The following is a 44179-nucleotide window of genomic DNA, read 5'->3' as shown; positions in this document are numbered from 1 at the left end:
GGCGGAAGGTGTGATCAAGCAGCACCGAACCGTGGGCACGTTACTTAATACGTTGATCGCGGCGGGATTCACCCTCCAGCACATCAATGAATGGGGCCCAACCGATGCAGAGGTCGCGACGCAACCGGCGCTGGCCGAAGAACGGGAACGACTCATGATGATGCTGGTTGGAGTGCAACGTTAAAGGCCGCCCGTACATTTTGCGTAAAGATCCTCGTGGCCCAGTAAAGAAGCCGTAGCAAGGCGTTTCGCCCGGAAATAGATGCCTTATTCTCCCGGCTCACCCTTAGCACCGAGATCACCATGGACAGTTCAGAGTTGGGAATCATGATCGTTTCAATGATCGGGTTGTTCGGCTTTGCTTCATTTGCTTTTGAATACTTGAGTGCCAGGCGCTCAAAGAAAGGTAAGCCGCAGTGATGTTCTCAGTGGCTCAAGGAAAAGGGACAGATAACGCATCTGTCCCTTTTTTGCATCAGCGCGTCGCTACCAAAAACAACCGCGGAAACGGTAACAACACCGAACCATCCGCCAGCGCCGGATAAGCCTGCTCGATGGCTGCCTTATACAGCTTCAGATACTCTGCCCGCTCCGCCTCATCCAGTGGATCGAGGAACGGCCGCAAACCGCTGCCCTTGAACCACTCGACGACCCCCGAAGCACCGTCCGCGAGTGGATGATGATAAGTGGTGCGCCACACATCGACACGGGTGCAGTGAGGTTTGAGCATCGAGTAATAGCCGCTGGCGTCGGCCATTTCCGTGCGCTGCCCGGCGGCGCCTGACAGCTTGTCGGCCCATGGCCCTTGCGCCGCGACTTCGCGCATCAAGCGGTGCGAGTGTTCGTTGAGGTTGTCGGGCATCTGGATCGCCAGGCTTCCGCCCGGTGCCAGTTTATTGACCAGCGAAGGCAGCAACGCAGCGTGACCCGGCACCCACTGCAACACCGCGTTGGCGAAAATCACATCGAACGGGCCGCTGTCATTCCAGGCATCGATGTCAGCGATATCGAACCGCACCTGCGGCAGACGTTTACGCGCGGCCTCGATCATATCAGCCGAACTGTCCAGCCCCCGCACCGTGGCATCTGCAAAGCGTTCCACCAGCAACTCGGTCGAGTTGCCGGGGCCGCAACCGATGTCGACGGCCGAGCGCACGTCCGTGCCGGGGATGGCCGCCAGCAAGTCACGGGCCGGGCGGGTGCGTTCATCTTCAAAAGCGACGTATTGTTTGGCGGACCAACTCATTGCGTTCTCCTGTCGGTGCGTTCTGTTCAACAACGGACCAAAAGAATACCGCGCCAATGCCGATCTGCCCTCCCCTGAAGATTGCTACCAGACATGTATCACGGTCCATAGCAGCTGCCGAAGCCAGGTTTTTCACTGGCCACCCACTTTTAATCAGAATTTTCAGCCTGCCGGCGCTGTCACAAAATCAGGCGCATCCCTACAAGGAACACGGCAATGAAATTCGCAAAAATCGCACAGAAACTCGCCCTATGGGCCGGCAGCCCCAAGACGTTCATGGGGGCGATTATTCTGATTTTCCTGTGGGGGCTGAGTGGGCCGATTTTCGACTTCAACGACACGTGGCAGCTGATCATCAATACCTCGACCACCATCATCACGTTTCTGATGGTGTTCCTGATCCAGAACACCCAGAACCGCGACACGGACATTTTGCATTTGAAGGTCGATGAGTTGCTGCGGGTAACAAAAGAGGCGCAAAACGCGATGCTTGGGCTCGAAGCGCTGGACCTCAAGCAGTTGGAGGCGCTGAGGAAGCAGTATCGGCAACTTGGCGAGGGTCAAACGATTTCCCTCGACGGGACCGTCGTCGAGGAAAAAAAGGATTCGGGCCTGAATCAATGCTGATGGGGGATGCGCGGGTGACCCAACGTCACCCACGCACTCCAATAGCTAGCGACTGGCTTGCAGCGCCCTGGCCATTTGCAGATGGTTTTGCAGCTTGGGCAGGGTTTCTTCGGCGAACGCTTTGATTTCCGGTACATCGGTGGTCTGCGCTTCACGCTGAAGCTGATCGATGGCTTCCTGAGTGGTTTTGACCTGACTGGCGGCGTAGGCCTGATCGAAAGACGCGCCGTCCATCACTTCCGGCATCAAGGCCTTGGCCTTGTCGACCACCTCTTCGCGCGGGGCCACCGGCAAATCGAGTTGCTTGGCAATTTTCGCCAAGTGCTGGTTGGCGGTGGTGCGATCGTTAATGACGACGATCGTGTAGTCCTTGACCTCTTTGGATTCGGTTTTCTGGTGCGCCAGACGACTGGCTTCGATGTCGGCCATGCCTTTGGCCGATGCATCATTGATGAATTCGGCGGGTGACTGGGCAAAGGCACTGCTGGCGCACAGGCCCAGTAACGTGGCGAAACTGGCATTGTGTAATCGGGTGGCCATCCGGCTCATGGTCGCGCCCTCCTCGAAATAAAATTCAAACGGGAGCTTTCGCTCCCGCCTCTCAATCAAAACTACCTTCACCACTACTTGGATTTCTGGCCACCTTTGCGGCCCATATCGGGTTTGGCAGGGTCTTTATCGACAGTCGTGGTAGTAGTTTTCCCACCTTTGCGACCGGCTTCAGACGCCTTCGTTCGATCGTTGCCGAAGTTTCCCGAGTTCGAGTTTCTTGAGTTAGGCATGATTCTCTACCTCTTGGTGATGATCGCGGCGAGCAGGAGCCCGCATAGAATCAGAATTTCGATCCCTGCAAAGGTTTAGAAAAATTGAAATCCCAGCGACGAACGGTGGAGGTTTTTTACACGCCGAGTCGCAGATGATGCTGGCGTTTTGCGCTGTACATCGCTTCATCGGCATGCCGGAAAAGCTGCTTTTCTTCGGTGCCGTGCTCGGGGTAATTGGCGATGCCGATACTCGGATGGATGTTCAGGCTGTGCCCGTCCAATCGCAGTGGCTGGGCCAGGACTTGAAGGATTTTGCCCGCAACGCTGTCGGCATCTTCCGCCGCGCGGATGCTGTGCAACAACACCACAAATTCGTCACCGCCAATACGCGCCACGGTGTCGGTTTCGCGCACGCAGCCCTTGAGCCGATTGGCGACCGCTTGCAGCAGCATGTCGCCGACCGCATGGCCGTGGGTGTCGTTGACTTCTTTGAAGCGGTCGAGGTCGACGTACAACAGCGCCATGCGCCCGGAATCCGCCCGCGCCAACGTCAGCGAGGCCTTGAGCCGGTCACGCAGCAGCTCGCGGTTGGGCAATTGCGTCAGTTGGTCGTACTGGGCCATGTGCTGCAGGCGGGTATGCAGTTGCTTGCGTTCGATCGCCGTGGCGACCTGGGCGCAAACGTACTGCAACAGTTCCTTGTCCTGCTCGGTGTAGCGCTCGCCGCCCGGCACGCTTTTGACGATCAGCGCACCGATGGTGCCGTTTTGCGAATTTAACGGTACACCGAGCCAGCAAGGTGAATGCTGGCCCGCGACCAGCGTTTCAAACCCCGCCGGAAGGTCGTGTTGGTCCGGGGTCAGCAGAATCGGCTGGCGGCTGCGAATCACTTCGGCGCAAAGCCGCCCGGTAATGGTCCCGGGCGCCTCGGGCCGCAACTCATGGTCGTCGACGTGATAGGGAAAATTAAGCTGCGCGCAGTGTTCGTCATACAGCGCGACGGAGAAATTCAGCGCGGGCAGCCATTCACCGATGATCAAATGGATGCGCTTGAACAGCGCCAGCAAATCTTCCGCAGCATGCGCGGCTTCGGAGATCGCATACAACGCCGCCTGCCGCGACTCGGCCTGCTTGCGTTCGGTGATGTCGCGAGCGACGGCGATGCGCAACTGGTCAACCTCCGACCAGCGTGCCGACCAGAGGATGTTTACCACACGCCCATCTTTGCGCAGGTAACGGTTTTCGAAGTTGAGTTTGGGGTCGCCGCCCATGATTTCCCGCGCGGCGTCGAGGGTGCGCTGACGATCGGCGGGGTGCACCAGGTCGATCATCGGCTGGCCGATCAGCTCGTCGGGGGTGTAGCCGAAAATGCGCTCGCAGGCCGCGCTGACAAAGACGAAGCGGCCTTGTTTGTCGACCGCACAGACGGCGTCCAGCAAAAGATCGATGTAACTCGCCAACGGCGCGGAATTTCTGGTTGCCATAGTGCGGTGAGCGTGTCCGGACAATGCAGCAATAAATAACCCTCCCTGACCGTTCAGTACAACCGACGCATCCTGCGATCAGCCTCAAGCCTTGTTCGTCACCAACCCCGGCAATGCGTGCACCAGGGCGTTGATGGCAAAACCGATGAACATCACCCCGCACAACCGGGTGATTGCCAGCTCATGACGCTGATACAACGTGCGCACCTGACGTGCCCCGACAATGCCGATGAGGATAGCGTAGGCCATGAGGCCGCCGACGAAGCTCAAGACGATCAGCCACGGCAGCATCGACCAATGCAGCAATTCCGCGCGGCTGGAGAGCAACGCGGTGAACGTCGCCACCGCCACCGGGTACGCCTTCGGATTGGTCAGGCCGAACAGGATGCCGTGCCAGAACGGCTGCCGCGCCGGGCCTTGAGGCGTTTCGGCGCTGCTGCGACGAGCGCGAATCGCGCGCAAGCCAAGCCAGAACAGATACAGCCCGCTGATCACGCCCAGCACATCAAACGCAGTGCTACCAATTTCCCGCGCACCGACAATCGCGATCAGCGCGGTGCTGCACCAGACCACGTCACCCAGCAAATGCCCGCACAAAAATCCCGCCCCCGCCCGCCGACCACGCGCCGCGCCGATGCCAAACACCGCCAATACCCCCGGCCCCGGCGTGATGCCGTAGATAAAGCCCGAGGCGAGAACGGCCATTAGCAGCGATGGGGTCATGGGAAATCCTGATGAACTACTGGGTGAATGGACGCAAGTCTATATCAGGTCTTCGTGGGTAGAGTTACTGATCGTCGATGGAGTCTGAAAACATCGCAGCCTGCGGCAGTTCCTACAAGGCAGCCGAGACGCGCTCGATTTCACTGCTCAACCCGTTCAACGCCTGATCCCCGCCCCGCCGCTTGTGCCAAACCAGCACAAACGTAAAAGAAGGAATGTGAAACGGCGGCTGCACGACGATCAGCGAGCGCTCATCTATATCGCGCACGCCTCGCGAAGCGACGGTGAGGATCAGGTCCGTGCCGCTGATGAGTTCCGGGGCGACGCTCCAGTGCGGCAGGCTGATCGCCACGCGGCGGCGTTCGCGCAGTGTGGTCAGGGCGCGCTCGATTTCCGGGGTGCCGCTGAGCCGGGCAAGTGGTGGCGTCGTTGATACGGCATCATTTCAGGATGTTTGGCTTGGTCGAGCGGCCGATGACTGTGTCGCGGGGAGTTGGGGCTTTGTTGCTGGTGGCGGGCGTGGTGATGATTCAGTTCAGTGCTGCGCCAACGAAGGGCTTGGTGACGGCGGGTTGAGCGATAACTGACGGTGAGGTGGTGACTGTCAGGCCGTCTTCGCGAGCAGGCTCGCTCCCACAGGTGATTGGCGGCGTGGCACAGATCAAGTGTGGGAGCGAGCCTGCTCGCGAAGGCGGCCTGTACAGCACCGCTGGTTTCAGAACTTGTCGAGCGTGCGCAGCTTCTGCGGCAGTCCCCACAGCAGCAGGGCTACGGCGATCAGCGCGCAGATACCAATGACATACAACGCCGGTGTGGTGCTGCCGGTCAGGTCCTTGATTCGCCCGACCATGACCGGGCTGACGATGCCGCCGAACTGGCCTAGGGTGTTGATCACCGCGATCCCGCCCGCAGCACCCGCCCCGGCACCGGCCAGCAATTTCGGCGGCAAGGTCCAGAAGCTCGGGATCGACGCGATGATCCCGGCACCCAGCAGGCCCAGGGCGACGATCAGGAAGGTCGTGTGATTAGCGAAGATCCCCGCACAGAAGAACCCTACCGCGCCCACCGCAACCAAACCGGCGACAAACTTGCGTCGCTCGCCAGTCGAGTCGGACAACCGCCCGATCACCACCATGCTGATGGCGCCGCAAATGTACGGGATCGCCGTCAGCAAACCGATCATCACCGGGCTTTCGGTGCCAGCGCTGCGGATCAATTGCGGGGCCCAGAAATTCAAGCCGTAGGACGCCACCTGAATCAGGAAGTAGATCAGCCCGAGGGTCAGGAAACCCGGGATGCGCAGCGCGGCGAGCAACGAGCCGCCACTCTTGTGCGGTTCATGATGGGCGATACGGCTGGCCAGCAAGGTTTTCTCCGACGGCGTCAGCCAATGGGCGTCTTCGATGCGGTCCTTGAGCAACGTCAGCACCAGCAAGCCGAGGCCGATGCACGGCACGCCGCCAAGCAGGAACAGCCAGTGCCAGCCGCGCATATCCATAAAGCCGTCAAGGTGTTGCAGCACCAGACCTGAGAACGGTGCGCCGACCAGCCCGGCAAACGCCGAGGACAGGAACAGCATCGAGGTGATGCGCCCGCGATAGTGCTGCGGGAACCACAGCGTCAGGTAATACAGCACACCTGGGGCGAAACCGGCCTCCATCGCACCGATCACGAAGCGCAGCGCGTAGAACTGCCATTCGCTGTTGACGAAGACCATGGCGGCGGTGGCCAGGCCCCACGACATCATGATCCGTGCGATCCAGCGCCGTGCGCCGACCTTGTACAGCATCATGTTGCTCGGTACTTCGAAGATCACGTAACCGACCACGAACAACCCGGCACCGAGGCCGTAAGCGGTGTCACTCAGGCTCAGGTCAGTCTGCAGCTGGAACTTGGCGAAGCTGATGTTGATGCGGTCGAAAAAGGCGAACAGGTAGCAGACCATGATCAGCGGCATCAGGCGCCAGGCGACCTTGCTGACCAGGGCTTTTTCTTCGTCGTGGCTAACGGACGGGTTCGCACCCGCCTCCAGTACATTCAGGCTCATGAAGTTTCTCCAGGCGGACTTCCCTTGGGTGTCCGATTGTTTTTGTTGTCTGGTTCGTTGTGTTTTTTGTAGGAGCCGGCTTGCTGGCGAAGCGGTGGCTCAGTCCACATTGATGTTGGATGGGCTGGCCTCTTCGCTGGCAAGCCAGCTCCTACAGGGGTAGTCGGTGTGTCAGGACGGGCTGGGGTGCAGGTCGCAATTGCGTCCGGCCTTGGCCAGTTGACCGGGCACTTCGTGGCCCAGCAGCGCCGGCAATCCTCGGGACAACTTCAGCAACAGCGGCAGATCGATGCCGGTCGGAATGCCGATTTCATCGCACAGGTTCACCAGGTCTTCGGTGCAGATATTGCCCGAGGCACCCGGTGCAAACGGGCAACCGCCGAGGCCACCCAGTGCCGCGTCGAAGCGTCGGGCACCGGCCTCATAGGCAGCCAGCACGTTGCACAAACCGAGGCCGCGGGTGTTGTGGAAATGCAGGGTCAAATCAGCTGGCGAAACCCGCTGCAACACCCGCCGTACCAGTCGATCAACCTGCCGAGGATTGGCCATGCCGGTGGTGTCAGCCAGGGTGATGCCCTGAAGGCCGAGTTCCTGATACGCCTCGACAATCTGCAGCACGCGGTCCTCATCGATCTTGCCTTCGAACGGGCAACCGAAAGTGGTGGCGATGCTACCGTTGAGGCGCACCTGCGTGCCGCCGACGTAGTGCACGATCTCACCGAATGCGGCCAGCGAGTCTTCGCAACGCATGCGCATGTTGGCCATGTTGTGCGTCTGGCTGGCGGACATCACCAGGTTCAGCTCATCGGCCCGGGTCGCCAGCGCTCGTTGCGCGCCTTTCAGGTTGGGGATCAACGCGACGTAGATCACCCCCGGTTGGCGGGTGATGCCCTTGAATACCGACTCACCATCGCGCAACGCCGGAATAGCCTTGGGCGACACAAACGACCCCGCTTCGATGCGGCTGAAACCGGCCAACGACAGTTGATCGATCAGCGCAATCTTGTCGACGGTTTCAACCCAGGTCGGCTCGATCTGCAAACCGTCCCGAGGCGAAACTTCCTGAACGATCAGGGCCTGGGAAAAATCAGTGATCATTGCACCACCCCTGCAGTTTTCAGCCGTTCAATGTCCGAATCCGTCAGCCCGAGCCCGGCGAGAATGCCGTCGGTGTGCTGGCCCAACGTCGGTCCCGACCAGTTCACGCCACCGGGGGTTTCGGAGAGTTTCGGCACGATGCCCGGCATCTTGACCGTGGCCCCGCCAGGCAGGTCGGCGCTGAGCAACATGTCCCGCGCCTGGTAATGCGGATCGGCGACGATGTCGGCCACCGAATAGATGCGCCCGGCCGGGACTTCGGCGGCTTCCAGGGCCGACAGCACGTCGTCGATCGGCAGGCTGCTGGTCCAGTGAGTGATCGCCGCGTCGAGCACATTGCTTTTCAAGGCACGACCGTCGTTGTGGGCAAATTCCGGTGCGTCAGCCAGATCACGGCGACCGATGGTTTCCATCAAGCGCTTGTAGATCGGGTCGCTGTTGCCGGCGATCACCACGTAGGCGCCATCGGCGGTCAGGTAGGTATTGGACGGCGCGATGCCCGGCAGAGCGCCGCCGCTGCGTTCGCGAATGTGGCCCTGCATGTCGTATTCCGGCACCAGGCTTTCCATGACGTTGAACACGCTTTCGGCCAGCGACACATCGACCACTTGCCCGCCGCCCTGCCCGGTCTTGACCCGCAGCAGCGACATCAAGGCACCGATCACCGCGTGCAGCGACGCCAGGGAATCACCAAGGCTGACCCCGACGCGTGCCGGCGGCGAACCGGGCGTGCCGGTGGTGTAGCGGATCCCGCCCATGGCCTCGCCAATGGCGCCGAAGCCCGGACGATCGCGGTACGGGCCGGTCTGGCCGTAACCGGAAATGCGTACCAGGGTCAGGTTGGGGTTGAGGGCGTGCAACACGTCCCAGCCCAGGCCGAGTTTTTCCAGGGCACCGGGGCGCAGGTTTTCGATCAACACATCGGCGCTGGTCGCCAGTTGCTTGACCAGTTCGATGCCTTCAGGGGATTTCAGGTTCAGCGCCAACGACTTCTTGTTGCGCGATTGCAGGTACCACCACAGCGAGGTGCCCTCGTGCAGCTTGCGCCATTTGCGCAGGGGATCGCCCTGGCCCATGGCTTCGATCTTGATCACCTCGGCGCCGAACTCGGCAAGCATGCGCGCGGCAAACGGCGCGGCGATCAGCGTGCCGATCTCGATTACCTTGATTGCACTCAGGGGGGCAGTCATCGCGGGGTACCTCTGTTGTTCTTGGAATATGCGCCAAGGCTAGAGGAGCGAAGGGCCGGGAATCCAACCTTCAGTTGGCAACGGGCGTTCGTGAAACGCGAACGCTGCCTTGGAATGGCCGCGACCTCAGGTCAGTCTTCGCGGGCAAGCCCAGCCAACCGAACTGTCAAACCTGACCCCGCAACTGCTCAAACAACATCCGGCTCACCGGCGACAACGCCGCTTCATCGCGCACCACCAACACCAGCGCCCGATCCGACCAGTCATCCGTCAACGGCACCGCGTGCAACCCCAACGCCCGGCCAAACAGTTCATAGGCCTTTTGCGGCAAAATCCCGATGCCCATGTTGGCCTGGACCATCCGGCACATGGCATCAAACCCCGGCACATGAATGCGCAACCGCAGCACCTTGCCGGCCTTGCGCGCCGCCGCGTGGGTTCGCATGTTGATCGAGCTGGCCGCATGCAAACCGACGTAATCGCTGTCCAGCGTATCGGCAAACGCCAGGCTGGAACGACGGGCCAACGGATGATCGGGCAGCATCAACACCACCAGTTTGTCCTGCCGATACAGCACGCTGTGCAGCCCTTTGACGTCGCTGTCGCTGGAGCAGATCCCGAGGTCGGCCACGCCATCGAGCACACCCTGAATCACCCCGCTGCTGGGGCGTTCTTCAAGGTCGGTCTTGACTTGGGGATGACGCTCGGAAAAGCCCCGCAGGTCTTCGGGCAGAAACTGAATGATCGCCGACAGGTTGGCGAGCATCCGCACATAGCCGCGAATACCGTGGCTGTGTTCGCCCAGTTCCAGGCCCATTTTCTCGACGTTGAAGAGCATCTGCCGGGCATGGTGCAACAGGGTTTCACCGGCCGGCGTCAGCGTCATGCCTTTGGCCTGACGCACGAACAGGCTGATGCCCAGCGCTTCTTCCAGTTCCATCAAGCGCTTGCTGGCCGCCGACACGGCGATGGCTTCGCGCGCGGCGGCACGGGTCAGCGTGCCTTCTTCGTGGACGGCGACGAACAGCTGAAGGGTGATCAGGTCGAGGCGGCGGATCAGGCTTTTTTGCAGCATCAGGGACTCGATGATGTCGGCTCGGACGAAGTCGCAGCATAACGTCCTTTGCGCCCGAACCGTGTCACCGTCAAAACGCGCTGCGGAAAATCTCCTCGATCTGCCGTTGATCCGCCACTCGCGGATTGGTCAGGCCACAGGCATCTTTCAAGGCGTTGGCGGCAAGCATCGGGATGTCATTGAGCTTGGCGCCGAGTGCGCGCAAACCGGCGGGAATGTCCACGTCCCTTGACAAGCTGCGGATGGCCACAATGGCCGCCCGCGCGCCCTCTTCCGGACTGCCCCCGCGCGCTTCGACACCCATTGCGACGGCGACATCAGTCAGGCGATCAGCGCAGACCAGCGCGTTGAAGCTTTGTACGTGGGGCAGCAGCACCGCGTTGCACACACCGTGGGGCAGGTCGTAAAAACCGCCCAATTGGTGGGCCATGGCATGCACATACCCCAGGGACGCGTTGTTGAACGCCATGCCCGCCAGAAACTGTGCGTACGCCATGTTTTCCCGTGCCGCCATATCGCTGCCGTCGCGCACGGCCAGGCGCAGGTTATTGCTGATCAAGGTGATCGCCTTGAGGGCGCAGGCGTCGGTGATCGGATTGGCGGCGGTGGACACGTAGGCTTCGATGGCGTGGGTCAGTGCGTCCATGCCCGTGGCGGCGGTCAGGCTTTTCGGCATGCCGACCATCAGCGCCGGGTCGTTGACCGACAGCAGCGGCGTGACGTTGCGGTCGACAATGGCCATTTTCACATGACGGATTTCGTCGGTGATGATGCAGAAACGGGTCATCTCGCTGGCCGTGCCGGCGGTGGTGTTGATCGCAATCAGCGGCAGCTGCGGTTTGCTGGATTGATCGACGCCTTCGTAGTCGCGGATCTGCCCGCCGTTGGTCGCGCACAAGGCGATGCCTTTGGCGCAGTCATGGGGCGAGCCGCCGCCCAGGGACACGACGAAATCACAGCGGGTTTCCTTGAGCAGGCCCAGGCCGTTCTCGACGTTGGCGGTGGTCGGGTTCGGCTTGGCGCCGTCGAAGATCACCGAGTCGATGTCCTGCAACGCCAGCTTCTCGGCAATCATTGTCGCTACGCCCGCCTTGGCCAGCCCGGCGTCGGTGACGATCAGCGCCTTGCGAAAACCGTACTGGCGGATGGCGTCCATGGCTTCGTCGAGGCAACCGTTGCCCATGATGTTTACGGCGGGGATGAAAAACGTGCTGCTCATGAGCGAATCTCCTGGCTGAGGCCGAACCGGCAGTGCCGATCCAGCGGGTACCCACAGGATCGACCCATCGCTTGCGCAGTAACTTGATCTGGCTCAAGTCTGGGTCGTGATAAAGTCGCCGCCCATCAGACCCCTTGCTTTGAGACGATGAACGCAATGACCGATTTCCAGGATGTCGATGCCCAACTTGAAGACTGGGACGCCTTGCGCACCAGCGCTTCGTTCAGCGGCCTGCTGCTGGGCAACGGCGCCAGTCGCGCGGTGTGGGACGATTTCGGCTACGACTCGCTGTTCGAAAACGCGCGCACCGTCGAAGAAAAGCCGATGAGCCAGTCCGAACTGAGCGTGTTCGACGCGATGCAGACGCGCAGCTTCGAGCAGGTGCTCAGCGCACTGAAAACCACCAGCCGCGTCAACAAGGCCCTGGCCGTCAGCTCCGCCGCACCGCGCAATCGCTACTACGCGATCAAGGAAGCGCTGATCAACACCGTGCATGCCGTGCACATCCCGTGGCGACTGGTGGTGCCTTCGACCCTGGCGACGATCAATCAGGAACTGGGCCGCTATCGGACGGTGTTCACCACCAACTACGACTTGCTCAACTACTGGGCGACTCAGCACACACCAGACGTCGTCACCGATCTGTTCCAGGGCGCCGAGCCGGGTTTTGACTTGAGCGCCACGGCGACCGATAAACCCCGTTTGCTGTACCTGCACGGCGGCCTGCATCTGGTGCGCAATCAGGACGGCACGGCGCGTAAATTGATGTCGACCGAGGGCACGTTGCTCGGCAGTTTCGCCATCAACAATACGATCAAGACGCTGGATGATGTGCCGCTGTTCGTCAACGAAGGCCCGGCCCAGGACAAGCTCAAGACCATTCGCAGTTCGGATTACCTGTCGTTCTGCTATGACCAGCTATTGGGGCATGGCGAGGGGTTGTGCATTTTTGGTCATGCCCTGGGTGAGCAGGACAGCCACATCGTCCATGCCTTGCGGCAGGCGAAACCGAAGGTGGTGGCGGTGTCGATTTACCCGCGCAGCAAAGCGTTCATCCAGCATCAGAAGCGGCATTACGCGAAGGTGTTTGAGGGGACGGGGGTTGAGTTGCGGTTTTTTGATTCGAAGACGCATGTGTTGGGGAGCCCAAAACTGACGGTGCCGGTCGAGGTTTAGGCGGCGACGCGGCTCACGCCATCGCGAGCAGGCTCGCTCCCACAGGGAAATGCATTCCAATGTGGGAGCGAGCCTGCTCGCGATGGCGTCAGGCCAGTCGACTCATTCCTCGGCGCTATGCACCACCACCAGCAACTGCGCCTGCACCTCGCCCACTGAGCGAATCCGGTGTGGTTTCTGCGCATTGAAATGCAGCGCATCCCCACGATTGAGCAACACGCGCTCGTTCATGAAGTCCACTTCCACCTGGCCCTCGTGGACGAACAGAAACTCCTCCCCCACGTGTTCCTTGAAGGCTTTGTCGACGAACTCGCTCGGCGGGTAAATGATGAACGGCAGCAAGCTGCGCTCGCTGACCTGATGCGCCAGCACCGCGTAACCGGGGCTCTGGTCATTGGCGGCCAGGGACTGACGCTCATCGCTGCGCACCAGGCTGTAGCTGTCGAGGCTGACGTTGTCTTCGGAGAACAGCTCCTCGACCTTCACGTTCAACGCCTTCGCCAGTTTCAGGGCAGCCGCGATCGACGGCGTATTCAGCCCGCGCTCGACTTTCGACAAGTAACTCTTGGTCATGCCGGACTTCTCGGCCAAGGCCTCCAGCGTCACGCCGAGTTTTTTTCTCAGTAATTTCAAACGGATAGACATGTAGAGCGATTAATCCATCAAGGAGGCGACGATGTGTCCTTGCTAATGACACCTTGTGTCATATAGTCTCGCTTGTGTCATTTACACTGACCCAAAGGACACCGATATGGCCAAGACCTTAGCACTACCCAAAGAGCAACTGGTCAAGCAAGCGCTGACACAGATGCAAAATACCCTGGCGGATAATACGTGGACCGACCGGCAAAAGCTGGCCCTGACCTGCCGTATTCTGTTCGAGAACGGTCACGACTCCGGCTTGGCCGGGCAAATCACCGCCCGCGGCCCGCAACCCGGCACCTACTACACTCAGCAACTGGGCCTGGGTTTCGATGAAATCAGCGCCAGCAATCTGTTGTTGGTCAACGAAGACCTTGAAGTGCTGGAAGGCCACGGCATGCCCAACCCGGCCAACCGCTTTCACAGCTGGGTGTACCGCGCCCGACCGGACGTGAACTGCATCATTCACACGCACCCGACCCACGTTGCGGCGCTGTCGATGCTTGAAGTGCCGCTGCAGATTTCCCACATGGACCTCTGCCCACTCTACGACGACTGTGCGTTTCTCGAAGGCTGGCCAGGCGTGCCGGTGGGCAATGAGGAAGGCGAACTGATTGCCGGCGCGCTGGGCGACAAACGGGCGATCCTGCTTTCGCACCACGGCCAATTGTCCACCGGCACCACCATCGAAGAGGCGTGTGTCATTGCGCAACTGATCGAGCGCGCCGCCAGGCTGCAACTGCTGGCGATGAGTGCCGGGACGATCAAGCCGATCTTGCCCGAACTTGGACGTGAAGCGCATGACTGGATTTCCAGACCCAAGCGCCACGCCGCCGCCTTCAACTACTACGCTCGGCAGAACCTGCGTCAACACGCCGATTGCCTGAACTGAACCCACTCATTTTCAAGAGGAGCGTCGCCATGTCGACCCCAACCATTCACGGCATCATCGGCTACACCATCACCCCGTTCACCGCCAATGGCGAAGGCGTTGACCTCGACGCGCTCGGGCGTTCCATCGACCGCCTGATCGACAGCGGCGTGCACTCGATTGCACCGCTGGGCAGCACCGGCGAAGGCGCTTACCTGAGCGACGCGGAGTGGGACCAGGTCAGCGAGTTCAGCCTCAAACACGTGGCCAAACGCGTGCCGACCATCGTCAGCGTGTCCGACCTGACCACCGCCAAAGCCGTGCGCCGCGCACGTTTCGCCGAAGCCCATGGCGCCGATGCGGTGATGGTGCTGCCGACGTCCTACTGGAAACTCAGCGAAGCGGAAATCCTCGCCCACTACCGCGCCATCGGTGACAGCATCGGCGTGCCGATCATGCTCTATAACAACCCGGCCACCAGCGGCACCGACATGTCGGTGGACCTTATCCTGCGGATCTTCAACGCCGTGGACAACGTGACGATGGTCAAGGAAAGCACCGGCGACATCCAGCGCATGCATCAATTGCAACGGCTGGGCGAAGGCCGGGTGCCGTTCTACAACGGCTGCAACCCGCTGGCGCTGGAAGCTTTTGCGGCGGGGGCGAAAGGTTGGTGCACGGCGGCGCCGAACCTGATTCCGCAGCTCAACCTCGACTTGTATGAAGCGGTATTGGCCAATGATTTGAGCAAAGCACGCGAGCTGTTTTATCGCCAATTGCCGCTGCTGGACTTCATCCTCAAGGGTGGCTTGCCGGCGACGATCAAGGCGGGCTTGCGTGCTACGGGACTGGAAGTTGGCGATCCACGGTTGCCGGTGTTTCCACTGGGTGAGGCCGGGATCAGCCAGTTGCTAGACTTGTTGAAAGCCTTGCGCTGATCTCGAAGTTCACAAAAAACCAATGTGGGAGCTAGCCTGCTAGCGATAGCGGCCTGACATTCAACATCTTCGTCGAATGTTAAGCAGCCATCGCTAGCAGGCTAGCTCCCACAATGGATGTGTATTGGGTTTAAAGGTGTGTTCAAAGCACCGGCAGGGTCTTGTCCTTGATCACGGTGGTCGGCCCGTTGGCTTTGACACTGGCGATGCCTTTGTCCATGGCGGTAGCCGAGGAGTAAGACTCGCTGCTGCCGATGATCTCGTGGTTACCGGCCTTGAGGTTGAAGTACGGATGACCATCCTTGGTGGTCTTCTTCTCGTAGCGTTCATCCAGCGGGCTGTTGGACTGAACCGATGCGATGCCTTTGTCGGCAGCGGCGCGGGTGGTGTACAGCTCGCTGGTCAGAATGGTTTCGGCGTTGGCGGCTTTCAGCACAAACCTGAACTGGCCACTGCTGCTTTTGCTCACTTCGTACCATCCGGACATGCTCGTTCTCCTTGGCGATTGAGAGGTTTCGCGCTTCAGAGTAAAGACCAGGCCCGGATTTTTGTCGCCTGTACCGCCGCCATCGCGAGCAGGCTCGCTCCCACATTGGAATGCATTTCCCTGTGGGAGCGAGCCTGCTCGCGATGGGGTCGATAAGGTGGAGCTACTTCACCGCCGCCCGCACCACCGACAACTCCGGCGCCTGCACCCGCCGCTGACTCAAATACCGCGTGCAACTCACCCGCAAAAACGAGGCAAAATTCACCACTTCGCCGCGGTAGTCCATCACCTCTTCATACAGCTTGGCAATCAACTGGTTGGTGGTCATGCCGTCGACCTCGGCGATTTCGCTGAGGATGTCCCAGAACTGATTTTCCAGGCGCAGGGTGGTCACCACCCCGCAGATGCGCAGCGAGCGGGAGCGCGACTCGTAGAGAATCGGATCGGCTTTGACGTAGAGCTCGCACATGGACAGGTCCCTCGTTACAGCGTGATTTTGGTGCCCAGCAACCCAAGGAAACCGGCCAGCCAGCTCGGGTGCGCCGGCCATGCCGGCGCCGTGGCCAGATTGCCTTGTACGTGACCTTCCGTCACCGGGATATCGATGAACGTACCGCCGGCCAAGCGCACTTCCGGGGCACAGGCCGGGTACGCGCTGCACTCGCGACCTTCGAGAACGCCTGCCGCCGCCAGCAATTGCGCACCGTGACACACGGCGGCGATCGGTTTGCCGGCCTTGTCGAAGGCGCGTACCAGTTCCAGGACTTTTTCGTTCAGGCGCAGGTATTCCGGCGCACGACCGCCAGGGATCAGCAGCGCGTCGTAGTCGGTCTCAGCGACCTTGGCAAAGTCGAAGTTGAGGGCAAACAAATGGCCGGGTTTTTCGCTGTAGGTCTGGTCGCCTTCGAAGTCGTGGATCGCCGTGCGCACGGTCTGGCCGGCGGTTTTGTCCGGGCACACCGCGTGCACCGTGTGACCGACCATCAGCAGCGCCTGAAACGGCACCATTACTTCGTAGTCTTCGACGTAATCGCCGACCAGCATCAGAATTTTCTTGGCAGCCATGGGGAGGACTCCTCTGGGAAATACGTAGGAGTATTCAAGGTAGACCTTATCCAGAGGGGTGGGTAATAACCTGCTACTACGGCGTTATCGTTCTTCGCGGGCAAGCCTCGCTCCTACAGATTTGGCGTGATCCCTGTAGGAGCGAGGCTTGCCCGCGAAGGGGCCTTCAAACTGTACGGATAACTCTGCGCCTAGCTGTAACAGAGCATCAACCCCGGTTTATGGCTAGATGAGGGCTCTTCCCGCCACCCTCGATTCTGGTTGCCATCATGTCCTCGCGCGAAAACACCGGCATGGCCCTGGGCCTGCTCGGCGTTGTGATCTTCAGCCTCACCCTGCCCTTCACACGAATCGTCGTGCAGGAACTCCATCCGCTGCTCAACGGTTTGGGCCGTGCGCTGTTCGCGGCGGTGCCGGCGGCGTTGCTGTTGCTGTGGCGCCGGGAAAAGTGGCCGACCTGGAAACAGGTCAAAGGCCTGACGCTGGTGATTGCCGGGGTGATCCTCGGTTTCCCGGTGCTCTCGGCCTGGGCCATGCAAACCTTGCCGGCGTCCCACGGTGCGCTGGTCAACGGCCTGCAACCGCTGTGCGTGGCGCTGTATGCCGCGTGGCTGTCACATGAGCGACCGTCGAAAGCCTTCTGGGCCTGCGCCGCGCTGGGCAGTGGGTTGGTGCTCGGTTATGCGCTGATCAGCGGGGCCGGCAGTATTCAGGCCGGCGACTTGCTGATGCTCGGGGCGATTGCCGTGGGCGGGCTTGGTTATGCCGAAGGTGGCCGGTTGGCCAAGGAGATGGGTGGCTGGCAGGTGATCTGCTGGGCGCTGGTGCTGTCGACGCCGCTGCTGATCGGGCCGGTGGTGTACCTGGCGCTGCAACATCAGGGCGAAATTTCGGCCAAGACCTGGTGGGCGTTCGGTTACGTCTCGCTGTTTTCGCAGTTCATCGGGTTTTTCGCCTGGTACGCCGGGTTGGCGATGGGCGGGATTGCGCGGGTCAGTCAGATCCAATTGCTGCAGATCTTCTTCACGATTGCGTTTTCGGCGTTGTTCTTCGGGGAACACATCGAGCCGATCACCTGGCTGTTTGCCGCCGGGGTGATCGTGACGGTGATGCTGGGGCGCAAGACGGCGGTAAAGTCCCATGTGGGAGCGAGCCTGCTCGCGAAGGGGCCATAACCATCAACATTAATGCTGACTGTTAAGCCGCCTTCGCGAGCAGGCTCGCTCCCACAGGTTTAGAGGAGGCCATCAGCCCGGAGCAATGTTTCCAGGCAATGTTCGCTGATGTGGTAGAAATCCTTCAACTCCTGAATCTTCACCAACAGCTGGGCCGGGTCCACCGGCTCGGCGCGTTTGACCGCCAGGATCATCTTGTTCTTGTTGGTGTGGTCCAGTGAGATGAACTCGAAAACCTTGGTCTCGTAGCCGCACGCTTCAAGGAACAGCGCGCGCAAACTGTCGGTGACCATTTCCGCCTGCTGGCCCAAATGCAGGCCGTATTGCAGCATCGGCTTGAGCAGCGCCGGGCTCTGGATTTGCAGGCGGATCTGCTTGTGGCAGCACGGCGAGCACATGATGATCGAGGCGCCGGAGCGAATGCCGGTGTGAATCGCATAGTCGGTGGCGATGTCGCAGGCATGCAGCGCGATCATCACGTCCAGCTCGCTCGGTGCGACGCTGCGCACGTCACCGCACTTGAACACCAGCCCAGGGTGCTCAAGCTTCGCCGCCGCGGCGTTGCACAAGTTGACCATTTCTTCGCGCAACTCGACGCCCGTCACCTCGCCTTCGGCGTTCAAGGTGTTGCGCAGGTAGTCGTGGATCGCGAACGTCAGGTAACCCTTGCCCGAACCGAAGTCCGCCACCCGTACCGGCTTGTCCAGCGCCAGCGGCGAGGTGGTCAGCGCATGGCTGAAGACTTCGATGAACTTGTTGATCTGCTTCCACTTGCGCGACATCGCCGGGATCAGTTCGTGCTTGCTGTTCGTCACGCCGAGGTCGGCGAGAAACGGCCGACTCAGGTCGAGGAAGCGGTTTTTCTCGCGGTTGTGCTCGGCGGACGGCACCTCGCGCAATTGCTGAGGTTTGCTCTTGAACAGCGAAGACTTGCCCTTTTTGCTGTATTCGAGCTGGGCTTCATCAGTCAGCGAGAGTAAATGCGCATTTTTGAACGACGCCGGCAGCAACGCGGCGATGGTCGCAACGCCCTCGGCGAGTGCCAGGTTCTTGGTGATGTCGCGGGTCTTGTAGCGGTAGACGAAGGACAGGCAAGGCTGATCCTTGACCGTCAGTTGCTTGATGATCAGCCGCTGCAAGTCCGTCTCGGTGCCGACGTACTTGGCCAGCACCAGTTTGATGAAGGCGCTTTGCTCGAGGCTCGATTGCAGCAGGTCGATGAACTGCGCGTGGTGATCCGGCGCGAGGCTGGCGGGAGTGGCGGTGACGGACATGGAAAAAGCGGCCTCGGGCGGTGCGGATCGGGAATGGCGGGTATTTTAGGGGGGATGGCGTGCGAGGGCACGGGTAATTTCCCGAACGGCACTGTAGCCGCTGGCGAAGCCTGCTGCTACAGAGAATGGGCACACCTACTACTTCAGCCCAACACCACCAACCGATTCGGCAACTCGTTGCGCACGTGCGTCACCGGCACATGCACCTTGAGCAATTCGCCGCACGCCTCGACGCAGGTGACAAACCCCTGCAACGTCTGCCCTTGCTTCACCTGCTGCGTAAACGCCGCGACGATCGCGTCCCAGTTTTTGTTATCCAGCCGCTTGGAAATCCCCTCATCCACCAGAATTTCCACGTAACGTTCGGCCTCGGAGACGAAAATCAGCATCCCGGTGCTGCCCACCGTGTGGTGCAGGTTCTGCTCCAGGAACTGCCGGCGCGCCAGGTTCGAGGCGCGCCAATGCCGCACCGAACGCGGGATCAGGCGCGTGGTGACTTTGGGAATCCGGAATACCAGGCACAGCACGATGAACGTGATCCATTGCACCAGCAGCAGGCTGTGCATGGTCAGCCAACCTGTCAGGTAATGCACGACACCCGGCACCACCAGCGCCAGCAGACTGGCCCAGAGCAGCGGGATGTACGCATAGTCGTCGGCGCGCGCCGCCAGCACCGTCACCAGTTCGGCGTCGGTGTCGCGCTCGACCCGGGCAATTGCCTCGGCGACTTTGCGTTGTTCGTGTTCAGTCAGTAATGCCATGTGTATGAATGCCTGCTCGCTATTGTTATTACTGGCAGTGTCACCAGCCGCCTGACGAACCGCCGCCCCCGAAACTGCCCCCGCCGCCGCTGAAGCCCCCGCCCCCGCCTCCGCCGCCGCCACCAAACCCTCCGCCGCCGAATCCACCGCTCGAACCGCCTCGGCCACTGCCGCCACCGCTGGGCAGGATCCCGAGCATCTGGCAGACGAAAATCGTCAGGATAAACAGCATCACCAGAAACACGAAGATCCCCGGATGCCGTGAGAGGAAGTCACTTTCCTGATTGCTCCCGGAGTCGTACACCGTGGACGGCTCATCCAGTGGATTACCGCCCAGCACCACCAGCATCGCCGCGACCCCGTCGCTGATGCCCTTGCTGAAATTTCCGCTCTTGAATGCCGGCGTGATCACCTGATTGATGATCACCGAGCTCTGCGCATCGGTCAGGCGATCCTCCAGGCCATAACCGACTTCGATGCGCAATTTGCGATCATCGCGCGCGACGATCAGCAGTGCGCCGTTGTTCTTGTCCTTCTGGCCGATGCCCCAGTGGCGCCCCAATTGATAACCGAAGTCGGCGATGTCGGTGCCTTGCAAGTCCGGCAACGTGACCACCACCAACTGCTCGCCGGTGGCTTTTTCATGGGCCTGGAGCTGTTGCGTCAGCTGCTCGCGCACCGCCGGCTCGATCATCTGGGCGTTATCGACCACCCGCCCGGTCAGCTCCGGAAACTTCAACTCGGCCTGGGCCGTCAGGGCAAAGACCCAGAGCAACAGCACCAGGCCCACTTTCAACACGCGCATTGGCAACCTCATCCGTGGTGATGCTTGGAACCCATTCCGACGCCTACTGGAACTTCACTTGAGGCGCTTTTTCCGCATCAGGGCTGGTGGCCTCGAAGGTTTCTCGGATCGGCAAATCGCTGTACATCACGGTGTGCCACAGGCGACCGGGGAAGGTACGAAGTTCGGTGTTGTATTTCTGCACGGCGAGGATGAAGTCGCGACGCGCCACGGCGATGCGGTTCTCGGTGCCTTCCAGTTGCGATTGCAACGCGAGGAAATTCTGGTTGGCCTTGAGGTCTGGATAGCGCTCGGACACCACCATCAAACGGCTCAAGGCACCGGTCAGTTGATCCTGCGCCTGCTGGAACTGTTTGAGCTTCTCTGGATTGTCCAGGGTGCTGGCATCGACCTGGATCGAAGTCGCCTTGGCCCGGGCTTCGATCACCGCGGTCAGGGTTTCTTGCTCATGCTGGGCGTAGCCTTTGACCGTTTCCACCAGATTGGGGATCAGGTCGGCGCGGCGCTGGTACTGGTTCTGCACCTGGCCCCAGGCGGCCTTGGCCTGTTCGTCCAGCGTCGGGATCGTGTTGATGCCGCAGCCGGCCAGCAATGTGGTCAGTAGCATCAAGGCTGCGACTTGCAGGCTCGACCGATAGTGGTGTCGTACGTTCATCTGGCTGACGCTCCCTTGTACATTCCGTTGAAAAACAACTGGTGACCTTCTGACCGGGCTCTTGGGGCATAATCTGCCGCCACCACTGGATTGCATCGAGCCAATGGGCTAAAAGATGCCCCAGCGCAAAAGACACGTCAGAAGTGTGCTGCATTTACCTGAACAACAATAGTCGCTCCCTAAATTTTGGCTGACCGGCGCGTATTCACTGCCGCTTAGGCTTTTGAGAAAACTATTCATGAAGAAGCTGTGTTTGCTGGGCTTGTTCGTCAGCCTGGCCAGTCCTACCGTATTGGCCGCCACGACGCCCGCACCTCTGGAAAACAAGGACGCCTTCATCAGCAACCTGATGAAGCAAATGACCCTCGATGAAAAAATCGGCCAGTTGCGTCTGATCAGCATCGGCCCGGAAATGCCTCGGGAGCTGATCCGCAAGGAAATCGCGGCCGGCAACATCGGCGGCACGTTCAACTCGATCACTCGCCCGGAAAACCGTCCGATGCAGGACGCGGCCATGCGCAGCCGGTTGAAGATCCCGATGTTCTTCGCCTATGACGTGATCCACGGCCACCGCACGATTTTCCCGATCCCGATCGCCCTGGCGTCGAGCTGGGACATGGACGCCATCGGCCTGTCCGGGCGCATTGCCGCCAAGGAAGCCGCGGCAGACAGCCTCGACATCACCTTCGCGCCGATGGTCGACATCTCCCGCGACCCACGTTGGGGCCGCACGTCCGAAGGCTTCGGTGAAGACACTTACCTGGTGTCGCGGATTGCCGGCGTGATGGTCAAGGCCTTCCAGGGCACCGGCGCGAACGCGGCCGACAGCATCATGGCCAGCGTCAAGCACTTTGCCTTGTACGGCGCGGTCGAGGGCGGTCGCGACTACAACGTCGTCGACATGAGCCCGGTCAAGATGTACCAGGACTATCTGCCACCGTACCGTGCAGCGATCGACGCTGGCGCTGGCGGGGTGATGGTTGCGCTGAACTCGATCAACGGCGTGCCGGCCACCGCCAACACCTGGCTGATGAACGACCTGCTGCGCAAGGAATGGGGCTTCAAGGGCCTGGCGGTCAGCGACCACGGGGCGATTTTCGAGCTGATCAAGCATGGCGTCGCGGCTGACGGTCGTGAAGCGGCGAAGCTGGCAATCAAGGCCGGCATCGATATGAGCATGAACGACACCCTCTACGGCAAAGAGCTGCCGGGGCTGTTGAAGGCCGGCGAAATCGAACAGAAAGACATCGACAACGCCGTGCGCGAAGTGCTTGCCGCCAAGTACGACATGGGCCTGTTCAAGGACCCGTACCTGCGTATCGGCAAGGCTGAAGATGACCCGGCCGACACCTACGCCGAAAACCGCCTGCACCGCGCCGAGGCCCGTGACGTGGCGCGCCGCAGCATGGTGTTGCTGAAGAACCAGGGCGACACCCTGCCGCTGAAGAAAACCGCGAAAATCGCCCTGGTCGGCCCGCTGGCCAAGGCGCCGATCGACATGATGGGCAGCTGGGCCGCTGCCGGCAAACCCGCGCAATCGGTGACGCTGTTCGACGGCATGAACGCTGCGGTGGCAGACAAAGCGACGCTGATCTACGCCCGTGGCGCCAACATCACCAGCGACAAGAAAGTCCTCGATTACTTGAATTTCCTCAACTTCGATGCGCCGGAAGTGGTGGATGATCCGCGCCCGGCGGACGTGTTGATCGACGAAGCGGTGAAAGCCGCCAAGGATGCCGACGTGGTCGTGGCCGCTGTTGGCGAGTCCCGTGGCATGTCCCACGAATCGTCGAGCCGCACCGACCTGAACATTCCGGAAAACCAGCGAGCACTGATCCGCGCCCTGAAAGCCACCGGCAAACCGCTGGTACTGGTGTTGATGAACGGCCGTCCGCTGTCGATTCTCGAAGAGAAGGATCAGGCTGATGCGATTCTGGAAACCTGGTTCAGCGGCACCGAAGGCGGCAACGCCATCGCCGACGTGCTGTTCGGCGACTACAACCCGTCGGGCAAACTGCCGATCACGTTCCCGCGTTCTGTGGGCCAGATTCCGACCTACTACAACCACCTGAGCATTGGCCGGCCGTTCACGCCGGGCAAACCGGGCAACTACACCTCGCAGTATTTCGATGACACCACCGGCCCGCTGTTCCCGTTTGGCTTCGGTTTGAGCTACACCGATTTCAGCCTGACCGACATGGCGCTGTCGTCGACCACGCTGAACAAGACCGGCAAGCTCGACGCCAGCGTCATGCTGAAAAACACCGGCAAGCGTGACGGCGAAGCCGTGGTGCAGCTGTACATTCAGGACGTGACCGGCTCGATGATTCGCCCGGTCAAGGAACTGAAGAACTTCCAGAAAATCACGCTGAAGGCGGGTGAGCAGAAAGTCGTGCACTTCACCATCACTGAAGACGACCTGAAGTTCTTTAACGCCCAGCTCAAGTACGCGGCGGAGCCGGGCAAGTTCAACGTGCAGATCGGCCTGGATTCCCAGGACGTGACGCAGCAGAGCTTTGAATTGCTTTAGTCCATACGCCACAAAAATCTGTGGGAGCGGGCTTGCCCGCGATGAGGCCATAACAGCCAACACCTATGTTGCCTGTTATGCCGCCATCGCGGGCAAGCCCGCTCCCACAGTGGTTTTCGGTGCGACGACTATCCGCGTCGATCCAGAATATTCACCACCAGCCGATCCACCCATCCCCACACCCGTTGCTTGATCCGCCGCCACAGCGGCCGGCGTAGCCATGCCTCCAGGCTGACTTCCTGGCTCAGGGCAAAGTCTTTCTCGAAACTCGCCGCCACTGCCAGCGTCAACCCGGGGTCCAGCGCTTCAAGGTTGGCTTCCAGGTTGAAACGCAAATTCCAGTGATCGAAGTTGCACGAGCCGATGCTCACCCAGTCATCGACCAGGACCATTTTCAGGTGCAGGAAACACGGCTGGTATTCGAAGATTTTCACCCCGGCCTTGAGCAGTCGCGGGTAGTAGCGATGCCCGGCGTAGCGCACCGACGGATGATCGGTGCGCGGCCCGGTCAGCAGCAGGCGCACGTCGACGCCTCGGGCGGCGGCCCGGCGCAGTGAGCGGCGGACTTTCCAGGTTGGCAGGAAATACGGCGTCGCCAGCCAGATCCGCTGCTGACCACTGTTCAACGCGCGCACCAGCGATTGCAGAATGTCGCGGTGCTGGCGGGCGTCGGCGTAGGCGACCCGGCCCATGCCCTCGCCCATGGACGGCACTCGCGGCAGGCGCGGCAAACCGAAATGCGCAGCGGGTTTCCAGGCGCGCCGATGGCGGTTGGCGATCCATTGCCGATCGAACAGCAACTGCCAGTCGATGACCAAGGGGCCAGTGATTTCCACCATCACTTCATGCCATTCGCTGGTGTCTTCGCCGGGCGTCCAGAACTCATCGGTGACGCCGGTTCCACCGACCACGGCCAGGCTCTGATCCACCAGCAACAGCTTGCGGTGATCGCGATAGAAGTTGCCGACCCAGCGCCGCCAGCTCAAACGATTGTAGAAACGCAGTTCCACACCCGCCGCCATCAAGCGCTGGCGCAAGGTCAGGGTGAACGCCAGGCTGCCGTAATCATCGAACAGGCAGCGCACGCGCACACCGCGCTCGGCGGCCTGGACCAACGCCTGAACCATGGCCTCGGCGCAGGCGCCCGCCTCCACCAGATACAGCTCCAGCTCGACCTGCTCTTCGGCGCGGGCAATTGCTACCAACATGCGCGGGAAGAACTGCGGGCCGTCGATCAGCAGTTCGAAGTGGTTGCCTTCACGCCAGGGAAAAATGGCACCGGCCATGTCAGCGCGCCGTGAAAATCAGTACCGCGCCCACCGGTACCGACAGACTGATGGCCGACAAACCGGCGACCTTGCGCAAGCTTTCCAGACCGGGTGCCAGGTCGAAGTCTTCGGCGTTGATCACCAGAGGTTCCAGGGTCACCACCTGAAAGCGTCGATCATCGAGACGGGTTGCCAGCAGTTCGGCGTTGTATTCGTGTGTTTTACCGTGGAGGTTGACGGTCACCGGCAAGCGCAATTCAAGTTGTGCGCCGGGCGCGAGGTCGTTGATCGGGCGCAGATCGATTTGCGCGGTAATCAGCGCTTCGGGGAAGGTCTGGATGTCGAACAACTCCTTGCGCATGCGTTCGTCACGCAGCGGGATGCCGCTGTTCACCGATTCCATTTCGACTTCGACCTCGGCCAGTCCTTTGGGGCTGACCTTGCCATGCAGCACCAGAAAGCGCTGCACTTCGGAGATGTTGGCGTTTTTGGTGCTGATGAACGACAGCCGCGAAGACTCGCCGTCGAGGTACCAATTGGCCTGTGCCGACAGCGAGGCGCCGGCCAGCAGCAGGACGGCGAGGGCTTTTAAGAGGAAGCGGTTGAACATAAAGACTCGGGGGCAGATAAACCTGCACGAACCTTAACCGCCCGCGAACCAATTGCAAACCTGTAGCAGCTGGCGAAGCCTGCGCAGTCGTAAAATCAGCGACCTCGATCTGTCTGAACAACCACCGCGCCTGATTTCTGCACAAACGCCGCCCGTGAGCCAACGCAAACTTGTAGCAGCTGGCGAAGCCTGCTGCTACAGGTCGTGGGTCAGGCTAATGCGTGTTGCACGTCGCCGATGGTGGCGGCCAGGCTGCTGAGGTGCAGGCTGAGTACTCGCTCTACCGGGGCCTGATCCATTGGCCAGTGCAGCGCCATGCTGCCGACCAGTCGGCCGTCGGCATGAATCGGCAGCGCCACCGCGCGAATCAGGAACGGCAGGCGCACCGGGTATTCCCAGTAACCTTCGGTGCGCTGGCCAAAGCCTTGGTGCAACGCTTGTTCACTGGCGCGGAAGAGGGTCTCGTCGGTCAACCGTTCACGGCCAGCCAGGCGTTCCACTTCATGGGTTGCCAGTTCGCCCAGGCACGCCCGGCCCATGGCCGAATGAAACAGGCTGGCGTGCTGGCCGACGATCTGGCAGTTGTTCGGGTAGCGCTTGCGCAGCACCGTGGGGATCGCGCTTTCCATGACTTCCACGCGCTCGCCGTCGAAGCTCGACAGGTCGGCCACCAACCCGGTGCGCTCGCTCAACTCGAGCAACAGCGGCGCAGCGCTTTCCACCAGGCGCCGCTTGAACCGCTGTTGGCTATCGCCGAACAGGCGCTTGGCGCACAGCCGATAACGCCGGTCGCTCAAGCCGCGATAGATCCAGCCTTGCTCCTGCAAGGTCAGCAACATGCGCGACACCGTGGCCTTGGGCAGGGACGTCAGGTAATGCAACTCCTCCAGCCCCAATGCCTGATGCTCGCCCAGCAACTCGACAATCGCTAAAGCGCGCTCAACGGAACGTACGCTGCCGGTTTCTGCCTTGCTGTCCATGGATTCGACCTCCCTTTGCCCGCAACGGATGATCGCTTTTCGCAGCAAGATGCGGGCCCGTCAATTGCTCTCAAGCGTTTTGCAGACAACCGGGTGGCCGACGTTTGACCCATTGAGTCAACTGCTCATGGGCGAACGCCAGTTGCAACACGGCCAGGTCAGCCTGGGCCGGGCCAATGATTTGCAGGCCCATGGGCAACCCGGCCGGGTTGAACCCCACCGGCACATTCATGCTCGGCAACCCGGCCAGGGTCGGGCCGATGACGACCTCCATCCAGCGATGATAAGTGTCCATGCTCCGCCCACCAACGACACGCGGCCACGGAGTTTGTGCATCAAAAGGGAACACTTGGGCGGTGGGCAACAGCAGAAAATCGTAACGTTCGAACAACGCGCTCAACGCCCGATACCAGTCGCTGCGACTGACCGAAGCCTGGTAAACATCCGCCGCCGTCAGCCGCAACCCGCCCTCGATTTCCCATTGCGCCTCGGGTTTGAGCAAGTCGCGTTTTTGCGGGTCGGCATACAACGCGCCGAGGCTGCCCTGCACCAGCCAGTGCCGGTGCACCAGCCAGGTCTGCCACAAGCGCTCCATGGAGAAATCCGGCTGACAGGCTTCGACCTTGCAACCCAGCGCGGTGAAATCTTTCAGTGCCGATTCGCACAGGCTCAACACGCCATCGTCCATGGGCAGATAGCCGTTGTAGTCACCCAGCCAGCCGATCCGCACGTCGCTGAAATCCTTCGCCAAGGGTTCGGCAAAGATCTGCGGGGGCTGCGTGAGCGACAACGGCACACGTGCGTCGTAACCGGCCTGCGTGCTCAGCAAGCGGGCAACATCGGTGACGCTGCGGCCCATCGGCCCTTCGGTGGCCAGTTGCTGGACGAACACGTCCGGCGCCGGGCCGTGGGGCACGCGGCCCTGTGACGGGCGAAAACCGAACACGTTATTGAACGCTGCCGGGTTGCGCAGCGAGCCCATCATATCGCTGCCGTCGGCCACCGGCAGCATGCGCAACGCCAGTGCCACCGCCGCCCCGCCGCTGCTGCCACCGGCGACCAGCGCCGGGTCGTAGGCGTTGGTGGTGGTGCCGAACACGCTGTTGTAGGTCTGCGAACCGAGGCCGAATTCCGGAACGTTGGTCTTGCCGATGATGATCGCCCCACAATCGCGAACCCGTGCAACGCTGATGGCGTCTTGCTGCGGGACTTGCTCGGCGAACAGCGGCGAGCCCATGGTCGTGCGCAGTCCAGCGGTGGCCGCCAGGTCCTTGATGGCTTGCGGCATGCCGTGCATCCAGCCGCGAGACTGGCCCTGATCCAGTTGTCGGTCGCAGGCATCGGCTTCGGCCAGCAACTCCTCGGCCGGGCGCAGCGACACCAGCGCGTTGGCCTGCGGATTGAAGCGCTCGATTTGCACCAGGTAGGCCTGCATCACTTCTCGGCAAGACACCTGCCGCGCATGAATGGCTCGGGACAACGCATCGGCGTCCAGTTCAACAATCGGGTTGATGCTCAAGGTTTCACCTCAAGATTAAGTGCAGTGGATTTCCTGGCCCGTGGTACTTCATGCATGCAGTAGGTGCCCAACAGCGTCAGCACGCAAGCGAACAGTACGTAGAAGGCCGGCGCCACGGGGGTGGCCAGCGCCTTGCTGAGCCAGGTGACGATCAGCGGCGCGAACCCGCCGAAGACCATGACCGCGACGTTGTAGGCCACCGACACCCCGGTGGAGCGCACTTCGATGGGGAACTGCTCGGCCAGCGCTGTCGGTGCCGGGCCGTAGAAGCCGCCAATCGCGCTGCATAACAAGAGCTGCATGATAAGCAGACGCTCCACCGATGGCGCCGCCGCGACCCAGACATACAGTGGATAAACCATCAGAAAAAACGCCAAGGTGAACGCCATCAACACCGGGCGTCGACCAAGCCGGTCCGACAGCGCACCGGATAACGGAATGACCACGGTCATCACGGCCACGGCGAGCATCTGCACCAACAGCACCTGATCCAGCGGCAAGCCGAGGTTCTTGTGGGCAAAGGTCGGCATGTTCACCAGCACCACGTAAAACGACACCGTCGCGCCACACGCCAAGCCCATCGACACCAAAATGCTGCGCCGATGTTCGCGGATCACCTGCAGCAAGGTCGGGCTCGCGCCTTTGGCCTGTCTGCGCGCCTCGAGAAATTCTTCCGGTTCCTCCATGTGCTTGCGAATCCACAAGCCCACCGGGCCGATCAGCAAACCGATCATGAACGGAATCCGCCAGCCCCAACTGTCCAGCGCCTCGGGAGACAGCAGATGGGTGAACAACGCCACCATCCCTGCCCCGGAAAACACCGCCAGGCATTGCCCGACCAATTGCCAGGAACCGTACAACCCCTTTTTGTCTGCCGGTGCGCTTTCCACCAGGAACGCCGTGGCACTGGCGTATTCACCGCCCGTGGCGAACCCCTGAAGCATTCGCGCAACCACGATCAACAGCGGCGCGCCCATGCCGATCGCGGCGTAATTCGGCGCGAAGGCGATCAGCGCGATGGACACCGTCATCAGGCGGATGATCATCTGCATGGCCGCTTTGCGTCCTTTGCGGTCGGAATACATGCCCAACAAAATGCCACCCACCGGGCGCATGAAAAACCCGACGCCAAAGGTCGCCAGGGCCATCAGCAAGGAGGCGTATTCGTCCTCGGACGGGAAAAACTGCCGGGCGATGATGCTCGCCAGAAAGCCATAAACGATGAAGTCATACCATTCCAGGGCATTGCCGATGACGGCCGCGACCACCTGCCGGGTGCGCGAAACGCCTGTGCTCGAAGTCTGCATGGGGAACTCTCCAAAAACCTGTTGGGTGATTGCGGGCGCAACGAAGCGCGCCCGATCCAGCGGCAGTAGAAAGTGCGATCGTCAGGCGGGCTTGAGCCAGCTCTCCGCCAGCGCGCCCCAATACGCCGCGCCGGTCAGCAGGATGTCGTCGTTGAAGTCGTAGCCGGGGTTGTGGACCATCGGCCGCGAGATGCCGTTGCCGATGAACAGGTAAGCGCCGGGGCAGCGTTGCAGCATCCAGGCGAAGTCTTCGCTGCCCATCAGTTTGGGCGTGTTGCCGTCCACGGCGTCAGCGCCGAGCAGCTCGACGCCGACCTGCCGGGCGAACTCGGTTTCGGCGGCGTGGTTGACCAACACCGGATAGGCCGGACGATGTTCGATGCGCGAGCTGCAACCGAAACTGCGGGCCTGGGATTCGATGATCGCGCGCACCCGTTCGAGGGTCAGCTCACGCACCTCTGCGTTCAGCGCGCGCAGGCTCAGGCGCAGGATCGCCTGCTGCGGAATGACGTTGGCCGCCTCCCCGGCCTGCAACGCACCGACCGTCACCACCGCCGCTTGCTGCGCATCGATGTTGCGCGCGACCACGGTTTGCAGGGCCATGACCACGCTGGCCGCCGCCACCAGCGGATCGACCGACAGATGCGGCATCGAGCCGTGCCCGCCGACGCCTTCAATGGTGACGGTGAGCAAATCCTGGGAAGCCATCATCGGCCCTTCGCGAAAGCCCAAGTGACCGGCCGGCAAACCCGGCATGTTGTGCATGCCGAAAAGCGCGTCGCAGGGAAAGCGTTCCAGCAGGCCATCGGCGAGCATCGCTTCGGCGCCGCCCTGGCCTTCTTCGGCGGGCTGGAAAATCAGGGTCAGGGTGCCGTCGAACTGACGGGTCGCCGCCAGGTAACGCGCCGCGCCCAACAGCATTGTGGTGTGGCCGTCATGACCGCAGGCGTGCATGCAGCCCTGATGGCGGCTGCTGTACGGCGTGCCGGTATTTTCGATGATCGGCAAGGCGTCCATGTCGGCCCGCAGCCCCAACTTGCGTGAACTGCTGCCGTTGCGCAGGACGCCGACCACACCGGTCTTACCGATGCCGGTGTGTACCTCATAACCCCATTCTTCCAGGGATTTGGCCACCAGTGCCGAGGTGCGATTTTCCTCGAAGCCGAGTTCCGGGTGGGCGTGGATGTCCTGGCGGGTGGCGTGCAGGTCGCTGGCCACGTCGCTGAGCCAGGCAAGGATGTGCTGATGTCGGGTCATGAAGATTTGTCCTCGTGCCGGGTGTATTCCCGTTCTTTTTGTTCGCTGCGATTTCGCGACACATCAAGGCAGGTCGCGCTCACCGCCAGATAACCGCGAGTCGCGCGCGAGGACAATCGAATGTGGTTCCACTGCGTGGAACCTGAGGCGCCCGTCGGGTGGGGTTGATCACAAATCTTGCTCAAACCAAATTCCCTGTGGGAGCGGGCTTGCCCGCGAATGCAATGGCAGCCGCACCGCTTGCATTGAGGCTGCCGACGCTTTCGCGGGCAAGCCCGCTCCCACAGGGTTTTGCGTCAGGGATTCAGTCGGCAGCCTTGGCGATCATTGATCCATACCGCACTGTTGCTGCGCCCCATCCCGCTGACGGTCACGCGCTTGCTGGCACTGTCATCGGTAAAACCGCTGAAGGCCAGCCACTGCTTCACATAACTGTGGCAATACGCGGCGTCGTTGTTCATCACGTACCGGCACGAACAATATTCCTTGGCGGTGTACGCGCTGATGATGTCCGGGAACGCCCACAGCGCCACGCGCTCGTGCCAGATCCAGCCGAGCAAGGCGATCAGCAGGACCAACAACAGCGTGCTGAACGGTCGGCGGCGAACAACGCTGCGACGGTTCATGGCTGCACCTTCGCGGCAAAGGCCTTGAGTGCGAGTTTGAGTAATTGGTTGTGCCGGTAACTGCCGTCCCGGTCATCGCCGTAGCGCACGATCACCAGGTGTTCACTGGGAATCACGTACATCGCCTGACCCCAATGGCCCAGCGCAGCGAAGGTATCGGCGGGAGCATCGGGCCAGGGTTTTGCCGCGCCCTCCACCATTCGATTGAGCCACCAATGACCGCCGGGGACAGCATCGTCCGCATTGGCGTGATAGTGGGCGAACGGCTCGCGGTTGAACGCGACCCAGTCTTTGGGCAGCAGTTGCCGATCGCCCCACCGACCGTCGCGGGCCATCAACAGGCCGACTCGCGCCAGGTCCCTGGCGGTGAGGTAGGCGTAGGACGACGCGACAAAGGTGCCCGTCGCGTCGGTTTCCCAGACAGCGTGGCGAATCCCTAACGGCTCGAACAGCGCCGTCCAGGGATAGTCCGGATAACGTGCCGGGCCGACGATGGTTTTCAGCGCGGCGGAGAGCACATTGCTGTCGCCGCTGGAGTAGCGGAATGCCTGACCGGGTTGGGCGTATTCGTCGTGGCCAGCGGTGTATGCGGCCATGTCCTGATGACCCCGGGTGTAGAGCATGGCGACTACAGACGACTTCAACGGCGCGTATTCATAGTCTTCCTGCCAGTCCAGGCCCGAGGCCCAGTGCAGCAGATCGGCCATGCTCAGGGCGGGGTGTTTTGCCAGTGCTGGATAGAATTTCAGCACCGGGTCCTGGAGTTTGAACAGACCTTCGCCGTAAGCCACCCCGAGGACCGCCGCCATCAGGCTTTTACTGATCGACCAGGTCAGGTGCGGGGTGTCGACGCGGGTCGGGCCGGCGTAGCGTTCGTAGATCAGTTGCCCGTCATGGATCACCAGCAAGGCGTCGGTGCGGATGCCTTGGCGGGTCGTTTCGTCGCGGGGTGGAAAGGCGTAGTTTTCCAGGGCTTGCAGCGCCGGGCCGGTGACGGTCGGGCCGGTCGACCATTGCTCGGCCGGCCAGTTTTCGGCGTGGGCTGGGAGGCTGAGCAGCAGCATGAAAATCAGGGACAAGCCTTTGGACATGGTGGGGGCTCGGAGGGATGAACGTGCTGAGCCTAGTTGAGGTTGATGACAGTTTTGAAAGTTGTGTTGTTGTTGAGGCCGCCTTCGCGGGCAAGCCCGCTCCCACATTTGATCGCATTCTTTCTGCAAGAACTCGGTTGAATGTGGGAGCGGGCTTGCTCGCCAAGAGGCCCGTCAGATCGCCGCCAACGCCTTGACCAACCGCTTGCCCCGCGCCCCCGCCGCCAATTCCATCACCGCCTGATCGCGCCCCCACATCGCCGCCCATTGCGGCGGACCATCGGCCAAGGCTTCATTGAGGTCAGCCTTGAGCCCATCGAACTGCGCAAACAAGCCACCGAGCAACACATGCCCGGCCGGGTTGTTCGGGGCTTGCCGGCTGACTTCCGCGCACCCGGCCAGCAGCGCCAGCAAACGCAGCTGCAAAGTTTGCGGCCAGTCACTGTCCTGGCCGACGCCATACAGCCAGGCCGTCATGGCGCTCAGCACATAAATATCTTCAAGGGTGCGGAACGGTTTGACGTACGCCTCCCAGCCGTCCCCCGCGAGCAATTCGCACTGCGCGTTATCCAGAAACAACCGGCCATGGCTGATGTCCGGCATCAGCGCAATGGCCGGGAGTTTTTCCACGCGCACGCCCGGTTCGCCGGGATAGACCACCGCCAGGCTCAGGCGCGGATCGGCGTCGGGGGCTTCACTGCGGGCCGCGATCAACAGCCAGTCGGCGGCATCGCCGGCCGTGACGAAATCCTTGCGCCCGCTCACCCGCAAATCGCTGAGGCGCGTCTGCATGTCCGCCACCCGCAGGCTGCGCTGTTCGGTGGCGCATAACGCGCCGAGGCTCAGCGGCGCACTCGGCCACAGCATGCGCAACGCCGCCTGATACCCCACCAGAAACGCCAGCCCCGGCGTTGCCATCAAGCGTGCGCCAACCACCGCCAGCTCGAACGGCGTGACAGTCCCCAACTGATGCAACAAGGTCGCGAAACCTTCCGCCAGGTCCGGGTTGGCAGGCAGGCGTTCGCGGCGATTCAACAGGGTTTGCCAGGGCATAAAGAGGCTCCTTGTGGGCTGTCATATAAGCATCACCAAAGCTTCATGGCGGTGACACCGGGGCTACATAGCCTGACTTTGCACAACACGGCTGCATAAAGAAAGTCGATCGGCTATAGCCCAAGACGGGTGAACAACCCGCACGGAGATTCCCAATGACTCAGATCGCCCGCATCAGCGACACCGGCAACGAACGCCGCCTGCAAGCCGAACGCCTGGTGGGCGCCGAGGCCTTGCAGGAAGCCCAGGCCCTGCGCTTCAACGTGTTCAGCGGCGAATTCAACGCCAAACTCAAAGGTGCTGAACTGGGTCTGGACATGGATGATTATGATGTTCACTGCGCCCACATCGGCGTGCGCGACTTGAACACCGGACGCCTGGTGGCGACTACCCGTTTGCTCGACCACACGGCCGCCAGCAGCCTGGGCAAGTTCTACAGCGAAGAAGAATTCAGCCTGCACGGCCTGGTTCATTTGAAGGGCCCGATCCTCGAAATCGGTCGTACCTGCGTCGACCCGGCCTACCGCAACGGCGGCACTATTGCCGTGCTCTGGGGTGAACTGGCCGAAGTGCTGAACCAGGGCGGCTACAGCTATTTGATGGGGTGCGCGAGCATCCCGATGCAGGACGGCGGCATTCAGGCCCACGCGATCATGCAGCGCCTGCGCGAACGCTACCTGTGCACCGAACACTTGCGGGCCGAGCCGAAAAAACCGCTGCCGGTCCTGGACATCCCGTCCAACGTCATCGCCGAAATGCCGCCGCTGCTCAAGGCCTACATGCGCCTGGGCGCGAAGATCTGCGGCGAGCCATGCTGGGACGAAGACTTCCAGGTCGCCGACGTGTTCATTCTGCTCAAGCGTGACGAGCTCTGCCCGCGTTACGCCAAACACTTCAAGGCGGCCGTATGATGAGCCGGTTGCGGGTGTACGCGCGGATTGCGCGAGTGCTGGTGGTGGTCACGCTGGGGTTGACCATGGCCAGTGTGTTCGGCCTGTTCGAACGCTTGGGGATCGCTCATTCGATGGTCCGCCGCCAGCGCTGGTCGCGGTTCTTCATGGCGCGGTTGAGCAACGCCCTGCCCTTTAAAGTCAAGGTGCACGGCGAGTTGCCGAAGGCGCCGATGCTCTGGGTCAGTAATCATGTGTCGTGGACCGACATCCCGCTGCTGGGCATGCTCACGCCCTTGTCGTTTCTGTCCAAGGCCGAAGTGCGCACCTGGCCCGTCGCCGGTTGGCTCGCGGCCAAGGCCGGCAGCCTGTTTATCCGTCGTGGCTCGGGCGACAGTCAGTTGATCCGCAAGCAGATGACCCGCCATCTGCAGCAAGAACATCCGCTGCTGATGTTCCCGGAAGGCACCACCACCGATGGCCGTTCGCTGCGCACCTTCCATGGTCGCTTGCTGTCAGCGGCGATTGATTCCGAAGTGAAGTTGCAGCCAGTGGCGATTCGTTATCTGCGCGACGGTGAGCTCGATTCGCTGGCACCGTTTATTGGCGATGACGATTTGCTCTCGCACCTGATGCGGTTGTTCGCCAATGATCGCGGGGACGTGGAGATTCATCTGCTCAAGCCGATCGCCTGCGAAGGTCGCGAGCGTGCGGCGCTGGCGTTCGAGGCACAGCAGGCGGTGCAAAGGGCGTTGTTTGGGGCGATTCCGGAAACCCAGCAAGCGCCGATGCGCCCCGCCATCGCAGCGTAAACACACATCCCTGTGGGAGCGGGCTTGCCCGCGATAGCGGCTTAACATTCAACAATGATGCTGAATGACATACCGCAATCGCGGGCAAGCCCGCTCCCACATTGGTTTATGTCGTTGGGTAGTTTTGGGCGAAATCCTGAAGCTGCGGGTAGAACACCCGAAAGTCCTCGCTCAACGGCTCATACAACACCCGCAATTCCTGCATCGCGGCAGCCAGTTCTTCGGGCCGTGTGAGCCTGCGTGAAATGCCCCCCAGCACCTGCTCTAGCACCGCGAATTCCCGGTAAGAACCCAACCAGTCATTGGCCACCATGTGCGGCGCGATCCTTGCCAGGCGTTCTGGCAATTGCGCCTCTGTGGACAGCACCCGGTACACGTCCGAGGTGAACTGCTCCAGCGGCTGATCCGAGTAAAGCGTCCAGTCCCGCGCCAGGCAGTGATCGAAAAACACGTCGAGCACGATCCCGGCGTAACGTCGGCGTGTCATGGAAAACCGTGACAACGCGACATCCACCAACGGATGACGGTCGGTAAACACGTCAATGCTGCGGTGCAGCTGGATAGCGGCTTCGACCTCCGGATCGAACTGCCCTTGCAGCCGCCCTTTGACGAAATCGCCGTACAGACTGCCGAGCAATTGACCGGGGCGCTGGCCACCGAGGTGAAGATGTGCGAGATAGTTCATGGGCGCAGCTTAGCACTGCGGCCTGATATCTTTACAACCTACGTATCGTTATAACCCGATATACCGATTTACGCGGTCGTCAGACCAAAATCATATTGGTATATCGCGAAGTACCGATTTAAAGTTCGCCTCATCGCGATATAACGTTTTACTCATCACGAGCCCAAACCCATGACCATCGACCTCGACGAAATAATAAAAGCCCTGGCACACCCAGTACGCCGAGACATCCTCACCTGGCTGAAAGACCCCAAGTCGCAGTTCCCGGAACAGATTCACAACCACGAGTACGGCATTTGCGCCGGACAGATCGACCAACGCTGCGGCCTGTCGCAGTCGACCGTGTCCGCCCATTTGGCGAACTTGCAACGTGCGGGACTGATCAGCAGCCAGAAAGCCGGTCAATGGCACTTTTTCAAACGCAACGAGGACGTGATCCAGGCGTTCCTCGACGCCATCGTCAAGGAGCTCAGCGCTCCGACAAGGACTTAAACAATGCCCCTCTCGCTACTCATCCTGGCCTTGAGCGCCTTCGCCATCGGCACCACGGAATTCGTCATCATGGGCTTGCTGCCTGATGTGGCGGCCGACCTCGGTGTGTCGATCCCCGGCGCCGGCTGGCTGGTGACCGGTTACGCCCTGGGCGTGGCCATCGGTGCGCCGTTCATGGCACTGGCCACCGCCAAACTGCCGCGCAAGGCCGCCTTGGTAGCGTTGATGGGCATTTTCATCGTCGGCAACCTGCTCTGCGCAGTGGCCAGTGACTACAACGTGCTGATGTTTGCCCGTGTGGTCACGGCCCTGTGCCACGGCGCGTTCTTCGGCATCGGTTCGGTGGTCGCGGCAGGCCTGGTGCCGGCCAACAAGCGCGCTTCGGCCGTGGCCCTGATGTTCACCGGTCTGACCCTGGCCAACGTCCTCGGCGTTCCGCTGGGCACTGCACTCGGTCAGCAAGCCGGGTGGCGCTCGACCTTCTGGGCAGTGACCGTGATCGGTGTGATTGCGCTGATCGGCCTGATCCGTTTCCTGCCGGCCAAGCGCGATGAAGAAAAACTCGACATGCGCGCCGAACTGCGCGCCCTCAAAGGCGCCGGTATCTGGCTGTCGCTGAGCATGACCGCGCTGTTCGCCGCATCGGTCTTCACCCTGTTCACCTATGTTGCGCCGCTGCTCGGCGAAGTCACCGGCGTCTCACCACGCGGTGTGACCTGGACCCTGATGCTCATCGGCCTGGGCCTGACCGTTGGCAACATCATCGGCGGCAAGCTGGCGGACAAAGGCATGGCGGCAACGCTGATCGGCGTGTTCATCACCATGGCGGTGGTCTCCACGGTGCTGACCTGGACCAGCGTCGCCCTGATCCCGACCGAAATCACCCTGTTCCTCTGGGCCACGGCGTGCTTTGCCGCCGTACCCGCCCTGCAAGTGAACGTGGTGACCTACGGCAAGGCCGCACCGAACCTGGTGTCGACCCTGAACATCGGCGCGTTCAACGTCGGCAACGCACTCGGTGCCTGGGTCGGCGGCAGCGTGATCGCCCACGGCTTCGGCCTGACCAGCGTGCCACTCGCCGCAGCCGTACTGGCGGTACTTGCCCTGCTGGTGACCCTGATTACTTTCCGCCAGAGCGGTAATCCCGAACTGGCCCCTGCTACCCACTAACCTCACGAGGGTTGTACTTCATGACGACTATTTTCGATCCGATCAAACTGGGCGACCTCGAGTTGGCCAACCGCATCATCATGGCGCCGCTGACCCGCTGCCGCGCCGACGAAGGCCGTGTGCCGAACGCGCTGATGGCCGAATACTACGTACAACGCGCCTCGGCCGGCCTGATCCTCAGCGAAGCCACGTCGGTTACGCCGATGGGCGTCGGTTACCCGGACACCCCGGGCATCTGGTCCAACGACCAAGTGCGTGGCTGGAGCAACGTGACCAAAGCGATCCACGGCGCGGGCGGCAAGATTTTCCTGCAACTGTGGCACGTCGGCCGGGTTTCCCATGAGTCGTACCTGAACGGCGAAGCGCCGGTCGCACCGAGCGCCATCCAGCCAAAAGGTCACGTCAGCCTGGTTCGCCCACTGTCCGACTACCCGACCCCGCGCGCCCTGGAAACCGCTGAAATCGCCGACATCGTCGACGCTTATCGCGTGGGTGCCGAGAACGCCAAGGCGGCCGGTTTCGACGGTGTGGAAATCCACGGTGCCAACGGTTACCTGCTCGACCAGTTCCTGCAAAGCAGCACCAACCAGCGCACCGACCACTACGGTGGCTCCCTGGAAAACCGTGCACGCCTGTTGCTGGAAGTGACCGACGCCGCGATCGAAATCTGGGGCGCTGGCCGCGTCGGTGTGCACTTGTCACCGCGTGCCGATTCCCATGACATGGGCGACGACAACCTCGGCGAAACCTTCACCTACGTCGCTCGCGAACTGGGCAAACGTGGCATCGCGTTCATCTGCTCCCGCGAGAAAGAAGGCGCCGACAGCCTCGGCCCGCAACTCAAAGAAGCCTTCGGCGGTCCGTACATCATCAACGAACGCTTCACCAAGGACAGCGCCAACGCCTGGCTGGCCAGCGGCAAGGCCGACGCGGTCGCCTTCGGCGTGCCGTTCATTGCCAACCCGGATTTGCCGGCACGTTTGAAAGCCGATGCGCCGTTGAATGAGGCGCGTCCGGAACTGTTCTACGCCAAAGGCCCGGTTGGCTACATCGACTACCCGACGTTGTAATCGTCAGCTACTGAAACGCAAAAGCCCCGGCTCGAGAGAGTTGGGGCTTTTTTGTGGGTGCGGATTGGCGTTCGAGGGCATCAGCTTTTTCCTGCGTTGGAATGGGAACGTTCTCATGCAGGAAAGGGATCGGGCTGATTTTCATTGTGTGTTTAATCCCCACAATGCTCGAGGTAGCGCCAATGTAGCTACACATCAACGATGAGGTGATTTCCATGGATGCATTGAAAACCAAAGTCCTGCATTGCCGCGTTCCTTCGGATAAAACGGCCCGCGCCATGAGGCAAGCCCGAGAAATTCGCCATCGGTTCGACTCGATAGACGACATGCTGAGGGACGCTGATGGCGAAACCGGAGAGAAAGCAAAAGCGCGCTGAGCTGCCTAAGCAGTGCGCACAAACGTCGGAATTCAAGAAATCGTGGGAACGTTACAAGCGCGCCGGACGCCGTGACATGAATGAAGTTCGTCAGGTAATGGTCACTCTTTTTGGGAGAGCCGCTGTCGGCCGAGTACCTGGATCATGCGCTGACGGGGGATTGGACTGGGTTTCGAGAGTGTCATATTGGCGGCGACTTTTTGCTGATTTATGAGCAGACGCGTCTCGATCTGATCACATTTGTTGATCTCGGCAGTCATTCCGAACTGTTCAAGTAGCGACTCTAAGCACAAGCTCCGTCTGGTTCGTAATGCCGTGCACTTAGTGGGCTAAGCAGGGGCTTGATTGGGGGCATATCCGTTTCTGCGGTCACGACTGCTATTGGTTCCGCCCTTACGGCGGGTCACTTGGAAAAGCGCCAAGTAACCAAGCGCTCTTGCCCCTTTCGTTCGGTGCCTCGCCTAGGCTCGGCGTGCCCTCGAGGTGGCGGTGCATCAAGATCGAAAGCACGGCGGCCTGCAGGCCGGCCTGATTGGGGGTATGAGCTCCCGTGTAGGAGCGAGCTTGCTCGCGAAGAACGTCAATGATGGCGCGTTTTAACAGGAAAAACGCGGTGTCTATAAGTCCATCGCGAGCAAGTCGCTCACAGAATCGACACAAAATTCGTACAAAATACGTAGTTCACTACCTATCAACCTGCCCAGCGTCCGTATATAAAAGCATCCCATTACGACAAGGCGGACCAAGGACAGGTCTCCACTCGCCTCAAACCATGAAGCAAGCGGACCCAACTGCGTATTTTGTTTCATTTGCGCAGGCTGGGGCTCAAGCGCAGCATGTCCAGCCCTGTATCGACCCAACGCTCGGCTTCGGTGTGCAGCTCAAAACTGTCAGGAGCCAGCAGCCACTGATACAGGATGCCATCGATGTACGCATGGATGCTGATGGCCGCGCGGGCGGTGTCGAGATTTTCCGGCAATTGCCCGCGATTCACCGCATTGCGTAACGCCAGTTCGATATGCACATTGCAATCCCGGTTCGCGGTACGGCGCTGCTGACGCAGGTCGCACATTTCATCGGTGAATTCGCACTTATGAAACAGAATCTCATTGATGCGTCGGGTTTTCGGGTCCAGGGCAACTTGATGAAACAAATGAATCAGCAACTTGCGCATGCAGCCCAGCGGGTCGAGTTCGTCTTCGCTCTCGCTGGCTCTGGCCATTTCATCCAGCGGCTCATGCAAGGTATCGAGCATGGCCTGGACCAGATCCGCCTTGTTGCTGAAATGCCAGTAAATGGCCCCGCGCGTGACGCCGGCCAGGGTCGCGATATCCGCCAGCGTCGTGCGCGCCACGCCCCGCTCGTAAAAGGCTTTTTCCGCGGCTTCGAGTATCTGGCTGCGGGTTTCTTGGGCTTCCTCTTTGGTGCGACGGACCATGGCAGTACAACCTCAATCAGGATGCTTCAGCGATGCCTGAACATCCGCTGAATAAAAGTGGAGCGAACGCTCTTGGGCGTCGTCACCGGCATACAATTCCAACCTTTGAACGGCTTTTGTAACGGAGTGGGTACGCAGCCAAGGTGTTTACAAACAACCATGAACGTAAGTATATTGCTTAGCAAGCTACTTATCCACTCAGCGCACATTTTTTTACCCTTCCACATTTCGAGTGCGTCATTTGCGCGCCTGACCCGAGGATTTTCATGCAATTCAAGCCAGCTGTTACCGCTCTGGTCACCGCCGTCGCCCTGGCATCGCTGCTCAGCGGATGTAAAAAGGAAGAAGCGGCGCCTGCCGCACCGCCCCCTCAGGTCGGCGTCGTCACCCTGCAACCTCAAGCCTTTACCCTGACCTCCGAACTTCCGGGCCGCACCAGTGCGTACCGCATCGCCGAAGTTCGCCCACAGGTCAACGGCATCATCCTCAAGCGTCTGTTCAAGGAAGGCGGCGACGTCAAGGCCGGTCAGCAGCTGTATCAGATCGATCCAGCCGTTTATGAAGCCACCCTGAAAAGCGCCGAAGCCAACCTGCAACAGACCAAGTCGATCTCGGATCGCTACAAGCAACTGGTCAATGAACAGGCCGTGAGCCGTCAGGAATACGACACGGCGCTGGCTAACCGCTTGCAATCGGAAGCCGCCCTGCAAACCGCCCAGATCAACGTGCGCTACACCAAGGTCTACGCACCGCTCTCCGGCCGCATCGGCCGTTCGAACGTGACCGAAGGTGCGCTGGTGACCAGCGGCCAGGTCGACGCGATGGCAGTGATCCAGCAACTCGACCCGATCTACGTCGACGTCACCCAGTCTTCGGTGGAACTGCTGCAGTTGCGTCGCGAACTGGAAAGCGGCCGTCTGCAAAAATCCGGCGAAAACGCGGCAGCGGTCAAGCTGACCCTGGAAGACGGCAGCCAGTACAAGCAGGAAGGCAAGCTCGAGTTCTCCGAAGTCTCGGTTGACCAGACCACCGGTTCCGTCACCCTGCGCGCCGTGTTCCCCAACCCTGACCACACGCTGCTACCGGGCATGTTCGTTCACGCCCAATTGCAAGCCGGCGTGAACGCTGCAGCGATCCTGGCCCCGCAACAAGGCGTGACCCGAGACCTCAAAGGCATGCCGACCGCACTGGTCGTCGGTCCGGACAACAAGGTCGAACTGCGTCAGCTCAAGGCCAGCCGCACCGTCGGCAGCCAGTGGCTGATCGAAGACGGCCTGAAGGCTGGCGATCGCCTGATCACCGAAGGGCTGCAATTCGTCAAACCTGGCGTCGAAGTCAACGCCAGTGAAGCGACTAACGTTGGCGCAAAGAACCCGGCCCCCGCACAGGCAGCTGACAAGGCTTCCAGCGGCAAAGGGGAGTAAACCATGTCTAGATTTTTTATCGACCGTCCGATTTTCGCCTGGGTAATTGCCCTCGTGATCATGCTGGTCGGGGCACTATCGATTCTCAAACTGCCGATCAACCAATACCCAAGCATTGCGCCGCCGGCCATTGCGATCCAGGTGACTTACCCAGGCGCGTCCGCACAAACCGTGCAGGACACCGTGGTGCAAGTGATCGAGCAACAGCTCAACGGTATCGACAACCTGCGTTATGTCTCCTCGGAAAGTAACTCCGACGGCAGCATGACCATTACCGCGACCTTCGAGCAGGGCACCAACTCCGATACCGCACAGGTTCAGGTCCAGAACAAACTGAACCTGGCCACCCCGCTGCTGCCGCAAGAAGTGCAGCAACAGGGCATCCGCGTGACCAAGGCAGTGAAAAACTTCCTGCTGGTGATCGGCGTGGTGTCGCGTGACGGCAGCATGACCAAGGACGACCTGTCCAACTACATCGTGTCGAACATGCAGGACCCGATCTCGCGGACCGCCGGTGTCGGTGACTTCCAGGTCTTCGGTTCGCAGTACGCCATGCGCGTCTGGCTCGACCCGGCCAAGCTGAATAATTTCAGCCTGACCCCGGTGGATGTAAAGGCCGCCATCGCGGCACAAAACATCCAGGTCTCTTCCGGCCAACTGGGCGGTTTGCCAGCGGCACCCGGCCAGCAATTGAACGCCACGATCATCGGCAAGACCCGCTTGCAGACCGCCGAGCAGTTCAACAAGATCCTGCTCAAGGTCAACAAGGATGGCTCGCAAGTGCGCCTGTCCGACGTCGCCGACGTTGGCCTGGGTGGCGAGAACTACAGCATCAACGCCCAGTTCAACGGCGCACCGGCCTCCGGTCTGGCGGTAAAACTGGCCAACGGTGCCAACGCCCTCGACACCGCCAAAGCCCTGCGCAAGACCATCGACACGCTCAAGCCGTTCTTCCCGCAAGGGATGGAAGTGGTGTTCCCGTACGACACCACCCCGGTGGTGACCGAGTCGATCAAGGGCGTGGTTGAAACCCTGGTCGAAGCGATCGTGCTGGTGTTCCTGGTGATGTTCCTGTTCCTGCAAAACTTCCGCGCCACCGTCATCACCACGATGACCGTGCCGGTGGTATTGCTCGGTACGTTCGGGATCCTCGCGGCCTTCGGTTTCAGCATCAACACCCTGACCATGTTCGGTATGGTGTTGGCCATCGGCTTGCTGGTGGACGATGCCATCGTCGTGGTGGAAAACGTCGAACGGGTGATGAGTGAAGAAGGCTTGTCACCCAAGGAGGCCACCAAGAAATCCATGGGGCAGATCCAGGGTGCGCTGGTCGGTATTGCCCTGGTGCTCTCGGCGGTACTGTTGCCGATGGCGTTCTTCAGCGGCTCTACCGGTGTGATCTACAAGCAGTTCTCGATCACCATCGTCTCGGCCATGGCCTTGTCGGTACTGGTTGCACTGATCTTCACCCCGGCACTCTGCGCCACCATGCTCAAGGCAATTCCGAAAGGCGAGCACGGCACGCCGAAACGCGGCTTCTTCGGCTGGTTCAACCGCAGCTTCGACCGTGGCGTCAAAAGCTATGAGCGTGGCGTGGGCAACATGCTCACCAACAAGGCGCCGTACCTGCTGGCCTACGTGATCATCCTGGTCGGTATGGTCTGGCTGTTCACCCGCATCCCAACGGCGTTCCTGCCGGAAGAGGACCAAGGCGTACTGTTTGCCCAAGTGCAGACCCCGGCCGGTTCCAGTGCCCAGCGGACGCAGGTGGTGATCGACCAGATGCGTTCCTACTTGCTGGATAAAGAGTCCAGCGCGGTGGCTTCGGTGTTCACCGTTAACGGCTTCAACTTCGCCGGTCGCGGCCAAAGCTCCGGTCTGGCGTTCATCATGCTCAAGCCGTGGGACCAGCGCGATGCGGAAAACAGCGTGTTCAAACTCGCCGCCCGCGCCCAGCAACACTTCTTCAGCTTCCGCGACGCCATGGTGTTTGCCTTCGCGCCACCGGCGGTACTGGAATTGGGTAACGCCACCGGTTTCGACGTGTTCCTGCAAGACCGTGCCGGTATCGGTCACGACAAGTTGATGGAGGCGCGAAACCAGTTCCTCGGCATGGCCGCACAGAGCAAAGTGCTCTATCAGGTGCGTCCGAACGGCCTGAACGATGAACCGCAATACCAGCTGGAAATCGATGACGAGAAGGCCAGTGCCCTGGGCATTACCCTCACCGACATCAACAGCACCTTGTCGATTGCCCT

Annotated in this window: 44 protein-coding genes and 3 pseudogenes (2 of these 47 only partly in view); 17 read left to right on the top strand and 30 right to left on the bottom strand. The window is 61.0% G+C overall.

All coding sequences use genetic code 11. The annotated features are described in order from the left end of the window. Positions 1-184, top strand: a pseudogene (locus ACA057_RS06895) (SAM-dependent methyltransferase) (its annotated part extends 110 nt beyond the left edge of the window); the annotation flags it as partial. Between the two features lie 291 nt (positions 185-475). Here the strand turns inward: ACA057_RS06895 and tam are convergent. After that, positions 476-1246 carry a trans-aconitate 2-methyltransferase gene (gene tam / locus ACA057_RS06890; RefSeq protein WP_497346961.1) on the bottom strand — a complete coding sequence of 257 codons (771 nt, stop codon included), beginning with the start codon at positions 1244-1246 and terminating at the stop codon, positions 476-478. Between the two features lie 216 nt (positions 1247-1462). Between tam and ACA057_RS06885 the strand changes: the two genes are divergently transcribed. Further along, complete coding sequence (locus ACA057_RS06885; protein WP_497346959.1) at positions 1463-1873, top strand: low affinity iron permease family protein; 411 nt, start codon at positions 1463-1465, stop codon at positions 1871-1873. Positions 1874-1918: 45 nt separating this feature from the next. Here ACA057_RS06885 and ACA057_RS06880 read toward each other — a convergent pair whose 3' ends face one another. The 5 genes and pseudogenes from ACA057_RS06880 to ACA057_RS06860 all read right to left on the bottom strand — a co-directional run. Then, the gene (locus ACA057_RS06880; protein WP_497346957.1) at positions 1919-2422 is read right to left on the bottom strand and encodes a DUF4142 domain-containing protein; all 504 of its coding nucleotides are present in this window, start codon (positions 2420-2422) and stop codon (positions 1919-1921) included. Between the two features lie 74 nt (positions 2423-2496). Continuing rightward, positions 2497-2655, bottom strand: coding sequence for a KGG domain-containing protein (locus ACA057_RS06875; RefSeq protein ID WP_401357071.1), 159 nt, complete (start codon positions 2653-2655; stop codon positions 2497-2499). A gap of 116 nt (positions 2656-2771) precedes the next feature. Beyond that, the gene (locus ACA057_RS06870; RefSeq protein ID WP_497346954.1) at positions 2772-4121 is read right to left on the bottom strand and encodes a sensor domain-containing protein; all 1350 of its coding nucleotides are present in this window, start codon (positions 4119-4121) and stop codon (positions 2772-2774) included. Between the two features lie 84 nt (positions 4122-4205). Then, positions 4206-4844 (bottom strand): LysE family translocator, encoded by a 639-nt coding sequence (locus ACA057_RS06865; RefSeq protein ID WP_497346952.1) that lies wholly within the window; start codon positions 4842-4844, stop codon positions 4206-4208. 112 nt (positions 4845-4956) lie between these two features. Further along, positions 4957-5256, bottom strand: a pseudogene (locus tag ACA057_RS06860) (type 2 periplasmic-binding domain-containing protein); the annotation flags it as partial. Positions 5257-5294: 38 nt separating this feature from the next. Between ACA057_RS06860 and ACA057_RS06855 the strand changes: the two are divergent. After that, positions 5295-5420, top strand: coding sequence for a hypothetical protein (locus tag ACA057_RS06855; RefSeq protein WP_497349832.1), 126 nt, complete (start codon positions 5295-5297; stop codon positions 5418-5420). A 139-nt stretch (positions 5421-5559) separates the two neighbouring features. Here the strand turns inward: ACA057_RS06855 and ACA057_RS06850 are convergent, their stop codons facing one another. From ACA057_RS06850 to yiaY, 5 genes are all read right to left on the bottom strand, one after another. Continuing rightward, positions 5560-6891 (bottom strand): MFS transporter, encoded by a 1332-nt coding sequence (locus ACA057_RS06850; RefSeq protein WP_497346950.1) that lies wholly within the window; start codon positions 6889-6891, stop codon positions 5560-5562. Between the two features lie 171 nt (positions 6892-7062). Further along, positions 7063-7989 carry a hydroxymethylglutaryl-CoA lyase gene (locus ACA057_RS06845; RefSeq protein ID WP_497346948.1) on the bottom strand — a complete coding sequence of 309 codons (927 nt, stop codon included), beginning with the start codon at positions 7987-7989 and terminating at the stop codon, positions 7063-7065. Then, positions 7986-9179 carry a CaiB/BaiF CoA transferase family protein gene (locus ACA057_RS06840; RefSeq protein WP_497346946.1) on the bottom strand — a complete coding sequence of 398 codons (1194 nt, stop codon included), beginning with the start codon at positions 9177-9179 and terminating at the stop codon, positions 7986-7988. Before ACA057_RS06840 ends, ACA057_RS06845 begins: the two co-directional genes overlap by 4 nt. 166 nt (positions 9180-9345) lie before the next feature. Then, complete coding sequence (locus ACA057_RS06835) at positions 9346-10254, bottom strand: LysR family transcriptional regulator (RefSeq protein ID WP_497346944.1); 909 nt, start codon at positions 10252-10254, stop codon at positions 9346-9348. A 70-nt stretch (positions 10255-10324) separates the two neighbouring features. Continuing rightward, complete coding sequence (yiaY, locus tag ACA057_RS06830; RefSeq protein WP_497346942.1) at positions 10325-11473, bottom strand: L-threonine dehydrogenase; 1149 nt, start codon at positions 11471-11473, stop codon at positions 10325-10327. A gap of 156 nt (positions 11474-11629) precedes the next feature. On the opposite strand from yiaY, the gene ACA057_RS06825 reads away from it, so the two are divergent. Further along, positions 11630-12649 carry a DUF4917 family protein gene (locus tag ACA057_RS06825; protein ID WP_497346940.1) on the top strand — a complete coding sequence of 340 codons (1020 nt, stop codon included), beginning with the start codon at positions 11630-11632 and terminating at the stop codon, positions 12647-12649. 102 nt (positions 12650-12751) lie between these two features. On the opposite strand, the gene ACA057_RS06820 is transcribed toward ACA057_RS06825, so the two are convergent. Beyond that, positions 12752-13294, bottom strand: a complete 543-nt coding sequence (locus ACA057_RS06820; RefSeq protein ID WP_059402332.1) for a helix-turn-helix domain-containing protein — start codon at positions 13292-13294, stop codon at positions 12752-12754. A 106-nt stretch (positions 13295-13400) separates the two neighbouring features. Here ACA057_RS06820 and ACA057_RS06815 point away from each other — a divergent pair, with 106 nt between their 5' ends. Then, positions 13401-14183 carry an aldolase gene (locus ACA057_RS06815; protein ID WP_497346938.1) on the top strand — a complete coding sequence of 261 codons (783 nt, stop codon included), beginning with the start codon at positions 13401-13403 and terminating at the stop codon, positions 14181-14183. 29 nt (positions 14184-14212) lie between these two features. Continuing rightward, complete coding sequence (locus tag ACA057_RS06810) at positions 14213-15100, top strand: dihydrodipicolinate synthase family protein (RefSeq protein ID WP_497346936.1); 888 nt, start codon at positions 14213-14215, stop codon at positions 15098-15100. Positions 15101-15242: 142 nt separating this feature from the next. Here ACA057_RS06810 and ACA057_RS06805 read toward each other — a convergent pair whose 3' ends face one another. The 3 genes from ACA057_RS06805 to ACA057_RS06795 form a co-directional block, all read right to left on the bottom strand. Next, positions 15243-15587, bottom strand: a complete 345-nt coding sequence (locus ACA057_RS06805; protein ID WP_497346934.1) for a YegP family protein — start codon at positions 15585-15587, stop codon at positions 15243-15245. A gap of 163 nt (positions 15588-15750) precedes the next feature. Continuing rightward, positions 15751-16056 (bottom strand): ribbon-helix-helix domain-containing protein, encoded by a 306-nt coding sequence (locus ACA057_RS06800; RefSeq protein WP_008152951.1) that lies wholly within the window; start codon positions 16054-16056, stop codon positions 15751-15753. A gap of 14 nt (positions 16057-16070) precedes the next feature. Then, a complete protein-coding gene (locus ACA057_RS06795) occupies positions 16071-16652 on the bottom strand; it encodes a DJ-1/PfpI family protein (protein WP_059402327.1) in 582 nt (193 codons plus the stop codon). Positions 16653-16921: 269 nt separating this feature from the next. Here ACA057_RS06795 and ACA057_RS06790 point away from each other — a divergent pair, with 269 nt between their 5' ends. Further along, a complete protein-coding gene (locus ACA057_RS06790) occupies positions 16922-17827 on the top strand; it encodes a DMT family transporter (RefSeq protein WP_497346931.1) in 906 nt (301 codons plus the stop codon). Positions 17828-17886: 59 nt separating this feature from the next. Here ACA057_RS06790 and ACA057_RS06785 read toward each other — a convergent pair whose 3' ends face one another. From ACA057_RS06785 to ACA057_RS06770, 4 genes are all read right to left on the bottom strand, one after another. Beyond that, positions 17887-19101: a class I SAM-dependent methyltransferase gene (locus tag ACA057_RS06785; RefSeq protein WP_497346929.1), complete on the bottom strand. Its 1215-nt coding sequence runs from the start codon at positions 19099-19101 to the stop codon at positions 17887-17889. A gap of 143 nt (positions 19102-19244) precedes the next feature. Continuing rightward, entirely contained in the window at positions 19245-19862 is a 618-nt protein-coding gene (locus ACA057_RS06780) for a TPM domain-containing protein (protein WP_059402324.1), read from the bottom strand. 40 nt (positions 19863-19902) lie between these two features. Further along, positions 19903-20667: a TPM domain-containing protein gene (locus ACA057_RS06775; RefSeq protein ID WP_497346927.1), complete on the bottom strand. Its 765-nt coding sequence runs from the start codon at positions 20665-20667 to the stop codon at positions 19903-19905. A gap of 43 nt (positions 20668-20710) precedes the next feature. Beyond that, entirely contained in the window at positions 20711-21322 is a 612-nt protein-coding gene (locus ACA057_RS06770) for a LemA family protein (protein ID WP_076030017.1), read from the bottom strand. Between the two features lie 238 nt (positions 21323-21560). Here ACA057_RS06770 and bglX point away from each other — a divergent pair, with 238 nt between their 5' ends. Beyond that, entirely contained in the window at positions 21561-23852 is a 2292-nt protein-coding gene (gene bglX, locus ACA057_RS06765; RefSeq protein ID WP_497346925.1) for a beta-glucosidase BglX, read from the top strand. 128 nt (positions 23853-23980) lie between these two features. On the opposite strand, the gene ACA057_RS06760 is transcribed toward bglX, so the two are convergent. The 9 genes from ACA057_RS06760 to ACA057_RS06720 form a co-directional block, all read right to left on the bottom strand. After that, the gene (locus ACA057_RS06760) at positions 23981-25138 is read right to left on the bottom strand and encodes a phospholipase D-like domain-containing protein (RefSeq protein WP_497346923.1); all 1158 of its coding nucleotides are present in this window, start codon (positions 25136-25138) and stop codon (positions 23981-23983) included. Between the two features lies 1 nt (position 25139). Continuing rightward, positions 25140-25730 (bottom strand): YceI family protein, encoded by a 591-nt coding sequence (locus ACA057_RS06755; protein ID WP_497346921.1) that lies wholly within the window; start codon positions 25728-25730, stop codon positions 25140-25142. A 209-nt stretch (positions 25731-25939) separates the two neighbouring features. Continuing rightward, complete coding sequence (locus ACA057_RS06750; RefSeq protein ID WP_497346919.1) at positions 25940-26710, bottom strand: IclR family transcriptional regulator; 771 nt, start codon at positions 26708-26710, stop codon at positions 25940-25942. Between the two features lie 70 nt (positions 26711-26780). After that, positions 26781-28229 (bottom strand): amidase, encoded by a 1449-nt coding sequence (locus ACA057_RS06745; protein ID WP_497346917.1) that lies wholly within the window; start codon positions 28227-28229, stop codon positions 26781-26783. Further along, positions 28226-29536, bottom strand: a complete 1311-nt coding sequence (locus ACA057_RS06740) for a citrate-proton symporter (protein WP_497346915.1) — start codon at positions 29534-29536, stop codon at positions 28226-28228. Before ACA057_RS06740 ends, ACA057_RS06745 begins: the two co-directional genes overlap by 4 nt. Before the next feature lie 81 nt (positions 29537-29617). Then, on the bottom strand, positions 29618-30793 hold the full coding sequence (locus ACA057_RS06735) for a M20 aminoacylase family protein (RefSeq protein ID WP_497346913.1): 1176 nt from the start codon (positions 30791-30793) through the stop codon (positions 29618-29620). 296 nt (positions 30794-31089) lie between these two features. Then, a complete protein-coding gene (locus ACA057_RS06730) occupies positions 31090-31419 on the bottom strand; it encodes an amidase (RefSeq protein ID WP_497346911.1) in 330 nt (109 codons plus the stop codon). Further along, positions 31416-32510, bottom strand: coding sequence for a serine hydrolase domain-containing protein (locus ACA057_RS06725; protein WP_497346910.1), 1095 nt, complete (start codon positions 32508-32510; stop codon positions 31416-31418). The genes ACA057_RS06730 and ACA057_RS06725 overlap by 4 nt, the downstream gene beginning before the upstream one ends. 174 nt (positions 32511-32684) lie before the next feature. Then, a complete protein-coding gene (locus ACA057_RS06720) occupies positions 32685-33563 on the bottom strand; it encodes an acyl-CoA dehydrogenase middle domain-containing protein (protein ID WP_497346908.1) in 879 nt (292 codons plus the stop codon). 155 nt (positions 33564-33718) lie between these two features. Here ACA057_RS06720 and olsB point away from each other — a divergent pair, with 155 nt between their 5' ends. Then, positions 33719-34474, top strand: coding sequence for an L-ornithine N(alpha)-acyltransferase (olsB, locus tag ACA057_RS06715; protein WP_208671639.1), 756 nt, complete (start codon positions 33719-33721; stop codon positions 34472-34474). After that, positions 34474-35265: a lysophospholipid acyltransferase family protein gene (locus tag ACA057_RS06710; protein ID WP_497349830.1), complete on the top strand. Its 792-nt coding sequence runs from the start codon at positions 34474-34476 to the stop codon at positions 35263-35265. The genes olsB and ACA057_RS06710 overlap by 1 nt, the downstream gene beginning before the upstream one ends. Before the next feature lie 106 nt (positions 35266-35371). On the opposite strand, the gene ACA057_RS06705 is transcribed toward ACA057_RS06710, so the two are convergent. Then, on the bottom strand, positions 35372-35950 hold the full coding sequence (locus ACA057_RS06705) for an acyl carrier protein phosphodiesterase (protein WP_497346906.1): 579 nt from the start codon (positions 35948-35950) through the stop codon (positions 35372-35374). A gap of 171 nt (positions 35951-36121) precedes the next feature. On the opposite strand from ACA057_RS06705, the gene ACA057_RS06700 reads away from it, so the two are divergent. The 5 genes and pseudogenes from ACA057_RS06700 (at position 36122) to ACA057_RS06680 (ending at position 39337) form a co-directional block, all read left to right on the top strand. Next, positions 36122-36442, top strand: a complete 321-nt coding sequence (locus ACA057_RS06700; protein WP_497346904.1) for an ArsR/SmtB family transcription factor — start codon at positions 36122-36124, stop codon at positions 36440-36442. A 3-nt stretch (positions 36443-36445) separates the two neighbouring features. Next, positions 36446-37612: an MFS transporter gene (locus ACA057_RS06695; RefSeq protein ID WP_497346902.1), complete on the top strand. Its 1167-nt coding sequence runs from the start codon at positions 36446-36448 to the stop codon at positions 37610-37612. A gap of 20 nt (positions 37613-37632) precedes the next feature. Next, positions 37633-38682, top strand: a complete 1050-nt coding sequence (locus tag ACA057_RS06690; protein WP_497346900.1) for an alkene reductase — start codon at positions 37633-37635, stop codon at positions 38680-38682. A gap of 215 nt (positions 38683-38897) precedes the next feature. Then, positions 38898-39059, top strand: coding sequence for a hypothetical protein (locus tag ACA057_RS06685; RefSeq protein WP_497346898.1), 162 nt, complete (start codon positions 38898-38900; stop codon positions 39057-39059). 76 nt (positions 39060-39135) lie between these two features. Next, positions 39136-39337 (top strand): annotated as a pseudogene (locus ACA057_RS06680) (type II toxin-antitoxin system YafQ family toxin). A gap of 527 nt (positions 39338-39864) precedes the next feature. On the opposite strand, the gene emhR reads toward ACA057_RS06680, so the two are convergent. Beyond that, positions 39865-40497: an efflux system transcriptional repressor EmhR gene (gene emhR / locus ACA057_RS06675; protein ID WP_497346896.1), complete on the bottom strand. Its 633-nt coding sequence runs from the start codon at positions 40495-40497 to the stop codon at positions 39865-39867. A gap of 266 nt (positions 40498-40763) precedes the next feature. On the opposite strand from emhR, the gene emhA reads away from it, so the two are divergent. Then, on the top strand, positions 40764-41921 hold the full coding sequence (emhA, locus tag ACA057_RS06670; protein WP_497346894.1) for an efflux RND transporter periplasmic adaptor subunit EmhA: 1158 nt from the start codon (positions 40764-40766) through the stop codon (positions 41919-41921). 3 nt (positions 41922-41924) lie between these two features. Beyond that, positions 41925-44179, top strand: partial view of an efflux RND transporter permease subunit EmhB gene (emhB, locus tag ACA057_RS06665; protein WP_497346892.1) — the 5' portion only. It continues 895 nt past the right edge of the window; 2255 of the gene's 3150 nt are visible here — the first part of the coding sequence; its start codon is at positions 41925-41927; its stop codon lies beyond the right edge, outside the window.

The organism is Pseudomonas sp. LBUM1661, assembly GCF_059695925.1.
This window is presented reverse-complemented; position numbering and strand designations above follow the sequence as displayed.

What these genes read in the sequence shown, in the direction of transcription:
- ACA057_RS06695 (WP_497346902.1), top strand. Translation starts at nt 36,446, where the DNA reads ATGCCCCTCTCGCTACTCATCCTGGCCTTGAGCGCCTTCGCCATCGGC.
- ACA057_RS06840 (WP_497346946.1), bottom strand. Translation starts at nt 9,179, where the DNA reads ATGACTGCCCCCCTGAGTGCAATCAAGGTAATCGAGATCGGCACGCTG.
- bglX (WP_497346925.1), top strand. Translation starts at nt 21,561, where the DNA reads ATGAAGAAGCTGTGTTTGCTGGGCTTGTTCGTCAGCCTGGCCAGTCCT.
- ACA057_RS06755 (WP_497346921.1), bottom strand. Translation starts at nt 25,730, where the DNA reads ATGTTCAACCGCTTCCTCTTAAAAGCCCTCGCCGTCCTGCTGCTGGCC.
- ACA057_RS06885 (WP_497346959.1), top strand. Translation starts at nt 1,463, where the DNA reads ATGAAATTCGCAAAAATCGCACAGAAACTCGCCCTATGGGCCGGCAGC.
- ACA057_RS06800 (WP_008152951.1), bottom strand. Translation starts at nt 16,056, where the DNA reads ATGTGCGAGCTCTACGTCAAAGCCGATCCGATTCTCTACGAGTCGCGC.
- ACA057_RS06750 (WP_497346919.1), bottom strand. Translation starts at nt 26,710, where the DNA reads ATGGACAGCAAGGCAGAAACCGGCAGCGTACGTTCCGTTGAGCGCGCT.
- ACA057_RS06710 (WP_497349830.1), top strand. Translation starts at nt 34,474, where the DNA reads ATGAGCCGGTTGCGGGTGTACGCGCGGATTGCGCGAGTGCTGGTGGTG.
- tam (WP_497346961.1), bottom strand. Translation starts at nt 1,246, where the DNA reads ATGAGTTGGTCCGCCAAACAATACGTCGCTTTTGAAGATGAACGCACC.
- ACA057_RS06730 (WP_497346911.1), bottom strand. Translation starts at nt 31,419, where the DNA reads ATGAACCGTCGCAGCGTTGTTCGCCGCCGACCGTTCAGCACGCTGTTG.
- ACA057_RS06725 (WP_497346910.1), bottom strand. Translation starts at nt 32,510, where the DNA reads ATGTCCAAAGGCTTGTCCCTGATTTTCATGCTGCTGCTCAGCCTCCCA.
- ACA057_RS06845 (WP_497346948.1), bottom strand. Translation starts at nt 7,989, where the DNA reads ATGATCACTGATTTTTCCCAGGCCCTGATCGTTCAGGAAGTTTCGCCT.
- ACA057_RS06690 (WP_497346900.1), top strand. Translation starts at nt 37,633, where the DNA reads ATGACGACTATTTTCGATCCGATCAAACTGGGCGACCTCGAGTTGGCC.
- ACA057_RS06880 (WP_497346957.1), bottom strand. Translation starts at nt 2,422, where the DNA reads ATGAGCCGGATGGCCACCCGATTACACAATGCCAGTTTCGCCACGTTA.
- ACA057_RS06865 (WP_497346952.1), bottom strand. Translation starts at nt 4,844, where the DNA reads ATGACCCCATCGCTGCTAATGGCCGTTCTCGCCTCGGGCTTTATCTAC.
- ACA057_RS06805 (WP_497346934.1), bottom strand. Translation starts at nt 15,587, where the DNA reads ATGTCCGGATGGTACGAAGTGAGCAAAAGCAGCAGTGGCCAGTTCAGG.
- ACA057_RS06795 (WP_059402327.1), bottom strand. Translation starts at nt 16,652, where the DNA reads ATGGCTGCCAAGAAAATTCTGATGCTGGTCGGCGATTACGTCGAAGAC.
- ACA057_RS06820 (WP_059402332.1), bottom strand. Translation starts at nt 13,294, where the DNA reads ATGTCTATCCGTTTGAAATTACTGAGAAAAAAACTCGGCGTGACGCTG.
- ACA057_RS06790 (WP_497346931.1), top strand. Translation starts at nt 16,922, where the DNA reads ATGTCCTCGCGCGAAAACACCGGCATGGCCCTGGGCCTGCTCGGCGTT.
- ACA057_RS06785 (WP_497346929.1), bottom strand. Translation starts at nt 19,101, where the DNA reads ATGTCCGTCACCGCCACTCCCGCCAGCCTCGCGCCGGATCACCACGCG.
- ACA057_RS06720 (WP_497346908.1), bottom strand. Translation starts at nt 33,563, where the DNA reads ATGCCCTGGCAAACCCTGTTGAATCGCCGCGAACGCCTGCCTGCCAAC.
- emhR (WP_497346896.1), bottom strand. Translation starts at nt 40,497, where the DNA reads ATGGTCCGTCGCACCAAAGAGGAAGCCCAAGAAACCCGCAGCCAGATA.
- yiaY (WP_497346942.1), bottom strand. Translation starts at nt 11,473, where the DNA reads ATGAGCAGCACGTTTTTCATCCCCGCCGTAAACATCATGGGCAACGGT.
- ACA057_RS06825 (WP_497346940.1), top strand. Translation starts at nt 11,630, where the DNA reads ATGACCGATTTCCAGGATGTCGATGCCCAACTTGAAGACTGGGACGCC.
- ACA057_RS06835 (WP_497346944.1), bottom strand. Translation starts at nt 10,254, where the DNA reads ATGCTGCAAAAAAGCCTGATCCGCCGCCTCGACCTGATCACCCTTCAG.
- ACA057_RS06760 (WP_497346923.1), bottom strand. Translation starts at nt 25,138, where the DNA reads ATGGCCGGTGCCATTTTTCCCTGGCGTGAAGGCAACCACTTCGAACTG.
- ACA057_RS06700 (WP_497346904.1), top strand. Translation starts at nt 36,122, where the DNA reads ATGACCATCGACCTCGACGAAATAATAAAAGCCCTGGCACACCCAGTA.
- ACA057_RS06770 (WP_076030017.1), bottom strand. Translation starts at nt 21,322, where the DNA reads ATGAACGTACGACACCACTATCGGTCGAGCCTGCAAGTCGCAGCCTTG.
- olsB (WP_208671639.1), top strand. Translation starts at nt 33,719, where the DNA reads ATGACTCAGATCGCCCGCATCAGCGACACCGGCAACGAACGCCGCCTG.
- ACA057_RS06875 (WP_401357071.1), bottom strand. Translation starts at nt 2,655, where the DNA reads ATGCCTAACTCAAGAAACTCGAACTCGGGAAACTTCGGCAACGATCGA.
- ACA057_RS06740 (WP_497346915.1), bottom strand. Translation starts at nt 29,536, where the DNA reads ATGCAGACTTCGAGCACAGGCGTTTCGCGCACCCGGCAGGTGGTCGCG.
- ACA057_RS06815 (WP_497346938.1), top strand. Translation starts at nt 13,401, where the DNA reads ATGGCCAAGACCTTAGCACTACCCAAAGAGCAACTGGTCAAGCAAGCG.
- ACA057_RS06735 (WP_497346913.1), bottom strand. Translation starts at nt 30,793, where the DNA reads ATGACCCGACATCAGCACATCCTTGCCTGGCTCAGCGACGTGGCCAGC.
- ACA057_RS06685 (WP_497346898.1), top strand. Translation starts at nt 38,898, where the DNA reads ATGGATGCATTGAAAACCAAAGTCCTGCATTGCCGCGTTCCTTCGGAT.
- ACA057_RS06705 (WP_497346906.1), bottom strand. Translation starts at nt 35,950, where the DNA reads ATGAACTATCTCGCACATCTTCACCTCGGTGGCCAGCGCCCCGGTCAA.
- ACA057_RS06775 (WP_497346927.1), bottom strand. Translation starts at nt 20,667, where the DNA reads ATGCGCGTGTTGAAAGTGGGCCTGGTGCTGTTGCTCTGGGTCTTTGCC.
- ACA057_RS06855 (WP_497349832.1), top strand. Translation starts at nt 5,295, where the DNA reads ATGTTTGGCTTGGTCGAGCGGCCGATGACTGTGTCGCGGGGAGTTGGG.
- ACA057_RS06780 (WP_059402324.1), bottom strand. Translation starts at nt 19,862, where the DNA reads ATGGCATTACTGACTGAACACGAACAACGCAAAGTCGCCGAGGCAATT.
- ACA057_RS06850 (WP_497346950.1), bottom strand. Translation starts at nt 6,891, where the DNA reads ATGAGCCTGAATGTACTGGAGGCGGGTGCGAACCCGTCCGTTAGCCAC.
- emhA (WP_497346894.1), top strand. Translation starts at nt 40,764, where the DNA reads ATGCAATTCAAGCCAGCTGTTACCGCTCTGGTCACCGCCGTCGCCCTG.
- ACA057_RS06810 (WP_497346936.1), top strand. Translation starts at nt 14,213, where the DNA reads ATGTCGACCCCAACCATTCACGGCATCATCGGCTACACCATCACCCCG.
- ACA057_RS06870 (WP_497346954.1), bottom strand. Translation starts at nt 4,121, where the DNA reads ATGGCAACCAGAAATTCCGCGCCGTTGGCGAGTTACATCGATCTTTTG.